Below are 57671 nucleotides of genomic sequence, written 5' to 3' on the forward strand. Positions count from 1 at the left end.
ACCGTCGACGCGCACGGCGTCGGCGGGCATTCCTACCCTGTGCAGTACCTCGGCGAAAACGCGGGCGGCATGCACCGATTCCTGGCCCACGGTCAGGAAGTGGTCTACCTCGGCATCGACGCGCAAGGCCGCGAATGGTTCCTGACCGCGGACGGTCAGGTGAAGTCGATGGCCGAACTGGCCGGTGCCTCCCGCCAGGAGACCAGGGAGATTTGGGCGGCTGTCTGGCACGACGGACAATCCGTGCATATCGAGGGCGGCGATCCGCACGCGCCGCTGCCGGACGCGAATCTGCGCATCGGCCAGGACACCGGCGCGGGCCGCGTCGGCGATCCGCTACGCGAGGTGATCAAGCACTTCGAGGAGATCGCCGCGCATTCCGACAGCAGTCCACCGGCTCGGCAGCGGGAGGGCGATCGTCGCTACGTGCGGGAACTCGTCCAGCGGCTCGACCTGGGTGATGCGCTGCGAGTCGTGCGCGAACCGCTGCGCGAGCTGTCCGACGTGGCGCGGATGGCCTTGGCCCGCGGCTTCCTCGAACCGCATCCGGCGGGTGAGCCGAACCCGATGCGGTTCCCCGCGGACTACCGGCCGTTGGAAGCGGGCGAACGGTATCCGAGCGATCGACTGGCGAACGCCGACGGCACCCGGCTCGGTACGCATCCCGAGGCCCGGACTTCCGGTGCCCCGCATCCGGAACCGCGGCCCGAGTCGATGGTGTCGGTGCGCGACGAGTTGGCCCGCCGCCTGGATGTCCCCCGCGCGGAGCTCGTGCCCGACCGGCTTGCCGAGACCATCGCCGAACAGCGCCACCGGACCGTGCTGCGGGCGGGTGCGGTAGAGGCGCTGGCAACCGCGGTGCGCCGGCTCCCGCACGCCTCGGACATCGACCTGTCGAATCGCATTGCCGCGGTGCGGGATACCTGGGCGCGGCTGCTCGAGGTACCGCGGGACCAGCTGCAGCCGAGTCGGATCGAGGACACCATCGACCGGCTGCGCGCCGAAGTCCTGGAGCGTGCGGCGACAGTCGCGAAACTCGCCGATGCGGCACGGGTGGCCGAGACGCAGCCGGGGCCCGCGTCGGCCCGGGTCGACGAGAACCTCCGGATGGACCTCCGGGTAGGCGACGAACTGGTGCCGGTCGTCCTCGTGCCCGAAGGCGCGGGCGGTTGGCGCATCGAGCCCGCACAGCGATTGGACGCGCCGCGGGTGCCGGAGCAGGCGCCGGCGCAACCCGCCCGATCTCGGTTGGGCCACATGTGGGACCGGCTGCGCGACCGTGGGCACGAGCAGATTCCGCAGCACCCACTCGGTTCGGGTCAGAACGCCGAGTTGTACGGGCAGGTAGGCAGCGGCGTCGAGGCCGGTCTGCAGCTGCCGCAGGTGGATGTGACGTGGGATCCGGCGTTCTTCGCGTTGCAGGTGTTGAAGTTCAACAGCGCCAACCGTGAGAAGTTCTTCCGCTTCGTGATGGGCACCGCCGGAGAGAAGTCGTACAACCTCCCGCCGGTGCTGGATCAGGCCGGGAACGAGTACAAGTACTGGCGCGATATCGACAAAGAACAGCTGAAGCAATTCGACGCCGAGATGAAGCGACTCGGCCTGGCGGGGCGCTTCGATCCGCCGAGCGAGCAGCAGCGACCCCAGGTCGCCGCACCGGCTGCCGGGGAACGTACCGGTACCGAGCGCGACGTGGTGGCGCCGGTCGAGGGCGCGCGCACGCATGAGCCCGACGCCGCGGTCCGCGCGGAGTTGGCCCGGGAAGGACAACAGCTTTGGGATGCCGGCGTGCGACGGCAGCAGGCGGGGGAGGCGTTGCACGAGGCGAGTCGCAAGGTCGGCGAGAAGCTGACCGACCTCAGCCCCGAGACGGTGCAGCGGGCGTTGGACCGGGCGCACTATAGAGCGCTGCGCCATGTCGGCGCCATCGAGGCATTGCGCGACTCGGCGCTGCTGTATCACCGGGAAGACGCCCACCTCGGCTACCTCGGGCAGCACAGCGAAACCAACCCGAACCCGTTGGAGCGCTTCGCCAAGGAAGTCGCGCGCGAGCAAGGCAAGGATTTTGAGCGCCTCGATACCGAGAAACGGGTTGCCAACAACTCCGCGGGCACCCGCCGCTGGTGGGACCTGAAGTTCAACCAGGACCCCGAACTGGTCCGGGTATTCGAGTACCAGCTGCGCCGGGACCAGGTCCGGCAGCAATTCGCCGACTGGGCCGGGATGTTCGGCCTCGATCGAGGGGAGTTGCGTCCCGAAAATCTGAACTCGACGCTGGCGGCGCTGCATGCCGAGGAGCGCGCGTTCTCCGAGGCGGTGGCCGCCTTCGAACGGCAGGCCACCGAATACCGCCCGATCGACGAGCGATTCAACACACTCGCCGACAGCATGGCGCGTCGCGCGGGCGCGGAATGGATCGAGTCGCAGGGCGGGGTGCCGCTCGACTCGAACAAGCCCGCGAAGGTCGGCCGGGTGGCGGGCCCGCCGGAGCGGCTGCTGATCGTCGACAATGGATCGAAACATGATCGGCTGCTTGCCGATACGCTGGCCGACCCGGCCAATACCCGCCTCGCCGAGGCGGTCACCCGCGGGGACGTACGGGTCGAATACCACATGGTCTGGGCCGACCGGACCGGCCAGGTACACGTGGTCACCCTGCCGACGCCCGAGGTGCGCCATTTCTCCGGCGAGGTCGGTGGCCGCACCCTGAACGCGACGACTGTTCGCGAGGGCGACGGTCCCTGGCGCGTGGTCCCGGATCCAGTGGAGCCGCCCGCCGCGAGCATGGCACCGACGCCGCGCAGCACCTCGCGTTTGGTCGAGGCGGTTACCCGGCTGGGTCTCGAGCGCACGGACCTGGCGCCACATCGGTTGAACGACACCCTTTCCCGTTTGCGGGCCGAGAACGGTTTGCGGGCGCTGCAGATCGAGGCGCTGGCCGATCAGGCCCGGACCGGCATCGAGGTCGGGCGGTTCCACGAGCTACAGGACCTGCTGCACCAGCTGAAGATCGATCCGGAGGCGTTGCGGACCAATCCGGATGGCACGCTGGACGGCCTGTACAAGCAGATCGAGGCGTTGAAGACGGCGAGCCCGAAGGCCGCGGCCAAGATCGACTCGATGGTTGCCGACCTGCGCGCCCGGCCCGAGTTGGCGCACTGGGATCCGCGCATCGCCGAGGGCGATCTGCCCGTGCATCATGCCGATGCGCCCGCGCATATCTCGCGGGTCCTCGGTGATGTCGACCGGTTCCGCGCCGACCTGCTCAACCGGACGCCGAACCTGCCGGATATCCCGGCGCCCCTGCGGGATTGGCTGCGGCTCGCCGGTGTCGACCTGGCCGGGATGAAGCCGGAAGACATCGCCAAGGTCTACAGCGACTTCGCCGGGGGCAAGCTCCCCGAGATGGGGCTGCGCACCCCTGCCGAGCTGGCCGCGATACACGCTGAACTGCGTGCCGAGGTGTTGCGGACCGCCGAGGACATCGCTCAGCTGGAAGCCCATCTCGTTCCGAACAACTGTGTGCCGGAATCGATCGGACGGCTCATCGACCAGCAGGGCCCGGTGGCGACGCTGCCGCAGGTCCGGCCGGGCACCATGGCCGGAACGACCTGGGGCGAGACCCGCCCGCACCTGAATGGGGCGCAGCTGGAGGGATTCCACGCCGACGCGACGGCCTCCGCGCAAGGAAACCTGATCGACGGAATGAGGCAGGTGGGCCTGGGCAAGCACGGACGCGGTCCGACGGCCTGGGTGCTCGAGCGTAGAACCACCCGCAACGGGCACGATATCGGCGCACACAGCTTCACGGTGCAGTATCTGGGCGAAAACGTCGAAGGTGCATCGCGATTCCTGGTCGATGCCAAGGAAGTGATCTACCTCGGCACCGACCAGCAGGGCCGGGAATGGTTCCGCACCAATGACGGCCGTGTGCTGTCGTTGGCCGAACTGACCGGGGGCTCCCGCGACGAGACCGCGCAGACCTGGGCCATCGTCTGGAAGGACGGTCAGGTCGTCGAGGGCGTCGGCGACCGCAACATCCGGCCGCCGGACGATCAGCTGCGTATCGGCGCCTCGTCTGACGAGACACCGCGCCAACAGGATTCCGATCCGGCCAATCCCGCCCGGGCGCCGGATGCGGCCGAACGTCCCGAGCCCGAACCTGATCCAGCCGCGTTCCTGTCCGAGGACCTGTTGGAAATGCTGTCGCCGCAGGAGCGAGCGGCAATGCTCGAGGCGCAACGCGAGGCGGCTCCCGAGAACAAGCCAGAGGTGGTCCGCGAGCCCGAACCCGATCCGGCGGCGTTCTTGACCGACGACGTGCTGGAGATGCTGTCGCCGGAGGAGCGGACAGCCGTCCTCGAAGCTCAGCGTGCGGCGGCCCAGGAGGAGCAACCGGGGACGGACCGTCCGTCGGCTCGGTCCGATGACACAGCGCGCCCGACCGGCGAGGAGCGGACGGGACCCATAGCCGCACAAGAACTTTCCGTGCGGGCCGACGAACCCGGCACGACCCCGGTTCGGCGTTCGGAGTTGGTGGTCCGTGGCACCGAAACCGGGCCGCGCACCGAGGGTGAGCAGCTGGGTGCGGCCGGCCGCGCCTGGGATTGGGTGGGCGAGCGACTGTCCGACTGGCCGGCCGACAAGGTCGACACCGCTGGGCTCGAGGTCGCCGATCGCGTCGCGACGGCGCTGGAGCGACCGGTCGGTGAGGTCACCGTCACGCTGGAGGAAAGCGGCACCCGCGGCGATCGGACGCTGCGGGGCGCCGTCGGCGATCAGGTGTTCGAGCTGCACGAGTCGAATCGGGCGCCGGCCTGGCTCCGTTCCGCGATCGAACCGATTCGGCATGTGCCGGTGCATGTTCCGGATGAAGTGGCGATCGCCGTCGACTCGCGTCGAATTCCGCAACTGGCCAAGGCGCTCGCGCCCCTCGACCCGCTCGGCGCCAGCCACGACGTCGCGGCGAACAATATCGAGGCCGGACTGCGCCATGCGGCCCGCATCAACCATGGCCGACTACACGGGCTCCGGGTCGAACTCGAGGGCTCCGTCGTCCCGGTCCGATTCGGCGAGGAAACCGCCGAACTCACCGTCTACCCATTCTGGGACCAGGATTTCCGAGGCGGCACGCGCCCACTGGAGCTGACCGGCCGCAACGACCGGACCGTCCAGCTCGGCGAATTCGCCGAGGCCATCGTCGCCGACCTCCGGCAGCGTCGCGATGAGTTCAGCGCGGTGAATCCCGAAGGCGAGCGCGGTGCCGGGGAATCCCTGCGGGACGCCGAACTTGCTGGGCGACACTCGGATACCGTCGAGCGGAATCGAGACGGCTACGCGACGACGATGCCGGACGATCCCGGGACGTATGACCGGTGGCACGGCAGGCCGAGCAAGCACCACCAGCTTCAGGTGAATTCTGACGGGAAGGTTCTCGGTCCGGGCGGGGCGTTGTACAACAGCGCCGCTCGGGGTGACGCTTTCGTGACGACCGGCCCGTCGGACTTCCGGCACTCGTCGCACGACACCCATGGGGCCCTGCACGGCACGTACGACCGGAAGGTCGAGGTGACCGGGTTCGGGCTGGTGGAGATCGACAACGGCGTCGTGGTCGAGGTCAATTCCTACAGCCGCGACTTCCTCGGCTCGGCCGCGGAGCACAAGTTCCTCGCGCAGTCCCGTTCCACGCTGATCGGCCTCGGCGCCGATCTTTCGGCGGCCAGCCGGAACGGCGAATTCCAGGGCTTGCTGTGGCGCACCGATCGGGCAGCTCCCGCGCTTGCCGACGTGATCGCTGGACGGGTCGACAGCAGCAAGCTTTTCGCGGGCTACGGCGACCACTTCTGGGTGAGCGTCACCGGCGAGACACGCGAACCCGGCGCGGTGTCGATCACGTTGACACTCAACCCGGTCGGCGACGCCGCGCCCGGTCGGGTCACCGTCAAGGTGGGCGAAGAGGCCCATGGTCCGAAGGTGCGCCTGGAAAACGCCGAATTCGGTTTTGCCGGGGACCGGGCCCGTGAGGCGCTGCGCGAACTGCACGAGCGGCTGACCTCGCAGTTCGGCGAGGCCGCGGTGGTCAGAACCGAAAGTGTCGATGCGGTGTTGTCGGCAAGCGACTCAGCCACCAGGTCGCCGGGTGGCACACCCGAGCACTCGAATGCGGCCGCGCGACGCCCCGCCGATGCGCCGACCAGGGTGCAGGAGCGGGAGGTCACCCGCTCGGTCGATCCGGAACAGCTTCGGGTGCAGCGTGATCAGGCACGCGAGCTGATCGAGGGTTTGGCCGAGGTACACGAGCTGTCTCCGGCGGAGCTGGTTCCCGGCTCACCGACATTGGAGCAACTGCGTGGCGAGCGCGACACCCTGCGCGCCGAGCTCGGCGACATACTCGGACCGGACCTGGCCCAGCGCCGAAGCGTTCGCGAAGACCCGATGGCGTTCTTCGAGCGACGCGGACCCGAGGCGATACCCGCCCCGTCGAGATACGAGCGAGCGGTTGAGGTCGCCGAGCGGCTGACCGAACTGGAAGCACTGGTCGGCGGTGCCGATAGCTACCACCGACTGAACGCGGAGCTGGCCCAGGCCGAGCGCGCCAACGGGTCCGAGGGGGGCGTCGAACACCGAGCGAATGGGGCGGGCCTGCCGCCGGACCGGCCGGGTGCCGCGGTGGCGCGGATGCTGCCGGAGGCGCGTGTCGCGGAGAGCATCGGGCACGATCCGGCCGCGAGCTTGTTGCCCGCGGAGCGGGAACTGATCGCGGGCAAGGGGGAGCGCACCGAACGTCAGTTCAGCAACGGGCGTACGGTCGCGCGCCGGGCGCTGGAACAGCTCGGCATCGTCGAGTTCCCGATCCTCAAGGGCGCCAAGGGGGAACCGCTGTGGCCCGAGCATGTGGTCGGCAGCATCTCGCATACCCGCGATTACTACCTCGCCGTGGTCGCCGACAAGCACGACGTCCGATCCCTCGGCATTGACGTGGAATACAACGCACCCATGCATCCCGACGCGGTGACGCAGCGGGCGCTGCCGCAGGAGCAGCGCTGGTTGGCCGACCCCACCCTGCCCAGCGGAGTGCATTGGGATCGAGTGCTGTTCTCCGCCAAGGAAAGCGTGTACAAGGCGTGGTACCCGCTGACGGGCCGTTTCCTGGGTTTCCGGGAAGCGCTGATCACCTTCGACGTTTCCCGGGGAACGTTCCGTGCCGAGTTGCTCGTCGATGGCGCGACCCACGACGGCCCGCCGCTGACCGAACTACACGGCCGGTTCACCGTCGAGGACGGCCGGATCGTCACCGCGGTGGTGCTCCCGCACGAGCGCACCACCATCGAAATCACGGGCACCCCAAGCGAATCCACCTCGCGTTCGACACCTCTGCCCGAAGCGGCTGAGCCGGGTACCCGCGGCAGCGAAGACCGGCGGGTCGGCGCGGGCGATGCCCACCTGCCGCCGCGCGAGCCGGAGCACGCGGTACGCGAGTGGAAGTCCGAAGATTACTCGAGCACAAAAGAACTCGTCGACTCGTTCACCGAGACGCATGGCATCCCGCTCGCCGGATTCGACAGTCCCGGGCTGGTGGTCGATCGCGTCCGCGAGTACACCCAGGCGATGCACGACATGCTCGTGGCGTACCCGCACACCGAGGTGCGCCAGATCGCTGTCGAGTTCTTGCTGGGGCCGCAGTCCGAGGTAGTGCTCGGCATCGAGAGCACCGACGGCCGGACGTCCCCCGGTGCGCGGATGTTCACCGAATCGATTGCCTTGAACAAAGGTCTGCTCACCCAAGAGCAGGCGCCCGCGGGGATGGTGCGCGGCCACGCCGCCAAGGCCTACGCCGAGGCGATGGTGTACGCCGGACGTTGGCGCGGCGAGGCCGAGGCGTTGCCCGCGTTGCGCCGCTATTACGAGCAGAACATCGGGCCGTCGGGCGGATCTTTCGGCGACTGGCAGCGCGAGCAGTTCGACCCGGGTTCGTTCGATCGGTCCGGACGGTTCGATGTGCGCGACGCACTGGTGAAATCGTTCGCGCTTGTTGCCAGCGGAAAGCCGGATGTCCCCGTCGGCGCCCGGATTCTGCATGACGTGCTGGTCGAGCAGGCCGAGTTGTGGCGCGGTCAGGGTGCGGACAATCCGCGCGTCGGGCAGGTCGATTCGCCTACGGTGCGGGAAGCCAAGGCGCAGATCAGCGCTCGTCTGCGCGAGGATCTGCGGCTCGAGTCGGTCGAACTCGAGCTGCCCGGCGTCGATCTCGGTGCCGTCCGAGAAGTCGACGCGACGCTGCGCTCCCTGGTCGAGCGGTATCCCGACATCGAACCGGGCAGCATCCTCGTCCTGCCGATGCCGGAGAGCACCTACGCGAGCACCCGCTGGGCGATTCGGGACGGGCGCGTGATCACCGAATGGATCGCGATCAACGAGCGATACGCGGTCAACCCCGAACTGCACCGGAAGAGCATGATCGAGGACGCCGAGCGCGGCTTCATGGAAGGCCCGCCGGACAACCCGATCCGCACCGACCTGACGCACGAATCGTTCCACGTGCTGCAACATGCCGCCGGATTGCGGAACACCCCCGAGATCTTGAAGGCCGAACTGGAGGCAGTCACCAACGAGCTGCTCGTGCGGTACGACACCGTCCGAGATCGGGTCCAGGCAACGGACTTCCACCAGTGGTTGAAGGCCGAGCTCAGCGGTTACAGCTTCGACCGGCGCGGCCAGCTCAATCCGCTCGAGGCCTACGCCGAGGCGGGCGTCGCCATGGTGTTCCACCCGGAGCGGGCAACCGACGCACAACAGGTGCTGTACAACCGGATGATGCGGCTGCTCGGTGAGCAGACCGGACACGCACCCGAGGTGCGTCCGGAGCCGGGTGAACGCGGAATCCAGGGCCGGGAATCGGATCCGGCCCCGCCCGAGCACACGGAACCGCACCGCGAGCTCGCCGATTGGGCCGCTGACGACTACGCCACCACGCGGGAACTCCTCGACGCCTTTACCGATAACCACGGCATCGACCTTCAGGGCTTCGACGGCTCGCCGCTCGTGCTCGACAACGTGCGCGAGTACGTCCAGGCCATGCACGACATGCTCGTCGCCTATCCCGAGGTGACGGTGCGCGAGATCGCGGTCAAGCGAATGGAATCCGACATCTCCGTGCTGATGGGGATCGACGGAGAGGGGCCGAACGCGCGGCTGTTCACCGAAACGATCGGCCTGCGCAGGCAGCTCCTCGCGGCGCCGAATCTGCCGGCGGGGCGGGTGTACAGCACCGCCGTCGAGGCGTTCGCCGAGGCGATGGTGTACGCCGGACGGTGGCGCGCCGAGACAGCGGCACTGCCGGAGTTACGCCGGTACTTCGAGGAGAACCACGGGCCCGCCCGCGAGCCCGCGTTCACCGAGTGGCTGGAGCGTCAGTTCGATGCCAGCTGCTTTACCGACGCGCGGGCGCTCGATGTGCGCGAAGCGCTGGTGCAGTCGTTCGCCGCCGTCGAAGGGGACCGGCCTTACCCGACCAAGGGTGAGGAGGTGCTGCACGAGGTCCTGGTCGATCAGGCCGAATTGTGGCATGACCAAGGCGCGTACAACCCGCAGGTCACGCGTTCCGAGGATCCGGTGGATCGGCACGCGCGGGTGGAGATCGGCGAGCGGCTGCGCGAAGATCTCGGCATCGAGCCGGTCGGGCTGGACATCCCGGGCGTGCGCGCCGAGACGGTGCGTGAGTTCGACGAGACGCTGCGCCAGATGATGGAGCGGTTCCCCGAGATCGATCCCCGTCAGATCATGATCACCCCGATGTCGGAGGAGGTCTACGCGCAAACCGCGTGGCGGCACCACGGCGACGGCACGATCACCACCAAGTGGATCGCGTTGAACGAGCGATTCGCGATCAACCCGGAACTGCACGCCCGTGAGATGGCCGATGCCGTCGCCAGAAAGTTCCTGGTCGGCGATGCGGGCAACCCGATACAGACCGACGTCACGCACGAAGCGTTCCACGCGTTGCAGAATGCCGCCGGGTTGCGCAGCACACCCGACGAGCTGCGCGTCGACCGCGAAGGGGCGCTGCGCGAGCTCATCGCCAAGTACGACGAGGTACGGGATCGCGTGCCCGCGAGGAACTTCGAGGAATGGCTGCGCGACGAACTCACCGGCTACAGCTTCGACGAGCGCGGTGTGCTCGACATGGGCGAGGCCTACAGCGAGGCGGGCGTCGCGGTGGTCTTCCACGGCGATGCCGCGACCGACGCACAGCAGGTGCTCTACGACAGGTTGTTGCGGCAGCTCGCCGAAGGACCGGAAGGGCCCGGCGGCGAACGCGCGTATCCGGGCGAGAGCGGGGTTCGCGATCACGCGTCGGAGCCGGGCGAGCATCGGGAACGGGCCGAGCACCCGGCCGACTCGGTGGCGGATCGCTCGACGCCCGAAACCGAGTGGGACTCAGCGGACTACTCGAGCGCGCGGGAAGTAGGCGAGGCACTGGCCGCGAAGCACGGGATCATCGCGGTCGGGTTCGACAATCCGCGAGTGGATGTGCGCACCGCGCTCGAATACGCCAGGGCGATCGATCGGGGGTTCGCCGAGCATCCCTATGTCGATTTGCGTGCGGTGCGCATCGCGCCGCTGGAGTTGATGATGCCGGCGCTCACCGAGGTCCGGGTGGACAACGGCCGCATGCACACCCACTCGATCACGCTGAACTCCCGCTACGCGATTCGGCCCGAATTGCTCGAGCGGATGTGGGCCAAGCGGGTGGCGGATGGCTTCACCGTCGGTCCCGCCGACCGTCCGGTGTACGGGCTGATCGTGCACGAGTTCGGGCACGCGGTCGACAACGCCGGAGCCCACGGCGCTCGTAATGAACTGCTCTACGAGCTGTTCCATCACTACCGGATGGAATTCAAGTCCGACGACATGGGCGCGTTCATGGATTGGGTGCACACCCAGTTCAGCAAGTACAGCTTCGACTCCGACGGTGTCCTGAACCCGGTCGAACTCCTGCCGGAGGCGTACGCGGCGGTGACGCACAAGGGCCACGCCGCCACCGATGGCGAGCGGGTCGCCCACGCACTGCTGCTGAGCGAGGCCAAGGCCGAGCAGGAGCGGCAAGCACGCGGCGGGAACAGTGACATGGACAGCCTGACCGCACGGCTGGACGCACTGATGAAGGACGATCCGACCAGCGGCTTCTTCCCGACGTTCCCCGAGGAAGGCCAGGGCGGCAGTCCGGAGCAGCGGATGAGTTTCGACCCGCGATCCGGCGCGGGTGGCTTCCGCGGGGAATTGCCGTGGAACGCATGGGCATACGAGCACCCCCGCGAGTTGGCCGAGGCGCTCTACGACAACCACGACCTCGACGTGGTCACCTTCGGCAACGGACACATCGACCGTATTCGGGAGTTCAGCCAGGCGATCCACGACCTGATGACCGAGCACCCGTATGTGTTCTTGCGGGAGCTCGACGTCCACAACGGCGTGCGGGATGCCGAGGCCGTGCTCGGCTTCGGCGACCAGCAGGACCGCCCCGGCGGCGGCCCGGTGTGGGCGGAGTCGATCCTGGTGAACACCAGACTGACCACCGATCCGAACCTGCCGCCCGGCCGGATCTACAACGCAGTCGTGCGCGAGTTCGCCAGTGCGCTGGTGTATTCCGGTCGCTGGCGTGCCGAGGTGCACGCACTGCCCGTTTTGCGAGGGCACTACGCCGAAACCGGGGGACGGGCGCAAGATTTCCAGCCGTGGCTGCGCGAGCAGTTCGATCCGCACTGCTTCGACGCGGCAGGCCAACTCGATCCGCGCATGGCGCTGGAGGAGTCGTTCGTCGCGGTCAAGGGCGGCCCGTCGCCGATCACCCCCGGCAAGCAGATCCTGCACGACGTGCTGGTCGAGCAGGCCGAGAAATGGGGTGCCGCAGGCGACCCGTCCTACGTCGAGGCCGGGGAGCGTGCCTGGGAAGCTCAGGAAAAGCGGCTCATCGCGGTGGACCTGGAGGACCAGTTCGGCATCCGGTCGTCCGGGCTCGATATGCCCGCGGTGGACCTGCACACCGTGCGGCAACTGGACGCGGCGATCCGCGACGTGCTCGAGCGGCACCCGAACATCGACGTGCGCCGAATCCGGATCGCGCCACTGCGGGACGAGGCGGTATACGCCGAGACCCGGATGGTCTACCAGGGCGGCCGGGCGCAGCACGTGCGGGAGATCGTGCTGAACGAGCGGTACGCGATACATCCGGACCTGTTCGCGCAGCACATGACTCAGGACTTCGATTCCGGTCATCTGGTCGCCGACCCCGAGCGGCCCGCGTACAGCTCGATGGTGCACGAACTCATGCACGGGCTGCATATCAGCGCCGGGTACGACAAGTCCTTCGACAGCCAGATCGCGGCCCGCGACGCGGCGCTCGACGTGCTGGTCGAGAAGTTCTTCGAAAAGAATCCGGATCGGGTGGACCCGGCCGAATTCCAGGAGTGGCTGCGCGACCAGCTCACCGACTACAGCTTCCATGAGGGCGGCGAACACCTCCGACTGCCGGAGGCGTATGCCGAGGCGGGCGCGGCCGCGTTCATCTACGGCGACCAGCTGATGAGCGACGGCCAGCGGGTCCTCTACGACCACCTGCGCTCACTGACCCGGCTGGATGCCGACCCGAGAGGCGAGACCGGCGAACGGTTCTGGGACCCGCCGGCGGACGGTGATCCGCTCGCGCAGACCAGGGGACCGCAGGGCGAGCCGGATGCCCCGCGTCCGGGACCGGTCGAGCGGGTCGGCGGCCACCCGGCTCCCGACGAGGTGCGCCAACCCGGTCGGGCGGAGCTGGAATTCGCTTGGGAAAGCCCGAATTTCGAGTTCGAGGGCCAGCTCGATGCCGTCGCACGCGACTACATCGCCGACGCGGGCGGTCGCGCCTTGACCGCGCGGGTCGGACTGGTCGAGGGCGAACGGCCGCGCGCGATCATCATCGACTGGGAGGGCATCGGTCATGACAATGTGCTGACCAGTGCGCTGGATCGGCATCCCGAGCTGCGCGACGCACTCACTCGGCCGGGCGCGCAGATCCACTACCTCTCGGCCCGAGTCGATTCGACCGACGTGGTGCGACTGACGTACAACGAGTCATCGCCCGACACCTGGCGGGCGGTGGTCGAATCCGGACCGTGGCGCGGAGCCGAGGTCACCTTCTGGCAGGACATCGATGGCCTGTGGCGCTCGGTGCCGCGCGATCTCGCGCCCGAGCAGATCCCACCCGCGCGCACCGAACCGGCCCTGCCCGCGGATCACGCACTGCGCGAAGAGTATTACGGCGAGAACGACCCGAGCCGCTCGCTGATGGAGCGCGTCGAGTACCTGACCCCGGCCGAGCGGGAAGCGTATCGGCTGGTCGTCGGGCCCGACGGCAGGCTCTATCGGGCGATGGACGGGAAATTGTTCGACTCGTCCCAGGTCGCGGGCGCCGATCCGGACTCGCGCCGAGTGATGTACGTGATCGACGAATGCGTCAATCTCTACGCTGAAACCCAAGACGCGGTGCGCCGACGCCACCATTCGACGTTCCTCGCGGGTGAGCGGGTGGCCGGTGCCGGGTCGATCGAGGTACCGGGTGGTCGCCCGGTCGCCACGGACGATGGCAGTGGCCACTACCGGCCGTCCGCTCGATCCAACGATCGCGCGCTGCGCCGACTCGTCGAGCAGGACGGCCTGATCCTGGCCGAGGACTTCCAGCGCTACGACTTCCACCGCCAGCCCCGCGCGGAGACGGTGTTCGACACCGATCGCCCGTCCGGGACCGCTATCGACGAGGCGCGGCCAGGCGAAGCGCACGGACGCGACGGCGATGCGCGGCCCGAAGCCCGGGCCGACAAGCCAGCCGCGGCCGGATCGGATTCGCCTGGGGCACCGCGGCGTTCGGCGGCAGAGCACCCGCGCGGCTCGGCAGAGTCCGGGGACCGGCCCGCGGTCGACTCCGGAGCGCAGACCGCGCCGGACCCGACATCCGCCTGGGACGCGAAGCGGTATCGGACCGCACAAGAACTCGCCGCGGGCCTTGCCGAGCGGACCGGACTGACCGTCATCGGATTCGACCGTGCCGGTATGGATCTCGCGCGGCTGCGCGAATACGCGCAAGCGGTGCACGACGTTGTCGACGCGCACCAGCTGGACCTGCGCAGGATCGATGTCTGGGAGATCGAGAAGAACGTCGAGACGGTGCTGGGCGGATCCGGACGCGGTCCCGAATCGCCGCTGTTCACCGAGGGCATCATCCTGAGCGAACGGCTGGCCGCTGCCGAACATCTGCCCGACGGCCTGGTGTACGACACCGTCGTCGAGGCGTTGGGCGATGCGATGGTGTACGAGGGCCGGTGGCGCGCGGAAGTATCCGCGCTGCCGGAACTGCGCAGGTACTACGAGAGCAACGTCGGACCCGTCCGCGAGCCGGAATTCACGCGATGGTTGCTGGCGGAATTCGGCACCGACATTCTCGAGCGTTCCGGAACGCTCAATGTGCGTGAGGCGCTGGTGCGTTCGTTCGCCGCCGTCGCGGGCACCGGCAACACCGCCACCCCGGGCCAGCGCGTGCTCTACGACGTATTGGTCGAGCAGGCCGACATCTGGCACGGCCGAAGCGCGCACAGCCCCCTGGTGCCGCTGGTCCATGATCCGATCGAGCAGCGGGCCAGGTCCGAGCTCGCAACCCGGCTCGACAAGGACCACGGCATCGCGGCGACCGGACTCGATATCCCTGGGGTACACCTGGATACCGCTCGTGAGTTCGTCGCAACCGTGCGCGACATGATCGCGCGGCATCCCGAGATCGATCTGGCGGAGATCCAGGTCGGGCCGCTGCCGGACGGGACGTTCGCCAGCTCCGTCCATGCGGTCAAGGACGACGGCTCCGTCTACACGAAATCGATCACGCTGAACGAGCGCTACGCGATCAACCCGGAACTGCACCGGCAACGGCTCGAGCGCCTCGCGGCCGAAGGCTTCATGAGCGGTCCGCCCGACAATCCGGTGCGGGTCGACATCACGCACGAAGCGTTCCACGCTGTGCAGTACGCGGCCGGATTGCGGGACTCCGCCGAGGCACATGTGGTGGATTACCAGGGCGCGTTCGGCGAACTGGTCGACAAGTTCTACGAAGTTCGTGGTCAGGGCAACTGGCGCAATGTGTACGAGTGGCTGGGCGGCGAGCTCAGCGGGTACAGCTTCGACAAGGGCGGCATGCTCAACCTGCCCGAGGCGTATTCCGAAGCGGGCGTCTCCGTGGTGTTCCACCCGGACCGGGCAACCGACGCGGAGCGGGTGTTGTACGACCGGCTGTTGCGGCTGGTAGAGAATCGGGCCGAGCGCGGGGGCGGCGCGGAAGCCCCGCCAGTCGATCCGCAAGCGGAGCACCGAGCCGATTCCGCCGCCACGCCACCGGCCCGCCGGATGTCGCCGAACGAGCAGCTGATCAGGGCCGCGTTGGTCGAGAACCGGGAGCAGGCGCTGCGGGCGATCGGGGAGCTGCCCAACCGCAGGCGACAGCTCGCCGAGCAGCTGTTGTTCGAGAACAAGACCATCAAGGACATCGCCGATGCCACCGGCCGCAAACCCGCTCACCTGCGCGGGGAGCGGATCTCGGCGTTCGCGCACGTCGCCGACCTGCTCACCGGGGCACGGGAATTCAGTGGCCGCCCGGCACCGAACACCTTGATCGTCGCGCTCGAACAAGCTCATCGGAACAACTCCGCCGCGCTGCGCGAAGCCCTCGACCACCTCAGTGCCGAGCAGCGTGAGTTCTTCGGCTGGCACTTCGAGGAGGGCCTGACGACCGCCCAGATCGTGGAGCGGACCGGTAAGAGCGAAGCCGCCGTGTGGCTGCTGCGCGGTCGCACGGTGCGCAAGCTGACCGATCTGCTCGCGGCACCCGCCGAGATGGCCGCCCGCCCGGCCGGTGTTTCGCCGATCCGCGTGGTCGAGGATGCCTTGCAGCACAATCGGACAGCGCTGGCGGCCGCGATCGATCGGCTCCCCGGCGCATTCCACGACTTCGGCACGCGACACTTCCTGGCGGGGCAGACTGTCGAGCGGATCGCGGAGCAGACGAACCGGTCCATTCAGACGGTCGAGAGCCTGCGCTACCAGACGGCGCGCCGCCTGGCGGATCGGCTCCCCGGGCTCGGCGAACCCGTCGGCCACCTTGCCACCGACACAACGTCGTTCACCACGCCGCAACGGCGGACGTTGATCGACATCGCGCGGGCACAGGACCCGACCCGGGTCGAACGGGCGATCTCCCAGCTCGCCGATGGGCAGCGTCGGGCCGTGGAACTCGTTGTGCTGGAGGGCCGTTCGATCCCGGAGGCGGCGGGGGAGATAGGCCGCGGCAGCGGGTCGAGGCCCACCAACGGGGCCGTCCGGGAGGCGTATCGCAACGGGCTGAAGAACCTCACCGACATGGCGTTCCCCGCTACGGCGCGGGCGGCGCAAGCGGGCGACTCGCGAGCGTTCGCCTTGCTTCGCGACCTGCACCAGAACAAGATCGGCGAGCAAGTGGCCGCGGCGGTGCCGGATCGACGCCTCGCAGAGGCACTGACCGCGCAGACCTTCACTCGCGCGGCGGAAAATATTCGGTCGATCGGGGAGCGCAGGGTCGACCACTGGTTGCAGGCCATCGCCAAGAGTGTGGTGGCCGAGCACGTTCGATTCGAGCAGTTCCGGGACACCATTCGGGAAGCTGTACGCGTCGTCGAGCGGGCTGACGCCTCGAGCCCGCTCGCTCAGTCACTGGCCAAGTCCACCAGGGCGGATATCAAGAACGCGGTCGACCTACTGCACGGGAATCAGCGGAAGGTCGTGCTGCTCCGGTACTGGGGCGACGGTAAGTCCGTCGCCGACGTTGCCGCGGCACTGCGGACGACCGAGCACGCGGTGCGCGATTTCGAGCGCACGGCATTGCATCGGATCGCCGAATACCTTGCGGCAGAACACCCCCCAACCAAACCCCGACTCCGGCGTGGGGTGAGCGACTGGTCGCCGCGCGGCGGACGTGGCGTGGGCGACTGGTCGCCTCGTCCGTCGGGTCGGGTCGAATCCGGCTCGGGCGCACCGAAGCCGGTTGCCTTCGGCGACCCGCCACCGCGCCCGGCAGGGCCGCTGCCGCGACACGGCGGAACGCCGATCCATGAAGGCGCGACGCCGATCCATACGGGCGCCGAACCCGTTCCCGCGCCGGAGTCCCGGTCGCTGCCGAAGCTTCGGTGGACCGAATTCGCGGTGCTGACCCGCGACAGAGCGGGCGTGGGTGCGACGGCCTTCAACCGACCGGATGGACTCGTCTCGCGGACGCACGTGACCGCGGACGGGCCGAAAAACTGTGCGCCGGAATCCTTGTCGTTCGGTAGGAAAGTCACCGGAAACAGCGGTATCCGTCCGATGGCGGAGACCGCGGAAGTGCGGGCGCGCGGAGTGAGCGCCGAAGAATACGCGGTCGCGGCGAGCGCCGACTGGCATCGCGGCGGGTTCCCGTCGCTGGACGCGCTGGCCACGCACGTGCGCGACACCGGTGACACCGTGCTCGGCGTAGTCGAATTCCGTGGTGTGTCAACGGAAGTCGGAGCACATGCGATGGTGGTGTACCGCGCGCCCGACGGCGAGGTCATGGTGCACGAGAAGATCGACGACGTCGTCTACGAATACGCGTACCCGTGGGGTGCGCGCCCAGCGGACGTCGCCGGTGTCTACGGCATCGTCTTCCACCCCGATGGCCGGGCCGAACATCCGCTCGTCGACGGCAGCGAACCGTCCGGTGCGGCGGGTGCCGACCGGCCCGATACGCGGATCGGAGCGCGCCCGGGCGAAGGCGAACCACCGGCCCACGGCCCGCCCGCCGAGGAACGCCGTTGGGACGCAAAAAATGCCGCGGACTGGCGAGATCTGGCCAAGGTGCTCGATGACACGCACGGCATCGAAGTGAAGCGCTTCGGCCGTGCCGACCTGAATCGTGCCCGCGAGTTCGCGCAAGCGGTGCACGACCTGATGGAAGCGCATCCGCAGGTAGCGCTGCGCGAGCTCGACATCAGGCTGACGGAAGCGGATGCCGAAGCGGTACTCGGCTTCCGGGAAGAGGTGCTTTCCGGCGCGCCGGTGTTCACGAAGTCGATCGCGCTGAGCGAAGCGCTCGCCCGCGACCCGTCGCTGCCGTCGGGGCGCGTCTACGACGCGGTGCTGCGCGAATTCGGTACGGCGCTGGTGTACACCGGGCGCTGGCGTGCCGAGGTGCACGCGCTGACCGAACTGCGCCAGCACTACGCGCAAACCCATGGGCGACTGGACGAGCCGGGCTTCCAGCGGTGGCTGCGCGCCGAATTCGAGGCGGGCAGCTTCGACCGGACCGGCGCCCTCGATCCGCGCATCGCGCTGGTGGAATCGTTCGTCACCGCCAAGCGCGACCCGTCGGCGCTGACCGCGGGACAGCAGATCTTGCACGACGTGCTGATCGAACAGGCGGAGAAGTGGGCCGGGGAAGATCCGTACGTCATCGCGCCCGAAGAGGGCGTCGAGCACATCATGGATCGGCTCGACATCGCCGACACGCTCGACCGGGAGTTCGGCATCGAGGGCGTCGGGCTCGAACTGCCCGGGGTCTCGCTCGATACCGTGCGACAGATCGACACGGCGATCCGTGCGGTCCTTGCCCGGCACCCGGACATCGATGTGCGCAGGATCCGCATCGCGCCGTTGGCGAACGAGAACGTCTTCGCCGAGACGCGAGTGGCCTACGGTAACGGCCGGTCCCAGTACGCGCCCGAGATCGTGCTGAACGAGCGGTTCGCGGTCAACCCGGAGCTGTTCCGGCAATACCTGGCCGAGGACGTGCACATCGGCTTCCAGACCGCGTTGCCCGATCGCCCGGTGTACAGCGCGATCGTGCACGAGATGATTCACGTGGTCCACATCGGCACCGGTTTCGAGAACTCCGCGGCCGGTGTGCGGGCGGCACAGGAAGCCGCCATGAACGCGCTGCTCGACAAGTACAGCGAGACCCACCCGGGCCCGGTCGACAAGACGAAGTTCACGCAATGGTTGCGTACCGAGCTCAACGACTACAGCTTCCATCGCAGCGACGTCCTCAATGTGCCCGAGGCCTACGCCGACGCGGGTGCCGCCGTGATCGTGCTCGGCGACCGGTCGAGCACCGGCCAGCGCGCGCTGTACGACCATCTGGTCGCGCTGCGGCCGCCGAGTGTCGAACCGGGAGCGGTGCCGCCGGCGCGGGCGGAGCCGGGCGCCGTGCCGGACGGACTGCCGACGCGCTCGAACAAGGGTGCCGGCGATGCGCACTCGACACCCGGCGCACCGGCGGCCGGGGCGCAGGATGCCAGGCTCACCCGGTTCCAGCAGTCCACGCAGGCGGCACTGCGACAGGCCGAGAAACTGATCGAGTCCAATCCGCACAGTCAGGCGCTGGCCACCGCCACCCGTTCCGAGATCCAGCTCGCGCTGCAGAAGATGGGCGGCAGCCAGCGCAAGGTGATCGTGCTGCGGTTCTGGGAGGGCCGCTCCACCACGGAGATCGCCGCGGCGGTGCGGCTGTCGCCGGAGATGGTCGAGCAATTGCAACGCGCCGCGGTCCGGGAACTGGCGGGACACATTGTCACCGAGCGGGGTACGAACCTGCCCCCGAACGAGCGGGTCGTGGTCGAGGCGCAGCGCACCGATCGGGCGGCCCTGCGCCGCGCTATCGCCGAATTGCCGGGAGTGCAACGGCAATTCGCCGAGCTGCACTACGAACAGGGCAGGTCGCTACGCGAGGTCGGCGCCGAGATGAACCGCAGCGCACCCCAGCTCGCCTTGGTGAAATCTCGTGCCGTGCACCGGCTCGCCGAATTGCTGACCGGTGTCGAGCGGTTCTCGAGTACCGAGGCGCTACAGCGGGTCGAGGCGGCCTTCCGCGACAACCGGACGGCCGCGCAGCAAGCGGCCGCGCGCCTGACACCCGACCAGCAACGCCTGGTCGAGCTCCGATTCGATCGCGGACTCACGGTCGAGCAGGCCGCCCGGGAAATGGGCAAGGGCACCGCCGCGGTGGCGGCGCAGGAACGCCGCGCGGTACGCAAACTGGCCGAATTGCTCGGCGCGCGCACCGAAACCGCGGCGACGCCCACGGACACAGCGTCTTCCGGCGGTAGGCGTGGCGTCGCCGCGACCGATCTGCTGACGGTTCGCGAAGCGGCCGAGCAGAACCCGGAACGACTGCGCCGCGCCATCGAGGAGCTACCACGCAAGCAGCGGGAGGTCGCGGAGCCGCGGTTCCTGCGCGGGCAGACGGTGGCCGAGATCGCGGAAGCGCTCGGCCGCACCGAGAATTCGGTGGTCGGATCGCAGCGCAGGGCGGTACAGGCGCTGGCGGCATTGCTCTCCGGCGAGACGCTGCCCGCCCGGCCGGGTGGTGCGGATCTGACGCTGGTGCGCGCCACCCACCGAGACCAGCCCGCGGAATTCCGGCGCGCGCTGGAGCAACTCGACCACGAGCATCGGCGGGTGATCCGGCTGCGCATCGTGAAGGAGTACACCGCCGCCGAGGTCGCGACCGCCATGAAGAAGACCGAAGACGCGGTGAACAACCTGCAGAAGGAAGCGGTTCGGCGGCTGGCCGAGGTGCTGCGCGGTGAAGAGCGGATGAGCCTCGCCGAGGCGACCGCGTTGGTGGAGCGCACGACTCGGGAGTCGCCGGAGGTCTTGCGGCGCGCTATCGATCAACTCCCCGAGACGGAGCGGCAGTACGCTCGCCTGTCGATGCTGCAGGGTAAGCAGATCGTCGCCATCTCGGCCGCGATGGATCGCACGCACACCGCCGTCAGATCACTGCGGCAGCGGACCATCCTGCGACTCGGCGAGATCATCACCCAGGAAACGGTTCCCGACCCGCCGACCCGCCGAATCAACAGGGCGACAAGCGGATCCGGTGATGCGGAGGCCGTCGCACGACTGATGGAAACCGTCGATCTCGGCGTGGAGGGGTTCGACACTCCCGGCATCGTCGGAAAGAACCTGGTGGAGCTCGGCCACGCGATTCTCGAGATGCGCGCCGAGTATCCCCAGCTGGATCTGCATGGTGTCGCTGTCGAGCAGCTGGCCGGGGATTCGTTGGCCGTCCCGGGCTACTCCGATGACCTGACCCCGGGTGCCGTGTACGCGGAATTGATCGTGCTGAGCGAGCGGCTGGCCACCGACCCGAACTTGCCGGAATGGACCGTCTACGACGCGGTCGTGCTCGCGTACGGCGACGCGATGGTCATCTCCGGTCGCTGGCGCGCCGAGGTCGAGGCGCTGCCCGCGCTCCGGCAGCACTACGCGGAAACCCATGGGCCAGCGCGGGAGCCCGCGTTCACCCGCTGGCTCGAGCAAGAGTTCGCCGGCTGCTTCGACGCCCAAGGCGCCTTCGACCCGCGCAAGGCGCTGGTCGCGTCGTTCCAGGCGGTGGCCAACGAGCGCTACTCCGCGACTCCGGCAGACCAGGTGCTCCATCGTCTGTTGATCGAACAGGCCGAGCTCTGGCACGGCAAGGACCCGCAGGATCCGAGCCTGCCGGTCACCGAGGACCCGGCGCGGGTAGCCGAGCGAACCGCGATCGGCGACGCACTGCGCGAGGAACTCGGTATCGAGCACTTCGGCCTCGACTCCCCGGGTGTCCAGCTCGACGTAGTGCGCGACTTCGTGGCGGCGGTGCGCGATGTGCGGGCCGCGTATCCGGAAATAGATCTCCGTGCCATCAGAATCGGGCCGCTGATCGAAGACACGTTCGCGCAAACCGAAATGGGATTCGGCCGGGGCGGCAAGACCTACACCCTCTCGGTCACGCTGAACGAGCGCTACGCGATCAATCCGGAGCTTTTCCACAACGAGCTCACCGATGCGGTGACACACGGCCATTTGGTCGGTCCGGCCGATCGTCCGGCGTACGCCATCGTGGTGCACGAGATGTTCCACGGATTGCACAACGTCTCGTTGTCCGTGTCCGACCTCACCCCGGACGGGCAGCGGCGCGAGTACACCGCCGCGCTCGGTGAGTTGATCGAGGCGTACGGCAGGGACCGCGGCACAGTCAGCACGGACGAGTTCCACCAGTGGCTGCGCGACGGGTTGACCTCCTATAGCTTCGAGGGGCACCAGAAGCTCGATCTGTCCGAGGCATACGCCGAGGCGGCGGCCGCGGTGTTCCTGCGCGGTGATCAGGCGAGCGAACCGCAGCGGGTGCTGCACGATCGACTGCAACGGCTGGCGCGCGCGGCGCACGGCAACGGCACCGCGCACCGGATGGCCGGGCCCGAGCCGGAGCCGGGCGCACGGCGAGCGGCCCTGCCGGGACGAGCCGCCCTGCCGGAAGAAGGACCACCGCCCGCGCAACGTCGTTGGGGTGCGAAGAGCGAACCGCCGAGCGCGCGGGATATCGGCAACCAGCTCGAGCGCACGCACGGGATCGCGGCGCACGTCTTCGGGTCCGCGCACGCTGCTCGGGAACGCGAATTCGCCCAAGCGGTGCACGACCTGATGGCGGCACACCCGCATATTCCGGTGCGCGGGCTCGACATCAAATGGCAATCGCGCGACGCCGCCGCGCTGCTCGGTGTCGACCGCAATGGGATAGTCACAGCTCGGATCGCGCTGAGCTACGAATTGATGCACGAGGCGTCCGCGCCGACCGGCCGAGTGTACGAGGCCGTGGTTCGGGAATTCGGCGATGCGATGGTCTTCACCGGCCGGTGGCGCGCGGAAGTGCACGCTATGCCGGAATTGCTGCGGTACTACCGCGAAAAGCTCGGCGTAACTGATGCTTCCGGCTTCGGGGACTGGTTGCGTACGCAGTTCGACGCGAAGATCTTCGACGAGTCCGGTGCACTCGACCCCCGCAAGGCGCTGCAGGATTCCTTTGTCGCGGTCGAGCTCGACCCGACCGCGGCCACCCCGGGGATGAAAGTCCTCTACGACGTGCTCGTCGAGCAGGCCGAGAAATGGGCGGGCAAGGAACCACACGCCGTCGCCGCCGGGGAGAGCGCCGAACTGGTGCGGGCCAGGACCGAAATCGCCGAGGCGTTGCGTGCCGAGCTCGGTATCTCGGTCTCCGGGTTCGATCTCCCGTTGGTCGATCTCGGTGTGGCCCGCGAGTTCGCCGACGGAATCCGCGATGTCCTCGCGCTACACCCCGATATCGTGGTGAGCGGCATCCGCATCGAACCGTTGGACGTCGGCGAACACGGCATCGCCTTTACCCGTCCCATGCCGAGAATGGGTGCGCCGGGATACGAGTCGGCCATCGTCCTGAGCGAACGGTTCGCGATCAACCCGGAGCTGTTGCGCCAGTACGTGTCCGAGGGGGTGCGGACCGGCTTCGCGGTCGCCTTGCCCGAACGGCCGACGTACTCCGTGATCGTGCACGAAATGATGCATGCCCTGCACAACGCGCGGGGGATCTCCTCCTGGGAGGTCGGGCAGGTCCGCAACAGTGCTCTCGAAGCGCTGATGAACAAGTACGGCGAAACGCATCCGGGCCCGGTGGACAAGGAAGCGTTCGAGGCGTGGTTGGTCGCTGAGCTCACCGACTACAGCTTCTTCCGCCGTCCCGCGGATCTCGAACTGCTCGAGGCCTACGCGGAGGCGGGCGCGGCCGTCATCTTGTACGGCGACCGTGCTACCGACGGCCAGCGCGCACTCTACGAGCACCTGATGGGGTTGGGCGGGCACGACAACGAGGCGAAGTCCGGCTCGCCCGATCGTCCGGCAGAAGTCGGACTCGACGCGCAAGAGCGCCGAATAAACAACGCGACAGGCGAATTCGGTGAGGCCGCGATCGTCGCGACGCTGATGGAGCACGTCGGCCTCGGTGTCACCGGATTCGATACGCCGGGCCTGATCGGGAAGAACCTGATGGAGTTCGGCCACGCGGTCCTCGACATGCGCGCCGCACATCCACAGCTGGATCTGCGTGGCGTCGCCATCAAGGAGCTGACTCGGGACACGCTCGCATTGCCAGGATTCAGCGAGGAACTGCCGCCCGGCGCGGTGCACACCGCGTGGCTCGTGCTCAATGAGCGGTTGGCCACCGATGCCACCCTCCCGGAAGGGGCCATCTACAACGCTGCCGTGCGCGGTTTCGGCGACGCGATGGTCATTGCCGGTCGCTGGCGTGCCGAGGTCGAGGCACTGCCTGCGTTGCGCGAGCACTTCACCGAAACCCATGGGCCGCAGGAAGATTCGGCGTTCAACCGGTGGCTGGAGCGAGAATTCCACGGATCCTTCGACGCCCGAGGAGCTTTCGATCCGCGGAAGGCGTTGGTGGGGGCGTTCGAAGCGGTGGTCAGCGACCGCGCCGTCGCCAGCCCGGCGGAACATGTGCTGCACCGGGTATTGGTCGAACAGGCCGAGATCTGGCACGGCAAGAATCCGTACGACCCGAGCCTGCCGATCGGCATCGATCCGGCGCGGGCAGCGGACCGGACAGCGATCGGTGACGCGTTGTTCGAGGAGTTCGGCATCATGCATTTCGGCCTCGACCTCCCCGGCGTCCACCTCGAGATGGTGCGGCAATTCGCGGCGGCCGTCCGCGACGTGCAGGGCGCGTATCCGGGAATTGATATCGGCGCTATCAGAATCGCTCCGCTGATCGACAGTGCGTTCGCGCAAACCCGACTGCACTTCGAACCCGGTGGCAAGCCCTACAGCTACTCGATCACACTGAACGAGCGGTACGCGATCAATCCGGAGTACTTCCGCAACGAGGTCGCCGAAGCGGTGGCATCCGGCCACCTGGTCGGTCCGGTCGACCCGCCGGCCTACACCATGCTCGTACACGAGATGTTCCATGGATTGCACAATGTCTACCTGTCCGAGTTCGACGTCTCCGTCGTCGGGGCGCGGCTGGACAACGCGGCGGCAATGCGGGATCTGATCGAGGCGTACGGCAGGGACCGCTTCGAAGTCGACACCGTCGAGTTCCATCGGTGGCTGCGCGACGGACTCAGCAGCTACAGCTTCGATGATCGGGGCCTGCTCGATCTGCCCGAGGCGTACGCCGAGGCGGCGGCCGCGGTCTTCCTGCACGGTGACCAGGCCACCGAGCCGCAGCGGGTGCTGCACGACCGGCTGGCGCTACTGGCGCGCGAGGCCGATGCGAGCCACGATGTCGCTGCCGCGCCGCACGAACTCGAACAGCGGCAGGTCGGCGAGCACGGCCCCGATGCGGAGGCGCCGCGCGAGGACACCGGGCCGCTGCCCGAATCAGCTTGGGACGTGGGCCGATACGCGACGATCGCGGAACTGGCCGCCGCGCTGCGCGAGCATCACGGACTGGAAGTTGTCGGATTCGATACTCCCGGACTGGAACTCGGCCGCGTCCGGGAGTACACGCAGGCGATACACGACACCCTGACGGCGCATCCGGAGATCGAGCTGCGCGGCGCCTCCATTCTCGAAACGGACCGGGCCGTCCAGGCGGTGATCGGACTGGAGCACGTCGATCTCGGTGGGGCGCTGTACACCGAGATGATCGTTCTGAACGCGGCGGTGGCCGCCGAGGCGGGCCAACCGGCCGGGCCGCTATACCACGCCGTGCTGCGCGAGTTCGGCGACGCGATGGTCTACGCCGGGCGCTGGCGCGCCGAGGTCTACGCGATGCCCGCGTTGCGCGAGTACTACACCGCACACGTCGGGCCGATGACGGAGGCCGCGTTCACGCGATGGTTGACGACCGAATTCCGGCCGGGCAGTTTCGACGACGCCGGGGCGTTCCATGTCCGTCGGGCGCTACGCGAATCGTTCGCGGCCGTCATGGGTAAACGTGCCGATGTCACCGCGGGCGAGCAGGTTCTGCACGATGTCTTGGTCGAGCAGGCGGGCCGATGGCACCGCAGGAGCGTGGATATCGCGCCGGACCCGATCGGGGACGAGGGTGCGCACCTGGACGCCAGGCGGGCGCTGCAAGCGGGACTCGCGGACGCGCGCATCGTCGGTTTCGGATTCGACACCCCGGGTGTGCCGTTGCCGGTAGTCCGCGAATTCGAGGCGACGCTGCGGGAAATGCTCGAGCGACATCCCGAGATGGCGGTACGGCTGGTCGGATTCGCGCCGTTGGATGACGGCACGCTCGGCACGACTCGCGCGATAGTCGCGCCCGACGACCAGGTGGTCGGAACGTTGTCGATCACCTTGAACGAGCGGTACGCCATCAATCCCGAGCTGTACCGGCAGACGGTGGCCGAGGCGATCGCGCGGGGCTTCCTCGCCGGTCTGCCCGATCAACCGGTGCGCAGCACGATCGTGCACGAATCCCTGCACGCAGTGCACAACACCACCGCATACTTCGTCGACACCGCCTCGATGCGGGCCGACCGGCTGGCCGCGCTGAGCGCGCTGATCGAGCTGTACGAGCAGCAGCATCCCGCGGGTGTCCCGGACTTCTCGGATTGGCTCGAAGCCCAGCTCACCGGGTACAGCTTCACCAAGGACGGCTCGCTGAACTTGAAAGAGGCGTACCCCGAATCAGGCGCTGCGGTGATCTTGCACGGCGACCGCGCCACCCCGGCCCAGCACCTACTGTATGAACGGTTCATGCGCGACGTGCGCGAGGCTGCCGAACGCAGGCGCCGGGAAACCGGCACCGGCCAGGCCGATGATCAATAACCAACGAATGGAGGACTCACGGTGCGCAGCCGATACCCCACCGATGATGAACTACGCCGCAACTTCGAAGCCGAACTCACCTCGGTGACGACCGGGGGCGGCCTGCGTTCGGAAACCGGACTCGATATGGAAACCGACGCCGCCCTCATCGCCATCGCGCGGGCATATCCCGCGGTCACCGACGATCTCGTCGCCGCGGCCCGCGCCGCCTTCGCAGGTCAACTGGACGGCTCCAACGCCGCTGCCCGGCAAGCGGACCTGGAGCGGCTGATCGCCGAGCACAACGCCCGCAAGCGGAATCAATAGCCCTCGCCGGATGCCCCTGGTTCCAGGGGGTCTCGCCGATGGCATTGTTTGAATATCATCTGTGGCAGGGAGGGTTGGTCGATCGCGGAGACGCGGCACGCGACTGCCGAACCGGGCGTCGAACGCGCCGGTGGTTCACGTCGCGGCACTGAAAGTTCAAGCCGTCCATGGGATGATCGGGTCTGATGAGAGCAGTACGGCACCTTAAGCGAACGTCAAGTCCGCTGCGGATGCCTGCGGGTTCTTCGGGCGTCATGCCAGGATGGACCGGAGTGGGTCGAACGCCGCGCTGTGGCGGCAGGCTAGGCAGGAGTTGACCGATGGCGAAGCCGGGACAGCCAGATTTCGGGGCACAGGCCAAACAGCTGCGAAGCGCCGCAGCGGGCCGTACTTTCCGACTCGACGACGATGTGGCAGCCGAAGCGGCCGGGTACGCCGCGGACATGGTGTCGGTCATCAACACTGTGCTCGCCAGGGTCGGCGAGGTCACCCAGATCACCGGTTTCGGCGATTACATGCCGGCCAGCATCCGGCTGAATCAGGAATTCAGCAAGCTCGGCGGCAAGCTGCAAACCGATATCTTGAAGGAGCACAAGCAGATCCTCACCGATTTCGGTGAGGCCTTCTTGCTCGCGGGCCGAAAGGCCACCGGTGCCGACAAGGCCAATGCGGGCGATATCAATCAGCACAACGTTGGCAAGGCATTCTCCGGCATGGTGGACCGGAGTAAGGCAGGCGACAGCGTCGCGCACGTCAAACAGGAACCGAGCCCGGTCAATCCGAAGACCATGATCGACCAATGGCCCGGTGTCCCGGTCAGCGGATCCAGCAGCGACCCGAACAACAAATACAAGGGACTACCGCCCGACTTGGCGGGGATGAAGCCGGCCACCGGGGACAAGGCGCCCCAGGGAGTGGTGAGCGCGGGCGTCACGGTGACTACCTCCGACGGTTCAGCGCTCGGTTACGAAGCCTTCTACAAGCTCGGGCAATCGTTGTTGCAGAAGCCCGCCGATCTGGTCACCACCGCGGTCAACTGGGAACGCATGAGCCTGCAACTGCAAGGCGGCTTCTCGAACTACCGCGAACGAATCAACGCCCTCGTGGGTTCGCCGCGCTGGCAAGGCCACGGCGCGGAGAGCGCTGGGCGGGCTGTCGGCACGTACACCAACAGTGGTGAGGTGCTGACCCAGGCGATGAGCAAGGTCAAGGCCAATCTGATGGACTCGGCCCTCTGGACCGCGTACACGCTCTACGAAATGCCGGACAAGCCGCCGGCGCAAAACCCGGACTCGGCGCAGATCCAAAAGGAATTCGCCGCCGAGCAGAAGGCGAGGACGGCGTACAACAACTGGTTCTACCCCGGCGTTCCCGCGGCGGCCAGCGCGATTCCCCTACTGCCCGACGGGGTTTCCACCCTGCAGCCGACGAACGGCCAGGATCCCAATAACCGGGTGAACGGCGGTCCGGGTGGTCCCGGCCCCGGTACCCCCGGCCCGGGAGTTCCTGGACCTGGCATTCCCGGCCCCGGCACCGGATTGACGGACCAGCAGCGCAGGTTGCAGGAAGACATGCAGCGGCGGGCCGACGAAGACGCGAAGCAGCGGGCAAGGGAACTCGAGGCGCAGCGGCAACAGGCGGCGAAGGATGCCGCCCAGCGCGCCGCCGACCAGGCCAGGCAGCAGGCGCAGGATGCGGCCAAGCAGGCCGCGGATCAGGCGCAGCAGGCATTGCAGCAGGGCCAGCAGGCGATGCAGGACGCGCTGAAGAATTCGACGGAGGGTCTGGCCGGCCTGCCCGGTGCGCTGACCGGGCTGACGCCCGCGATGGCCGACCTCAAGGACGCGGCGAGCAAGGGTGCGGGCCCCGGGCCCGGCCCGGGTAGCGCCGGCGGCCCGGGGCCGGGACCGAAACTCGATCCGAATGCGGTTGCCGCGAAGCTGTTCCCGAGGGCAACGCTGGCCACCGACGCGCTCGGCCGAGCCGGCCTCGCGGGTGCGGTGGCCGGACAGCCCGGCATGCCCGGCGGCATGGGGCCCGCCGGCGCCGGTGCGGGTGGTCAGCAGAACCGGGAACACAAGCGCGCCGACTACCTCGATTCCACCGAACATCTGGAAGAGGCCCTCGGCGATCCGCCAGTGGTGGCCAAGCCCGTCGTCGAGAAATGAACCGGACCTGGAAGCTCACCGACCTCGAGTTCTATGTCCTGTGGCAGGGATTGAAGCTCGGCGGGTTGCCGTACCCGTTCTACTTCCAGAGCGACACGACCGACCCCGAGGCCTTCGAGACCGAGGTGATCGCGGTCAAGGACCGGTTGCGGCTGCAACTCGACCCGGCCATCAGTGACATGCTCGAGGCCCTTGTCGAACCGGACGTGCGGATCGAGGTGCACGGGTGGGACGGCCGAGCGCCGCGCACACCCGAGGCCCTGGTGCGGATGAACGCGGTCCGGCGCGGCGACAAAGGATTTGTGGTCACCTGCCTGCCCGGCCGAACGTTTTGGCACAGCGGCGGTTACACGGTCACCGAGTGCGATCCGCTGCGGTTGGCCGACGCAGTGGTCGAGCGGCTGCCGGACACACCGGCGGGCAAGCTGACCGAGTTCGTGCTGACACCGCCGGGCGACGCGGCGGAGCTCGACTACTCCTTCGGCACGTCGGCGGTGCACGATTCGTTCGAGGACTCGGTCTCGGAGCGCTCGTCGAGCTTCATGAACGCACCCGCCACCAAGATCGGGACGATCCATATCGTGCAGGGCCGTTCGCTTTTCGGTCCTCGTGGCATCACCCGGCACGAGCTGGATTGGCGCGATCTGGTCGATGACGGCCGGTACGTCATCGATGACCAGCACCCGCCGGTCGCGTCACCGGTCGACCGTAAGCGGCTGATCGGGTTGATCAATACCAGGATCGCCGCGGTGGTTCGGGCAATCAAGGACGAACGACTATGAACCGGACCGGGATCGACTTCGTGTGTATTAGGGGTGACCACTATGGATCCTGAACGAGAAGACACCGAACAAGCGCAAACCGAGCAGCCGCCGCCGACGATGGTCGAGTGGTCCGCGGCCTCGCGCACCGGCGCGATCACCGTACGGACCACCGAACAGGGTCTGCCGCTCGGCATTTCGATCGATGATGCCGAGCTGAAGCGGGATCCGCAGGAGCTGGCCGCCGAGGTGCTGCGGCTGTGCAAACATGCGGCCAACCGTGCCGGACTCGCCCGCAGGGCCGAGTTCGAGGCGGCGGGCCTTTCCTCCGACGCGCTCGCCCTGATGGGGCTGCCGACCCCAGAACAGGTGGCTCGCCAAGAGATCGTGGAGGAGGAAGAATACGAGACGGAGCCACGAAGTTGGCTGCGCTCGGTCTAGGGAGGAACTGAAGCGCATGTACGAGACCATGGACGAACTGATGGCGAGCGTGCAACGGCGGTTGTATCGCGTGCGCGATCTCGCCGACAACATGGCCGGTGTCCGCGCCCGGGAGACCGCACCGGACGGCTCCATCACAGCGGAGGTCGACGGCAACGGCGCGTTGCTGAATCTCGAGTTCACTTCTGGGATTTCCCGGCTCAGCGCGGCCGACTTCGAGAACACGCTGGTGACGACGGCGGCCGCGGCGGCACGCCGGGCGTTCACCGAGCGCGCCGAGCTGATCACCGCCTTCAACGAGGAGGTCGCGGATTAGCCACCTCATGTTTACGAAAACTCATCATCTTTACATCAGCGGAACCTTAAGTTTCTGCAAACCGCCTTCCGAACACCGCAAATCGGTTGGTATCTTCAGCACAGTTGGTCAATTGCATTACAGGATCGGGGATTTCGATGAGCGAACTCGTAGCAACTCTTAGTGCGATTCGCGCCTACGGGGACGCCTCGGCCGCCATGGCGACGAGCGTCGCCACCGCGGGCGCATTCGATCAGACCGCGACCATCGCGGCGGCTGTGCCCGTCTTCGGCCTGATCGGCCAGGACTTCCTGGCGGCGTTCGCATATGCCCAGGGCAACCATGTGGCATCCGTCTTCGAACTGGCCGGCGTGCACGCCGCCACCGCGCTGACCGCACACCAGGGCGCAGCGGCCTACCAGGCGTCCGAGCTGGCGCAGGGTGCCGAGTTCAACAGCGCCGTGACACAGACTCTGACATGAGCTCGCCGCTGGACCAGTCGATCGTCGAGCTGCTGCGCGGCAGCTCGCTCGCGCCGATGATCGATCGGCCGGTCAACGACATCCTTAAGGACATGGGGCTGCCGCAGCTGCCCGACCTGTCCGCGGTGCCGCCGATGCCGGGCATGCCGCCGATGCCGGTCATCGATCTGAGCGCGCTCATGCGGCCGTTCACCGATCTGGCGAGCAGCTTCGGTACCGGTGTGCTCGGCTCGACGTCCGGTCCCGGCATTGATCCGACCCAGGCGCTGAGCGGTGTCACCCAGGCACTGCAGACCGCGATGCAGATGGGTACCAGCGCATTACAGATGGCGATGCAGCTGTGGCAGGGCATGGCCGCGGCGCAGGCCGCCGAGAAGGCGGGACAGGCCGCCGCCGACGGCGCCGACCTGGCCACGCAGGGCATGCAGGAGAAGGCAATACTCGGCAACGCCGCGGGCTCGGTCGCCGTGGGTGGCGCGCTGCTCGGTGCGGTCATCGCCAAGTACATGGCCACCATGCTCGCGGCGTCCCCGCTGCTCGCTTCGCCCGGCGGCCAGTGGTTCCTGGTCGCGCAGACCGCGGAGAGCCTGGCCGAGGCGACCGCGGTGGTCGCCAAGACCCGGGTCGAGATGACCGGGCACTCGGCGAGCATGACCGCGGTCGGTCAGAAGAAGAAGATCACCGCCGCGCCCACCGGAGTGAACTCCATGGAGGGTCTCCAGCAGCTGATGCAGCTGGTCCAGCCGCTGATGGGCATGGTGCAGACCGGAACACAGAGTGTGAGCCAGCTGGCTCCACTGCTCGCGCCGAAGGTGGATCCCATCGCCGACGCCAAGGCGAAAGAGGACCGGGCGCGCGAAGCACTCGCGGGTGGCGATCCGGGCAAGGCCGTCGGTGCCGGGGGGCCCGGCGGCAGCATCGGCACCATCGGCGGTGGTCCCGGCGTGGCACCCGCGCCGACTCCGTTGGCCCCGTGGGCCGGCACCAAGGCCGCGGGCGTCGGCCCGATGCCGGGTCTCGGCGGCGCCGGAACCGGCGGGCCCGCAACGGAAGCCACGGCCATGCGGTCGACGGTGAGCCCGGGCGCGGCCACGCCGGGCATGATGCCGCTCGCGGGGGCGGCGGGCGCCGCGGCCGGTGCGCGTGGTGATGATGTGAGCAGCGTGTCCAGCCATCTGGTCACCGCGCAACACGGCGACGAGGTCGTCGGCAACATCGAGGGGGTCTCGCTGCCGGTGGTCGGCGCGACCGAGCAGGTCTCCGAACCACCGCCCGACAAGGAACTGACCCTCTGAGGAGGTCACCATGGCAAGCACTGGTGCGGAATTCAACGGTGTGCGGTTCGATCCGGCGGCCACCAGGGACGCCGCCATGCGGCTCGACGGACTGGCCGAGCGGCTGGAGAACGAGCTGCGGGCGGGTGAGGTCTCGCTGAAGATCGCGCCCGCGGGCATCGACGAGGTGTCGCAGCGGGCCGCGCAGACGATGAACGAGGTTGCGGCGTCCTACGCCGAAAGTGCCGCGGCAGGTGCGCTGGAACTGCGCAAGCTGGCCGCGACGTTCCGGTCGCAGGCCCGTCAGTTCGACCGCGCGGAAGGCGACAACGCCGAATCGTTCGGCGGCGGCGCCGGTGTGGCCTGACGCGGGTGACGCACACGGAGCAGCCATGATCGAACCACCGGTCCCCGGTTTCACCGGGGTGGTCTGGGAGGCGCGGGAGCCGGACCGGCTCACCCGCGAGCTGTCCACCGGACCCGGCGCAATACCGATGGCGGAGGCCGGGGCCACCTGGGCCAAGCTGGCCGCCGCCTTCGGTGCCGCGGTGATCGAATACGACCAGATCGTCGCCTCGCTGCACGGTGCGTGGGAATCTGGTACGAGTCGCCCTGTGCTGGACCGTATTTCGGTACTTCGCGACTGGCTGACCGACGCGGCGCGGGCGGCGGGGGAGAATGCCGTGCATGCCGAAAAGCAGGCCGCGGCATATCAACTAGCCCAGCTGACGATGCCGAACGCGCTCGACGTCGCCGCCATCCAGCAGGCGCAGCGCGCGCTGGAGGCGGTCAGTGGGTCGCTCGGCGCGCCGATCAAAGCCGTTGCCGCGCAAACCGATACCGAGACCGACCTGGCCAAGGCGGCAGCCTCCCGGGTGATGCGCACCTATGAGGCGGCCACCGAACCGCTCGCCGCACCGTGGCAGCACGAGTTGCCGCCGACGGTGGCGTCGGGCGCGGCGCTGGAAGCCGAGCAGGCGAGCGCGCCGCGGGGTCCGGCGAATTCGGCGACCATGCCCGCGAGCGTGTCCGGGATGGGCATGCCGGGACCGATCGGACCGATCTCGGTGCCGCGCACCCTGTCCGCCTATCGGGCACCGGTCGTGGCGCAGTCTGCGCAGGTTGCCGAAACCGTTGCACCGCAGCAGGTTCCGACTACCACGCCGGTCACATCACCGTCCATGGTGCCGCCGGGTGCGATGGCGCCCGCCGCTGCCGCCGCGCAGGAGGAGGAATACCAGTCCCGTGCCGGGGTGGCGTCGACGGCCGAGTTCAATCCCGATCTCGGCATCGTTTCCGCGCCCGCCGTGCTCGGTGCGCCCGACCAGCCGGAATCGACCGGCCAGGCCGCGGCGGGGGGTGGCGCGTGACAACCATGACCAACGACGGATTGCTCGCCGTCGCCGACCAACTCGGCGTGCAGACCCTGCCCCTGGTACTCGCGGTCGGCCCGCAACAGGACTCGTTCGACGCCTGGGCCGAGGCGCAGCGGGCGGCGAAGTCGAGCCTGATCGCCGACGGCATCATCGATGCCTACGGCGAGGTCGACGCCGACCTGAGTCTCGCGCTGTACACGCTCGCCCAACCCGAGCAGGAGCTGGTTGCCCGAATTTTCACCGGCGACAAGCCGATTCGGGTCTGCCTGGCGCGCAGAGGCGGCCAGCACGCGCTCGCCGTGCGTACCGGGGACGACTTCGATATCCGCACCGTCTGGTCCGACGGCTCCGGCGCCTCGCTGGCGCGGCCGGTGCTGGACGTGCTGGGCCGGGCGCAGCCCGCGGATGTCGCCAATTTCAGCGCACCCGCGGAGGCGCTGAGCGAACGGCTCGCGGGGGCGACCACCTCCTCGGACTTCGCGGACGCGGTGTACGCCCTCGGCGTCGCCGACCGGGATGCCGCCGGGTACGGGCTCGCCTTCGCGTCCTGCCATGCCTACGCCGAGATCGTGGTCTGCACCCACGTGGACGGCGTGACAACCCGACCGCCAGGCGCGGTCGCCATATACGACACCGGACGGGGACGCATCGTCGCCTCGCCCGGTATCGCCCAGGACCAGCAACTTTGGTCCACGGTCACACCGGGCACCGATCACCGTATCGCGCAAGCAATTTCGGGCTTGGTCGAAACGCTGCCCGGGGGGAGGTGGCTGCCGCAGTAATCCGGACGGTGAACACAGCAGTTATCTCGAACTCGGGTGATGCCTCAATGGGCATCACCTTCTGGCACAGTAATTTTCCAGAAGGAAGGTGCAAATAGCATGTCGGGTAGTGGTGTAAGTAATAGTGCTGCCGCTGATCAAGCAGCGAGTGACATGGGCGAGGTCGTGATGGCCATCCGCACGACCATCGACAAGATCCAGGACGAGGTCCAGGCGGCCGCCAAGGGCTGGAAGGGCGAGGCGTCGCAGGCGTTCAACGACGCCGCCATCGCGTGGGACGGCGAGGCGCGTCGCCTCAAGGCGCTGCTCGACGACATGGGCCAGAAGGTCGGTGTCGGTGCCGAGAAGCTGCGGGCGATGGACTCCAACAACGACTTCGGCGGCCTCAAGATCTAACAGCGGCAACCGCTGACCACACACTTCGAACAAAGGTAGAAATATGACAGACATGCTCTATGACAAGGCCACGATGCTCGGTCTGTACGAGAGCCTGAAGACCTACCACGGCACGCTGATGCAGCAGGTAGACGTGGACTTCCCGGCTGCGACGAACAAGCTGCAGACGGCGTGGGAGAACAACGCCTCCTTCGCGGCGTTCCTGGACGTCAAGAAGAAGTGGGACACCGAGTTCTCCGACACCAACGAGCTCCTGCAGCGGATCGCCACCGAGGTGGACAACTCGCTGCAGCGCGCGTTCCAGACCGACCAGACCATCGGCGACGGCTTCGGCGCCTGAGTCGAGTCGAATCGACTGAACACCACGGCCGGCCGGAACGTACTGTTCCGGCCGGCCGTGGTCGTTGGTGGGGCTATTCCGTGAATCCGCGTGGCGGGCCCGCGCCTTTTACGGCGGGCCCTGCGCGGTTACCGGCCTTGCGGCAGCGTGTCGTAGCTGACCAGCGCGTCCTTCTTGGACAGTGTCGGACCCGGAACCAGTTGTCCCACAATGGCCCAGGGGGCCAGCCGGGGCGCATTGCCGAGCCCGAGCAGCTGCGCGGTCTCCGCGTCCGGAATGCCATAGCGAATGCCGTTGTCCGCCACGTAGAACAAGCTGCCGCGGCGGGGACTGCCCGGCTCGGTCCCGGTGATCCGCACGAATTCACCGGTGGTCGGCGGGATGTAGGCGTTGTCCACCCGGTCGCCGCTGCCGTCGGAGCTGGACAGCGTGACCGGCTTGGCCGAGTCGGCCAGCGGCAGTCTGGTGCCCGCGAGCAGGCTCACGGTGGCGCGATCGGTCGGTCCGTCGGCGACGCCGCCACTCTGCTGGGTCTTCGCCCAGGAGATGCAGCCGACCGGGGCATCCTCGGCGGACAGGATCTTCGGCGTGCCCGCGGGGAAGTGGTCGAGCGGAAGCTGGTGCAGCACCGGCATATTGGTGAGTACGTCCGGCGCGACCGCCTTGATCTCGCGCATGCCCTGCGAATTCGCGGTACGCAGCACCTGTGCCGCGAAATCACTGATCCGCTGCACCCCGTCGGCCAGCACCACATACAGCTCGGACCGATCCTCCCGGCCGACACCACCCACCGCGATGACGCCGCCGATCGGCACGTCGGACAACCGCCCGGGGCCGGGCTGGCCCGCCTGCGGGATGTCCGGCGGAGCCAGCGGCGGCACCGCGGTCGCGGCGTTCAGCAACGACGGCCCGATCGGACGAGGCCGGGTCGCACCGAGACCCATCGACCGCGACATCACCGAATTCGCCGGATCGAGCTCCGCGCGCTTGCCGTCATAGATCAGATAGGTCTTGCCCTGCCGGTGCACCAGCATGGCCTCGTCCGCGCCGGTGCGCCGAATGCGTTCGTTCAGCTCGGGTCGGCCGGTGAACACGGTGGTGGTCACCCCGCTGGCCGAGGCCGCGCTGCCGGTGCTGGACAGCTGCACCGTCTCACACAGCGACCAGTCCGACCGATTGCCCTGATTGGAACCTGGCAGCGCGGCCGGAGCACCCGGGATGCCGAGCATCGGGCCGCGCGGCAGCGAGGCAAGTTTGCTGTCCTTCACCGAATTCGGCTTCTCGGCGCTGCCGCTGATCAGCCGCGCCGAGGCCAGGTTGAGCGTCGGGTGCAGCGTGGTCTTGCCCGAGTCGTCCTGCACGACGACATACAGCGCGCCGCTCTCCTTGCCCATGACGATCTTCGAGTCGCCGACCGAGCCCTGCGGGCGCAGGAACGCCAGGATCGCGCAGCCCGCCACCACCAGAACGCCGAGCACCAGGCCGACGAACATCGAGCGCGATTGGGAACGCATGGGGTCGTGCAGCATTCGCACGTCGCGGCGGACCAGCGCGTGGTCGAGCCGGCGCAGCAGGAAACGGTATCCGTTGACCTGGGCCTTGGTGGTCAGCTGAGCAGGCACGTGCTCTCCATCGTCACGATCTTCGTCCGTCGCATCCGCGGACGCCTTCCCCGTCATTCTGTCGCAAGTCGCACCCGGGCCGCAGCGGTCCGGGCATGCGCCGAGCCGATGGACCGTCAGGCAGGCGACATGACGGGTACCGCCAGGAAGTGCGGTTCGGAATCAACCGTATCGGCCCAGCCCCCGGTGTCAATCGGGCGCCGCTCACCGAACCGCGCACCCGCCGCGAATAGTGTTGCCGCACGGTACTGTGAGCCGTGACGGACCCAAGGCGCCGGGCTACTCCGGCCGCCGGATTTCGAGGCGAACAAGCGTGAACGAGGCTGTGAACGAACCGGAACCACCCGAGAACACGGCGTTGCACGACCCCGAGTTCTGGCTCTTCCGCCAGATGCCGCTGCGGTTGATGGTTCCGCTCGCCCTGCTCGCGGCCCTGGCCGCCTGGATCGCCACCGCGTTGGACGCGCCGCTGTGGGGGATCATCACCGCGGGCGCGGTGGTGTTGATCCTCGGAGCGGCGCCGGTGCGCAAACGGGATCCGCGCAATCTGGCCGGGCTGGTCGCCCGCGGCATCGCCTTCCGTTGGCGGCGGACCAAGCCGGGGCCGCTGGTCACCGGCCCGGACGCGATCGACGTGCCGCTGCCGGAGGGCGGTAGCTATGGCGTGCGCTGGGACGGCGAGCTGCTGACCACGATGATCCGCATCGACCCGCCGCCGGACGCGCTGACCCTGCTGCGCCGCGGCTCGCTGAGCACCGACCAGGTGCTGCCGCTCATCGAGGTCGCCAAGTGCCTCGAGCAATTCGACATCAGCCTGGCCTCGGTCGATGTGATCAGCACCGGCGCGCGGACCGCGGGTGGCGGCCCGGTCGCCCAGCTCTACGACCGGATCATCGGGCCGTTGCCCGCCATCGCGCACCGCACGGTGTGGCTGGTGCTTCGCCTCGACCCGCTGGCCAACGCCGAGGCGGTGGACAACCGCGGCGGCGGTGGCACCGGCGCGCTGCGCACCGCGACCATCGCGACCCGCCGGGTAGCCAATCGGCTTGCCGCGCGCGATATCTCGGCCTCGGTGCTGACCGCGGCGGAAATGAACACCGCGGCGCGCAGACTGACCCGGGGTATCCCGCTGGAGGAGTTCGTCGAGACGCCGATCTCGCTGGTGCACGACGACATGCTGTACCTCACCAGCTACGAGATCGGCCCCGAGCTGATCGGCGAGCGCGGCTTCGCCGACATCTGGGCGACGCCGAGTCTCGGCACCACGGTGACCGTCCGGCTGCGACCGGGCGAGCGGAAACCCGGCCGGGCCCATGAAACCGCGGAGCCACCGGTCACCTTGGCCGCCCTGGTCCGATTCGACACCGCCTACGAGCCGGACGAGCCGCCCGTGCCGGGGCTGCGGCCACTGCCGGGCAGGCAATACCGGGCCCTGCTGGACTGTCTGCCGCTGCGCGCGGGCCGCGGCGAGGCCGGGAGCGCGAGCGACTACCGCGGCCCGCTCTCGGCGCTACGCGGGATCGCCGTGCCCACCGCGGGCTGCGGTCAGCTGATCGGTGCCGACGACATCGGGCAGGGGATCGCGGTGCCGCTGATCGGTGACGGCACTCGGCATCTCGAGGTGATCGGCAAGCTGGACCTGGCCCAGCAGGTGATCCTGCGGGCCATCGCGCTCGGCGCGCACACCGTTGTGCACACCGACCGGCCCGAAGCCTGGCACTCGATGGTCGCCAATGTCGCTTCGCCGCATTCGCTTTCGCTCGCGCCCCGGTTCGCGGGCGCCAGCCTGCACCCGGCGCCGGCCAGCCCGCAGCCGGGCATCATCGGCTCCCTCGCGACCGTGGTGGTGTTCGACGGCATCCCGCCGACCACGCTCACCGGTGGCGCGACCATCGTGCACGTTCGCGACCCGCACGACCCGCCGAGTCAATTCGCCGCCGACGTCGTGCTCGTCCAGGACCCGGCGTCGCCGAACCTGATCACGGTCCGCACGTCGACGGCCAGCGCCACGGTCAACATGGTGACCACGCCCGACGAGATGTGGTACATCGGCGAATCGCTGGCCGCCGCCCGCTGAGGGCCGGAATTCCTCCCGGCCCTTCGGCTTTTCTGTGCGCTAGTTGCCCAGGGTCGCGAGGATGCCGCTGAGTGCGGCCTGCATATCCGGCGCCTCGATTCGCATCAGGACCGATTCGTCGATGGCGGTGAGGTCCAGCGAATCGTCGTTGGCCAACCGGAATTCGCGCTCCTCCTCGGCGGATTCGATCACGTTGCGGACGAACCGGCCGTTACCGGCCAAATCGATGCCGCGCCGCTTCTGCCCGCTCTGATCGACGCGCTCGGACTGGTACAGCCCTTCGCACGCCTGGATCAGCAATTGCATTGCCTCATCCGAGAGTTCGGAGTCGCGCGATTTCGCGATGAGCTGGCCGATCTGGCCGAGCTCGACCGGGGTGTAGGAGGGGAATTGCAGGCGCTTGGCGAACCGGGAGGCCAGGCCGTCGTTGGAGGCGAGCAGCCGGTCGATCTCGCCGTCGTAGCCCGCGATGATCACCACCAGGCGGTCACGGTCGTTCTCCATCCTGGCCAGCAGTGTGTCCACCGCTTCGCGGCCGAACGCGTCGCCGCCTTGCAGACCGGTTTGGATCAGCGTGTAGGCCTCGTCGATGAACAGCACGCCGTCCATCGCGGTGTCGATCAGCTTGTCGGTCTTGATCGCGGTGCTGCCGAGGTGCTGGCCGACGAAGTCCATTCGCTTGGCCTCGACGACCTTGTCGGTCTTGAGCAGGCCGACGCCGCAATAGATCTTGGCGACCACCCGCGCGATGGTGGTCTTACCGGTGCCGGGCGGCCCGGTGAAGGCTAGGTGGTTGCCGCGCGACACATTCGCCATGCCCTTCTCGGCCCGGATCTTCGCCAGCTGCGCGGTGGCCTGCAGCTTGGCCACCTGCGTCTTGACGTTGGCGAGGCCGACCTGCTTCTCCAACTCGGCGCGCGCCTCGGTGAGGATCCGCTTGGCCCGGTCCTCGCTCTCGGCCTGCTCGATCGCGTCGGTCGACGGCGCGGTCGCCGGGTCCCACCGGTCGGTGCGGGAGTCGATGGATTCCTTGGTGGTCACCGTGATTCGGTAGGTGCGATCGCGCATCGCGGTGGTGTTCGCGGTGAAATCCGGCGCCTGCGAATACACCTTCTCGAACAGCGCTTGCGCGTCCTCCTCGTTGCCGGTTTCGCGCAAGCACAGACCGCGGCAGAACATGGCCGTCGTCCGGGCCGCCGGGATGGGGCCCTGCTCGGCCTGCTCCATCCGGCGAATCGCCTCGCCGAACAAGCCGAGCTGCGCGCAGGCCGAGCCGACCATCACATGCGCACCCGCCGCCAGATACGGGTCGTCCCACTCGGCCGAACCGGCCAGCACGGACATCACGTCCGGCCAGCGCTGCGTCGTGAAGTGCAGCACGCCACGGATATACGCGCTGATCCGATCGTCGGCCTCGCGGTCGGGGTCCGACAGCATGGACCGCCGATGCGCGGCCAGCTCGTCGAGCACCTTCTCGGCCTCGTCGTACTCCTTGTCCTGGATCAGCTGCGCCGCCTGGGCCAGCCAGATCTCGGTGTGGCTGGCCAGTGGGTAGTCGATGTACAACCCGGCGAGAAAGCGTCCGGCCAGGGCGCGCGACGGCAATCCGAGCCTGCGTTGCTCACGGAACAAGGAAGTCCCGCTGGTCTTGTAGAGGTTGTAGAGGACGTCGCGGGTCACCTCGCCTGCCGCGGCGCGGCCGAGCCACGCATCGCACATGGTGGGGTCCCATTCGGTGGCCCGTTGGAATGCCAGCTTCGCGTACTCCAGATCGCGCGCGGATTCCTGACCATCGATGGTCAGCCCCAGCGATAGGACTCCGGCGTCGAAGGCGCGCTGGGCTTGGCGGTTGCCGGTCGTCATTGCAGTCAGTCCCTGAGATCTACGTGTGAGCAATTGCCTGCGTTCATCTTCCGACCAGCTTAACGGGCATAGCCGGACGAAGTCCGGCTTCAGCCTGCGCACAGCGGAGCGAAGGCAGAGGTCCACGGAATAGCGATCGCGCATGCACGGTCTGTCCGATAGATTAGGTTTTGTTGTCGGTAAGTCGCAACGTGCGTCAACTGACCGCCACGTGCGACGATGTCGTGCATCGGTTCGACAGGTAGGTTGCTGAGGCTAGTGGCTAGATTGGGGTCGTTCACCAGGTGACCGAGTCGTTGAGTAGCGGCTTGGCGGCCGCCGAGCCCGAGCTGTGCCGAGTGTCCGTCATTGGGGGGAATACCCAGCTCGATGTCGGTCTGCCCGCCACGGTGCCCATTGCCACGTTCATCGGCGATCTGGTCGCCCTGATCGCCTCCCGTAACCCGGATGTGGTCGAAAGCGACGACGGCGGAACGCCGTTGCAGACCGAGCACTGGACCCTGGCCCGGCTCGGCCGCGACGCCATCCCGCCGAGCCGCACCCTCGGCGAGGCCGACGTCTACGACGGCGAACTGCTCGTGCTGCGGTCGGTGACCGCGAAAGAGACGCCCGCGCTGTTCGATGACGTCATCGACGCGGTATCCCGGCTGACCACGGTCGACTTCCGCGGTTGGTCACCGGCCGCCGCGCGATGGACCGGTTTGGTCGCCGCGGTGTCGGCGGTGCTGCTCACCCTGATGCTGCTGTTCCGCGAACGTTCGGAGTCCGGCAATCTGGCCGCGCCGTTCCTGACCCTCGGGGTCGCGATCGCGGCGGCGGTGGCGGCGGCGATCGCGTCGCGCAAATACTTCGACCAGCTGACGGCCACCTGGCTGTCGCTGTGCGCGCAGCTGTTGTTCTTCGGCAGCGCGGTGCTGTTCGTGCCGCGTGATCTCGGCAGTCCGCATCTGCTGCTCGGCTTTTCGGTCCTGCTGGTGGCGGCGGTACTGCTCTACCGGGCCACCGCGACCGGGTCGACGCTGTGCGCCGCGACGGTCACCATCGCGCTGTTCGGCGGCATTTCCGCGGCGGTGCGGATGATCTGGGACTCCGATCTGCCGAAGATCTCCGCCGCGGTGCTGGTCGCGGCGATCATTCTGATCTCGATGGTGCCGCGGCTGGCCGCGGTGCTCGCCCGCCTGCCGGTGCCGCCGGTGCCGACCGCGGGTGCGGCGATCGACCCGGCCGACCACGAACCACGGCCGACGATCGAGGGCATCGGCGCCATCGGCGCCACCGCGCTGCCCTCGGCCGCCGGGCTCGGTGAGCGGGCGCGCGCGGCCAATCGCTACCAAACCGGCCTGCTCATCGGATGTTCCGTCGCGGGGGTGATCGGCGCGCTCGGCGCGGCCGACCCGTTCGGCGAGGCCAAGTGGCAGGGCATCACGCTGGCGGTGATCGCCGCGGTGATCCTGTGCACGCGCGGCCGTTCGTTCGCAGACCTGGGGCAGGCGGCGACGCTGATCGCGGGCGGCTGCGCGATCCTCATCGGGTTGATCACCGGACTGGCGCTCGGGGACGAACAGTCCGCGCTGTTGTCGGCGGCGCTGCTGCTCGGCTTGGCGACCGCGGCGGTCGGCTTCGGTGTGATCGGACCGCATCTCGAAGTGACGCCGGTGACCAGGCGGCTGATGGAGATCGCGGAATATCTGCTGATCTGCGCGGTGATCCCACTGGTGCTCTGGTTGATGGGCGTGTATTCGATGGCCAGGAACATATGACCGGTCGGGCCAGCCGACCCGGCTTGCGGCGCGGCGCGGGAATCGCCTGCGCCGCCTGGATTCTCGGTGTGTCCCTGTTCGGCTCGCCGGCCACCGCGGCCGCGATCGGCCCGCCGGTGATCGATCCCGGTGCGCTCGGTATCGCGCTGGAGCTCAGCGGACGGCCCGCGCCGCTGGAGCCGACCGAACAGAAGCTGGTATGCGCCGAACCGATTCTCACCCGCGGCAATCCGGCCGAACCGCCGCTGCCGCAGCGGGTGCTCGACCTGCCCGCGGCCTGGCAGTTCAGCCGTGGCGCCGGGCAGAAGGTCGCGGTGATCGATACCGGGGTGAACCGGCACCCGCGGCTGCCCGCGTTGCAAACCGGCGGTGACTACGTCTCCGATACCGACGGCACCGTCGACTGCGACGGGCACGGCACGATCGTCGCGGGCATCATCGCGGCCCGGCCGAGTCCGGACGACGCGTTCGTCGGTGTCGCGCCGGACGCGGAGATCCTCACCATCCGCCAGCTGAGCCTGGCCTACGAGGCGAAGAGCAAGTCCTATGCGGCGCAGCCGCCGCCCGGCACGATCGCCAGCTCCGGCTATGGCAATGTGCTCACCCTCGCGGGCGCGGTGGTCCGTGCCGTCGACATGGGCGCCACCGTCATCAATATCTCCGAAGTCGCGTGCAGCGCAGCGGGAACCGACACGGCCGACGGCGCGCTCGGTGCCGCGGTGAAATATGCCTACGACCACAACGTCGTCGTGGTGGCCGCCGCGGGCAACCTGCAGCAGGACGGCGCCTGCAAGACCCAGAACGAAGGCACCGGCTGGGGTTCGGTAGCGACCGTGGCCAGCCCGGCGTGGTTCACGCCGTACGTGCTCGCCGTGGGCTCCATCGATCCCGATGGCGCACCCTCGCAGCTTTCACTGCACGGGCCGTGGGTCGGCGTTGCCGCCATCGGCAGGCAGATCACCTCGCTCGACACCAAGCCCGGTGGCACCGGGCTGGTCGACGGCGTGCAGACCGACGAGGGCGTCCGGCCCATCGAGGGAACGAGTTTCGCCGCGCCGTATGTGGCGGGACTGGCCGCGCTCATCCGCGCGCGCTTCCCGGAACTCACCGCCGCTCAGGTGATGGACCGGATCACCAGGACCGCGCACGCGCCCGGCCCCGGCCACGACGACCAGATCGGCGCCGGGCTGATCGACCCGGTCGCCGCGCTCACCGCGCAGCTGCCCGAGCGCCCGCCGAGCGCGGGCGCCGACAGCCCGCACAGCATCGCGGCGCCGGTGGTGCCGCCAGGACCGGACCCACTGCCGCGCAAGATCGCGGTCATCGGTTCCATCACTTGCCTTGCGGCGCTGGCCATCGGCGGAGCAATCGCGGTCCCGTTCCGGCGGGACCGGGGCGAGCCCGTCGACGACCTCGACTTTGACGAAACAGATCGATAGAGGACCCATGGTTACCGAAGGTTTCGTGCGCCGCCCCCGGATCGCCCCGCCACGCGCGCCGGGCGGTGAGGTGGCGCTGAACGCACCGCCGGAGATCCAGCGTCCGCTGCCCGCTCCGCTGATGATCAAGCTGATGCCGGTGATCATGGTCGTCGCCATCGTCGGCATGATCGGCTTCATGGTGATGATGGGTCGCAACCTGCTCGCCAACCCGTTCGCCATGATGTTCCCGATGATGATGCTCATGTCGATGGCCGGCATGATGATGGGCATGCGCGGCGCGGGCCCCAAGGGCGCCGCCGAGCTCAACGAGGAACGCAAGGACTACTTCCGCTACCTCGACCAGATGCGAAAAGAGGTGCGCCGCACCGGCATCAAGCAGCTGGAGGCGCTGGCCTGGAGCCACCCGGAGCCGGTCGACCTGCCCTCGGTGGTCGGCACCCGGCGGATGTGGGAGCGCCGCCCCAACGATCCGGACTTCGGCCACGTGCGGGTCGGCGTCGGCAGCCATCGGCTCGCCACCAAGCTGGCCAGGCCGGAGACCGGCCCGCTGGAAGACCTGGAACCGGTATCCACGGTCGCCCTGCGCCGCTTCGTGCGTACCCACTCGGTGGTGCACCAGCTGCCGACCGCGGTGTCGCTGCGCGCCTTCCCGGCCATCAACATCGACGGCGACCCCACCGAGTCGCGCAAGCTGGTGCGCTCGATGCTGATGGAGCTCACCGCCTTTCACGGCCCCGACCACGTCGCGGTCGCCATCGTCTGCGCCGACCCCGACGGGCCCGCCTGGAGCTGGGCGAAATGGCTTCCGCACCTGCAACATCCGAACGTCCGCGACGGCATGGGTTCGGCCAGAATGATGTACGGCTCGCTCGGCGAGCTGGAGACCGCGCTGGCCTCGGAATTGCTCGAACGCGGCCGGTTCATGCGTAACCCGCAGCCGACCCAGGGCAGGCTGCACCTGGTCGTCGTCATCGATGACGGATACGTCAACGGCACCGAGCGGCTGATCAGCGAGTCCGGCCTGGATTCGGTGACCGTGCTCGACCTCACCTCGCCGGAGAACGGGCTGGCCGCCCGGCGCGGCCTGCAATTGGTGGTCAACGGCGGCGAAGTCAGCGCGCGCAGCGCCACCGGCGTCGAAAAGTTCGCCACCGCCGACGACATCAGCATCGCCGAGGCCGAGTCGTTCGCCCGCGGGCTGGCCCGCTTCCGGATTGCCACCGCGGCACAGATCGTCAGCCTCGGCGACGACACCCGGTCCGACCCCGGCCTGATGGCGCTGCTGAAGATTCCCGACGCCGCGCAGATCGATCCGACCAAGGTCTGGCGCCCGCGCACCGCGCGCGAACGGCTCCGGGTGCCCATCGGTGTCACCCCGGACGGCACCCCGGTCGAGATCGACATCAAGGAATCCGCCGAGTTCGGTATGGGTCCGCACGGATTGTGCATCGGCGCAACGGGTTCGGGTAAGTCGGAGTTCCTGCGCACGCTGGTGCTGTCCATGGTGACCACGCACTCGCCGGACGCGCTGAACCTGGTGCTCGTCGACTTCAAGGGCGGCGCCACCTTCCTCGGTCTCGATCCGCTGCCGCACGTCGCGGCGGTCATCACCAACCTCGAGGAAGAGCTCTCGATGGTGGACCGCATGCGTGACGCGCTTGCCGGTGAGATGAACCGCCGCCAGGAGCTGCTGCGCTCGGCCGGAAACTTCGCCAACGTCACCGATTACGAGAAGGCCCGCGCCGCGGGTGCGGCGCTCGACCCGCTGCCCGCGCTGTTCGTGATCGTCGACGAGTTCTCCGAACTGCTCTCCCAGAAACCGGATTTCGCGGACCTGTTCGTGATGATCGGCCGCCTCGGCCGGTCGCTGCACGTGCACCTGCTGCTCGCCTCGCAGCGCCTCGAAGAGAACAAGCTGCGCGGCCTCGACTCGCACCTGTCCTACCGGATCGGCCTGCGTACCTTCTCCGCCAACGAATCTCGCGCCGTGCTCGGTATCACCGACGCCTACCACCTGCCCGCCATCCCGGGCTCCGGCTACCTCAAGAGCGACGCCGACGATCCGTTGCGCTTCAACGCGACCTACGTCTCCGGCCCCTACGTTTCGCCGAGCGGTGGCAGGCAGGTGGACGGCCGGTTCGTCGGCGGCCAGGCACCGACGGTGTTCACCGCGGCCCCGGTCGAAATGCCCGAGCGGCCCGTGCTGCCGGAACCGGCACGTCCGGCGCTGCCCGACCTGCCGCCGCCACCGAGCGCGGACGAGGGCATCCCGGAGACGCTGCTCGAGGTCGTCGTGAAACGCCTTACCGGACATGGTCGTCCGGCGCACGAGGTGTGGCTGCCGCCGCTGGACGAGTCGCCGACCGTGGATATGCTGCTGCCCGACCCGGATTGGCGTTCGCCGGTCAATCGGCACGGACAGCTCTGGATGCCGATCGGTGTCATCGACAAGCCGTACGAGCAGCGCCGCGACGTGCTCACCATCCAATTGGCCGGTGCCCAAGGCAATATTGCGGTTGTCGGCGGCCCGCAGTCCGGCAAGTCGATGACGCTGCGCACCATCGTGATGGCGGCCGCGGCCACGCACACGCCCGAACAAGTGCAGTTCTACTGTCTCGACTTCGGTGGCGGCAGCCTGTCGAGCCTGAACGGCATACCGCATGTCGGCTCGGTCGCCGGCCGACTGGACAGCGACCGGGTGCGGCGCACCCTCGCCGAGCTCACCACGCTGCTGCGCCAGCGCGAGGAACGATTCACCGAGCTGGGCATCGAATCCATGACGGACTTCCGGCGGCGTAAGTACGCCCAGCTGGAGGCCAGGCTCATCAACGGGACCGAAGCCGCGGCAAACGATCCGCTGGCCGCCGACCAATTCGGCGACGTGTTCCTGGTGATCGACGGCTACGCGGCGCTGCGTGAGGAATTCGACACGCTGGAGCCGCAGATCAACGCGATTGCCGCGCAGGGTCTTTCGTACGGCATCCACTTGATCATCGCGGCCGCCCGGTGGATGGAGATCCGGCCCGCGGTCAAGGATCAGATCGGCACCCGGTTGGAGCTGCGCCTCGGCGATCCGACGGACTCCGAAATGGGCAGGCGCACCGCGGCTCTCGTGCCGGTCGGCCGCCCTGGGCGCGGTCTGACCCCGGACGAGCTGCACATGCTCATCGCGCTGCCGCGACTGGATTCCGACTCCGACCCGCATACCGTGATCGACGGGGTGGCGTCGGCGAAGACTCAGCTCGCCGAGCTGTACCCCGGCAGGCAGGCACCCGAGGTGCGCATGCTGCCGCAGAAGATCGAGCGCGACGATGTACTGGAGATCGCGCGCGCGTACGGCGTCCAACTCGGCCCCGGCAAGGTTGTTGTCGGCCTCGGCGAGGACGAATTGGAGCCGTTCGTCCTGGATTTCGATGCCGAACCGCATTTCATGTTCTTCGCCGACGTCGAGTGCGGCAAGACGACGTTCCTGCGGAATATCGCCATGGGCATCGCCGAGAACTCGACGCCGGAGCAGGCCAAGATCATCCTGATCGACTACCGGCGCACCATGCTCGGCGTGGTGGACCCCGATCGGCTCGCCGGCTACTCGACCTCGTCGCAGACCTCGGGCCCGATGATGGCCGAGCTGGCCAGGTTCATGTCCAAGCGCATCCCCGGCTCCGACATCACCCCACAGGAACTGCGGGAGCGCAGCTGGTGGACCGGGCCGGAGATCTTCGTTCTGGTCGACGACTACGACATGGTGGTCACCGGCACCAACCCGCTGGTCGCGTTGCTCGAATACCTGCCGCAGGCAAGGGATATCGGGCTGCACCTGATCGTCACCCGGCGCACCGGCGGCGTCTCGCGCGCCCTTTACGATCACGTGCTCGGCGGCATGAAGAACATGTCGGTGGACACGCTGATCGGCAGCGGGCCGAGGGACGAAGGCAAGATCATCGGTGACGTCCGCCCGTCGAAACTGCCGCCGGGGCGCGGCACGCTGGTCTCCCGTTCCCGCGGGCAGGAGATGGTGCAGATCGCCTATCTGCCGCCGCTGTAGGCGAGCGCGTCGTCAGGCGTCACGGTGCGGCGTGGGCGTTCGGGGGATGTCAGCCGGTACCGGTGAGTTACCCACGCGCCCAGGAGATCTCGTGTTGCGTGGTCTCGAAATCCCAGCTGTCGGTGCGGCGTTCGAAGAGGGCACGAGAAGGGCCGGTTGCTACCGGCCCGGCGATGCGGGCGAGGTGGAAACCGGCCCTGCGGTAATAGTCGTGTAATTCTGCGTTCGTGGTCCAAGCGTCTAGTCGGACCCAGTCGCGTTCCTGTTGGCGGGCAAGCATTGCCGCGTGCTCGAGTAGTCGGCGGCCGAGGCGCTGGCCCGCGAAGCGTAGGTCGACGATCATGTAGTGCACGATTACCGCGTCGGTCAGCTCCCACGGCGACCAGAGCCCGGGATCGGCTCGATGATTGACGGTGATCGTGCCCGCGGGCTCGCCCGCGACCTCGGCGATCCAGGTCTCACCCGCGTCGAGGGAACGACCGACCCCCCTGGCGAAGATCTCGATGGGCAGCCCGCGACCGGCCACCGTCCACTGGTCGGAGCCGCGTGCGGCCAGCCACGCCGTGCGCTGCACGCGGAGCCGACAGATCACGCCGAGATCGCCAATTGTCGCTTGGCGGAGCACGGTACTCATGGCAACGAGATACCTGGCCCATACGACACGCCGAGGGTGCGGCCGATGACGGCCATCCCTTCGGCGTCGCCGAGGTGGTAGGCGAGTCGGTTGCTCGCGGCGATGGAGCGGTGCCGGGTGGCCCGGGTGACCCGCTCGTGGTTGGCGCCGATCCGCAAGTGGTCCAACAGGATCGTGCCGGTGGCCACGCCGAGCACGGTGGCCTCTTCGGCGGTGGCGGGCCGTGCCGTCAGGGTGTCACGGTGCGCGGTCTCGGCCTGGCCGCGATCGGCGAGCCGACGGGTCGTGCCCTCCGGAATGTCGTGCGGCGAGTCGATTCCGGTGGCCTCGGCCAGGTCTCGCGGGTAGAAGCTGACCTCCCACGACCACGGCTCGTTGTCGAGATACTGGACGACCGTTCGAGCAAGCACCCAGGCATCCTCCGGCACGCCGAGCCAGAATGCGACTTCCGGGCCTGCGGGCTCCATTCGCGCGCTGAACTCTTTGGACGGCACCCGGTGCGCGGCGCGCGCGATCTCCTCGAAAATATCGTGCGCGGACTTGGGCCGGTCGAGTCGAATATGGTCGGTAACCACCGATTCCAGAACTTCCTGGTTTCGCACGATGGTGCCGCGGGAAGTAGCTGTATAGACGAGATTTTCGGTGACCAGGACCTGAATCGCGTTGCGAGCCGTAGTAAGCGATACCTGCATGTGCTCTGCCAGCTCCGTGTGGCTGGGCAACCGATCACCCGGTTTCCACTTGCCTGCGCGGATCTCCTCGCGGAGGAGGTCTGCGATCCGGTGATATGTCGGACCGTCCGCCATCTTGCTCCTCGGTTGGTCGTGCAGGTAACGAAGTGTACTCTTCGTGACTTCCTACGGCCCGGTAACGCTTGACAGGTGCCTTCAGAGGTTTATTGTAATGAACGTCCTGATCCGGTGTTGTGCGGCGATGACGGCGAGGCAACGTGGCAGGTTCGGATACAACGGTCGTAATGGCTCTCCCCGGCACACTGCGGTGTGCCGATTCGGTGGTGCAGTCCCAAGGTCCTGGGCTGCTTCCCACTTCGGATCTACTTGTTCGGGCGTGTCGTGGGCACCGCGTAGTCGGTGGTCCGCTGCTCTGGTTCGCCCGCGATCTCGCGGTGCTGCACGAGCGGCGACTGGTCGGCCGCGGCGGCTCGGTGGACACCGATCCACTGGTGGTCCTCGAAATCGAGCGCCGCAGAGTCGAATTGGTGATGGCCATCGATGACTGGGTCGCGCGCAGTGTGCCCCAGCATCGGCTCGGTGCGACCCTGCACACCGAAACCGTCGGCGCGGTCATCGACCGCCTCGCCGAGTCCTCGGTGCGCGCGCACCACGCCCTGATGACCCTGGACGCGCACGACGAAAGATTGCACGGCGCTTGGCATCACCTGGCCGAGCTCGCCGACGCCTACGACGATCTCGTCCGCGACATCCTCGCAGGCAGACGTCGTCTCCCGGAGTGGTAGCTACCCGCCGCGGCTCGAACCTATAGCCCGCGAACCACTTTCGCCCCCGCCGAAGCAGCCGGGGTGCGAGGTCGATTGAGTGCGAGGTCTCACAGACCGTCCATACGCTTCACAGCGGGTGTAGTCCCTGTGAAGCGTATGGACGCTTTGTGAGTAGGGCTCGGAATCGTTCGGCCCGTGTGTCACGTGACGGTGTGACGCAGGGCTGTTTTCAGGGGTGGTAGCGGCGGTGGTCGGTGGCGAAATCGTCGGCAATGGTAGCGGCGAGTTCGACGTAGGCGCGCTTGGTCTGCTTGTGCAGGCGGTGCAGGTCGATCTCGGCGCCCTCGGACATGTGCGCGTCGAAGGGGATGATGTGCACGGCGCGGCAGCGGGACAGGAAGTACTCCCGCAGCTGCATGATGCCGACGTTGGGGGAGCCCGCGCGTGGTGAGTTGATCACCACTACCGCGTTGCGGACCAGGTGGTCGTGTCCGTGCAGCGAGAGCCAGTCCAAAGTCGCTGCGGCACTGCGGGCCCCGTCGATCGCGGGGGAGGAGATCAGCACCAGCGAGTGGGCCAGATCGAGCACGCCCGACATCGCCGAGTGCATGAGTCCGGTGCCACAGTCGGTGAGGATGATGTTGTAGAACCGCTGCAAGATGCGCGCCACCGCGCGGTACTCGTCCTCGCTGAACGCCTCCGATGCCGCCGGATCGCGCTCGCTGGCAAGCACTTCCAGGCGGCTGGTGGCCTGCGAGGTGTGCCTGCGCACGTCCGAGTAGCGCTGGATCGACGGATCGAGCAGCAGGTCGCGCACGGTGGACCTGGTCTGCAACGGCACCCGCTGGGACAGCGTGCCGAAGTCGGGGTTGGCGTCGACCGCGATCACCCGGTCACCGCGAATCGACGCGAAGATCGACCCGATACCCATTGTCGTGGTGGTCTTTCCGACGCCACCCTTCAGCGAGAGCACCGCGATCCGGTAGTCGCCGCGCACCGGTTGCCTGATCCGGGCGACCAGTTCCTGCAGCCGTCGCTCCTCGGCGGACAACCCCGGATTGATCGCGCCACCGGACACATGATGCACGGCCTTGCGCCAACCACTACCCGGCGACTTCTTGGCTCGCCGCATCGGCACATCGTCCAGTGACGGCGGCGGTCCCTGCTGGTACTGCACACCCGGCGGGTACTGCGGTGGCACACCGGGTGTTCCCGGATGCTGCGGACGGCCCGACGGCTGGCCCCACTGCCCGGCCTGCGGTCCCGGTGCCTGCCCCCCGACGAAACCACCGGGTGCCTGTGGTCCGAGCTGTTCACTACCTGGCGCCTGCCCACCGGCGAACGGCGGTGTGTGGCCAGCGGATGTCGGTCCAACCGGGTTGCCCCACTGCTCGCCCGGTCGCGGCGGCCCGATCTGCTCGCTACTCGGCGCTTGGCCACCGGCGAATGGTGCTGCCGGGCCCGCGGTTTCGTTTACCGGCGCGGCATTGCGCCACTGCTGGGGCGCCTGCGGTCCGGGCTCGCTGCCCGGCGCTTGGCCACCGGCGAATGGTGCTGCCGGGCCCGCGGTTTCGCTTGTCGGTGCGACATTGCGCCATTGCTCGCCGGGTGCCTGCTGTCCCGGTGGAGCACTTACCGGTGCCTGTCGGCTGACCGGCGGCGTGTGGCCGGTGAATTCGCCGGTAGGCGCTTGGGTGGCCGGAGCGCGCCATTGCTCGCCGGGTGCCTCCGGTCGGGCTTGCTCGGTGCCCGGCGCCTGTCCAGTGGGTCCGTCCTGTCGGACCGGTCCTACCGGGATGCGTTGTTGCTCGGTCGGCGCGTGCGGACCGGTCGACGGCTGCGGTTGCCCCTCAGGTCCCGGCTGCGCCGCGGTCTCGGCGGGTAGCCGGTGCCGTCCGGTGCCCGGCCTGGCCGGACCGGTGCTCGCACCCGACGAAGTCACCCAGCCGGGTGCCTGTCGAACGGGGTCGGGCTGTTCGGATTCCGCCTGCCAGCCGGGAAGTCGCGGCCCGCCCGTCCCGTTCGGACCTTGGTACTCGGCCGCGGGCGCCTGTGGTGTGGCGGCCGGATCATGCGGTCGATCCGGCTGTGGCGCACCGAGTGGCCCGGAGACCGGCGAGCCCGCCGTGCTCGGCGTTCGAGCGCCGCCGGGCAGTCGCTGTCCGTGCTCTGGCGCCGTCGGACCCGAAGGTGCCGAACCATCGGCGGGTCCCGGGCTCGGTTGCCGCTGCGGCGGCAGACCGGGTGTCGTTGTGCCGGAACCGGGTTCCGCACCGGACTGCTCGGCACCCGGCACGCGATCTCGGTTCGGTGGCGCGACCCCGTGCTCCGGGGTCGCCGTGCCGGAGTGGTCGGCAGTCGCGGAGATATCGCCGCTCGGTGTGCGGGTCTGGCCCCGCACATCTTCGGGAGCTGGTGTGTCGCCAGGTGCGGGCTTGCGGCTCGGGCCGGACGATCCGGCTCCACTTGTCTGCGGGTCCGGCGTGTTAGGTGCCTCGCCGGTAGATCCGGCGTCGGTCGGTCCGGTGACTGCCGGTTCGTCGGAACCGGTCTCGGTCGCCGCCTGACCACTACGGGCGGCGAATTCGCCAGGGGGAGGCGGAAGTTCCGGTCCGCGCCGGCTGGGCCGTTCGGCCTGCTCCGGTGCGCTACGAGACGCCCCGAGATCGGCGGGCGCCAGCCAGGGTGGCGGACCGTCCGCGCCGCGCGGCGGTGCCGTCGGCTGATCGAGTCGGGCCGACGGGACTGCCTCGGCGGGCGGCATTGCCGATCGCCCGCCCGGCGGGTTCCCCTGTGGCGCCGGAGGTTCCGGCAACGGGGGCCGACGGGGCGACTCTGCCGGAGCGGTCGTCCCCTGTTCGGGCCTCGGTCCGGCCAGCCACGGCGGCGGGCCGTCGGACTCGGGCGCGGGCGGCGCCGAACGCTCGGCCGGAGCGGCAGGCGCGCCGGTGGACGCGGACGGCGGTGCCTCCGGAATCGCGGGCGGTGGTGGCAGATCCGGCCTGGCGGCCGGGTGGCGCACGGTCGCATCGCTCGATACGGGTGCTTCGGCATCGGCTCGCCTGCCCAGCGGTTGGAATGCCGGGGGCGGCGGGCCAGGGTTGCGGGTGGGCAGACCGAGGGCGGGTCCCTCGGCCCGCGGCGGGGGTCCGGCCTGCCACGCCTCGTCCTGGCGCGGTTGGGCGGGTGCTTCGGGGTGGGCGGGGGCTTCGGGGTTCGGCTGCCGCCACGCGCCGTTGTCCGGGGAATCGGGTTGCGGGGCTTGGGGTGCGCGCGGATCCGGCTGCGGCGCGCGGAGTTCCGGTTCCCGCGGCGGCACTTGCGGCCCGCGGGTGGCGGATTCGGGTGCGCGACCGACCTGGTTCGGCTGCTGCTCCGCGGCGGGCTGCTCGTCGTTCTTGTCGCGGCGCCAGCCCTTGCGGCGCTTCTCCTGGCGTGAGCTCGGCGCTGCTTCGGAGCCTTCGGCTGCCCGGCCCTTGAATCGACCGCGCCTGCGACTCGGCCCTTCTTCGATCAGTTCGTCAGGGGGAAGGTTCTGCACCGGCGCTTCGTAGCCGACCTGGGTGACTTCGCTCTCCGATAGCCACGGCGGCAGCATGGGGAGGCCGTCGTTATTACGACTCACGGCTGCACCTCGCTGGCGCTCGGCTCCGCCGTGCCCGAAGGCGCTGTGTATGGGGTTCGCTCGCTACGCTCGCTCACGGATCCCCCTAGATCTGCTCGACCTTTATACCTGGACAGCGGTCAGTTTACGCGACGTCCGGACACCACTGTGGGGCAGGAGGCCAGGGGGTCGCGGGTGCGAATTTCCTGCTCTGATCGGCGCGAAAAGAGTACTGGCGGCCGCTGCTGGCAGGGGGCATTTTTGCCGGAACCGGGGGCTACCGGTAAGCTGGAGCGGCGGTGCACCTATGCGCCGACTGTTTGCGTGTCATCGGTCAGGTTCGACCGACCGGTCCATGTAAGCAGAAACAAGCCAAACAAACCAGGTTGAGCGTAACCGGGATCGCGGAGGACATGGCGAAGAAAGACGGGGCCATCGAGGTCGAGGGTCGAGTTGTCGAGCCGCTGCCCAATGCGATGTTCCGGATCGAGCTCGAGAACGGTCACAAGGTTCTCGCGCACATCAGCGGGAAGATGCGGCAGCACTACATTCGTATCCTCCCCGAGGACCGTGTGGTCGTCGAGCTGTCTCCCTACGACCTGTCGCGCGGCCGGATCGTTTACCGCTACAAGTGAATCGAGTGGGCGAGCCCTGCTCGCGGAGCGCTCGCCGAAGTCGATTCACTTGGTGTTTTGTGGGGGTGCAACCCCCACGCCCCGCCCGGCGGGCTTCGCCCCCGGACCCCCGGACGGGGCTCGGTAGGGCGGATCGCTCGCTTTTGAGCCGGACCCTTCGGGGTTCGGTAGGGCGGAACGCTCGCCTTTAGGTGACACGCTCGCCCGGCAGGGCGGGACCGTCGCTCGACAGAGCGGCACAACAGACTTCCCCAGCGAATCGGCTGGGGAAAAACTGTGTTCACACCCGTGTGAACCACAACAAGATTGGACGGACGTGAAGGTTCAGCCGAGCGTCAAGAAGATCTGCGAGAAGTGCAAGGTGATCCGCCGTCACGGTCGGGTCATGGTGATCTGCGACAACCTGCGCCACAAGCAGCGCCAGGGCTGATCAAAGCGGGGGCGACCCCACGATCACCAGCCGGGCACCGATCACTGATCGGCTTGGCCACAAATAAAGAAGAACTCCCAGCTCCAGCCGCACGCTGCGGAAATTCCGGGTTCGCCCGGGGGCGTGTGCGCCTACCACCGGTACGGAGGCCGGTGCCCCACCAAGACGAGGGGACGGACAGGGAGCAGACCTCCGCCAAAGTTAAGGAACCTGCCACATGGCACGTCTCATGGGCGTTGATCTCCCGCGCGAAAAGCGCATGGAGATCGCGCTGACCTACATCTACGGCGTCGGCCGTACCCGCTCCAAGGAGATCCTCGCGGCCACCGGCATCAGCCCGGACCTGCGCAGCAAGGACCTCAGCGACGATCAGGTGACGCAGCTGCGTGACTACATCGAGAGCTCGCCCGAGCTCAAGGTCGAAGGTGACCTGCGCCGCGAGGTGCAGGCCGACATCCGTCGCAAGATCGAGATCGGCTGCTACCAGGGTCTGCGCCACCGTCGTGGTCTGCCCGTGCGTGGTCAGCGCACCAAGACCAACGCGCGCACCCGCAAGGGCCCGAAGCGCACCGTCGCCGGCAAGAAGAAGTAGGGGATAACCGATGCCTCCGAAGTCCAGGGCCTCCGGCCCCAAGAAGACCCAGAAGTCGCGTCGCCGGGAAAAGAAGAACGTCCCGCACGGCCACGCACACATCAAGAGCACGTTCAACAACACCATCGTGTCGATCACCGACCCGGCCGGCAACGTCATCTCCTGGGCGTCGTCGGGCCACGTCGGCTTCAAGGGTTCGCGCAAGTCGACCCCGTTCGCCGCGCAGCTCGCCGCCGAGAACGCTGCCCGCAAGGCGCAGGAGAACGGCGTCAAGAAGGTCGACGTGTTCGTCAAGGGCCCGGGTTCGGGCCGCGAGACCGCGATCCGTTCGCTGCAGGCCGCGGGCCTGGAAGTGGGCACGATCTCCGATGTCACCCCGCAGCCGCACAACGGCTGCCGTCCGCCCAAGCGGCGTCGAGTCTAGCGGGAAAGGAATAGCGAAAAATGGCTCGTTATACAGGCCCCATCACCCGCAAGTCGCGTCGTCTGCGCGTCGACCTCGTCGGCGGTGACCAGGCGTTCGAACGTCGCCCCTACCCGCCCGGCCAGCACGGCCGCGCGCGGATCAAGGAGAGCGAGTACCTGCTCCAGCTGCAGGAGAAGCAGAAGGCTCGCTTCTCCTACGGCGTCATGGAGAAGCAGTTCCGCCGGTACTACGAAGAGGCCAACCGCCTCAAGGGCAAGACCGGTGACAACCTGCTTCGTCTGCTGGAGTGCCGTCTGGACAACGTCGTGTACCGCGCGGGTCTCGCGCGTACCCGTCGCCAGGCTCGCCAGCTGGTCAGCCACGGCCACTTCCTGGTGAACAACCGGAGCGTCAACGTTCCGAGCTTCCAGGTGACCCAGTACGACATCATCGATGTCAAGGAGAAGTCGCTGAGCACGCTGCCGTTCCAGGTGGCGCGCGAGACCGTCGGCGACCGTCCGGTCCCCGGCTGGCTGCAGGTCATCCCGGGCCGTCTCCGGATCCTGGTGCACCAGCAGCCGGAACGCGCTCAGATCGATGTGCCACTGCAGGAACAGCTGATCGTCGAGTACTACTCGAAGTAACGCGCGGCGAGCCGTCCTGGTCACCCGGGACGGAATCGCGCACAGCTCAACGCTGCTACTGGTGCGTGATCGCCCCGAACCGGGCGATCATGCACAACCCCTTAAACGAGGCGTCAAATAGCGGGCGCCCAAACAGGAGGATGATCCTAAATGCTGATTTCACAGCGTCCGACGCTGACCGAAGAGGTCGTCGCCGAGAACCGGTCGAAGTTCACCATCGAACCGCTCGAGCCGGGCTTCGGTTACACCCTGGGCAACTCGCTCCGGCGTACCCTGCTGTCCTCGATCCCGGGGGCCGCGGTCACGAGCATTCGTATCGACGGCGTGCTGCACGAGTTCACCACCGTCCCCGGCGTGAAGGAAGATGTCACCGACATCATCCTGAACCTCAAGGGTCTGGTCGTGTCCTCGGAGGAGGACGAGCCGGTCACGATGTACGTGCGCAAGCAGGGCCCCGGCACCGTCACCGCGGGTGACATCGTGCCGCCGACCGGCGTCGTGGTGCACAACCCGGACATGCACATCGCCACCCTGAACGACAAGGGCAAGCTGGAGATCGAGCTCGTTGTCGAGCGCGGTCGCGGTTACGTCCCGGCCGTGCAGAACAAGGCGTCCGGCGCGGAAATCGGCCGGATCCCGGTGGATTCGATCTACTCGCCGGTGCTCAAGGTGACCTACAAGGTCGAGGCCACCCGTGTCGAGCAGCGCACCGACTTCGACCGTCTCATCCTGGACGTGGAGACCAAGAACTCCATCAGCGCGCGGGACGCGCTCGCCTCGGCGGGCAAGACCCTGGTCGAGCTCTTCGGCCTGGCCCGTGAGCTGAACGTCGAAGCCGAAGGCATCGAGATCGGCCCTTCGCCGGCCGAGGCGGACCACATCGCCTCGTTCGGTCTGCCGATCGAGGACCTGGACCTCACCGTCCGGTCCTACAACTGCCTCAAGCGCGAGGGTGTGCACACCGTGGGCGAGCTCGTCGCCCGCACCGAGTCGGACCTGCTGGACATCCGCAACTTCGGCCAGAAGTCCATCGACGAGGTGAAGGTCAAGCTGCACGCGCTCGGCCTCTCGCTGAAGGACAGCCCGGCGTCGTTCGATCCTTCTTCTGTGGTGGGTTACGACGCGAGCACTGGTACGTGGAGCGACAGCGGCACGTTCAGTGACACCGACGGTGGCGAG

At 68.2% G+C, this 57671-nt stretch carries 29 protein-coding genes (2 of these 29 only partly in view); 24 read left to right on the plus strand and 5 right to left on the minus strand.

Features of this window, described 5'->3' with window-relative positions; translation table 11 throughout:
* The 13 genes from ACFK0J_RS05710 to ACFK0J_RS05770 all read left to right on the plus strand — a co-directional run.
* A protein-coding gene (locus tag ACFK0J_RS05710) for a sigma factor-like helix-turn-helix DNA-binding protein (RefSeq protein WP_378737213.1) crosses the window boundary here: on the plus strand, positions 1-26658 show its 3' portion. 10113 nt of this gene lie to the left of the window's left edge; only the last 26658 of its 36771 coding nucleotides appear in the window; its start codon lies off the left edge, out of view; it ends in the stop codon at positions 26656-26658.
* A 21-nt stretch (positions 26659-26679) separates the two neighbouring features.
* Positions 26680-26964 (plus strand): hypothetical protein, encoded by a 285-nt coding sequence (locus tag ACFK0J_RS05715; RefSeq protein ID WP_378737215.1) that lies wholly within the window; start codon positions 26680-26682, stop codon positions 26962-26964.
* A gap of 320 nt (positions 26965-27284) precedes the next feature.
* On the plus strand, positions 27285-29132 hold the full coding sequence (locus ACFK0J_RS05720; RefSeq protein WP_378737217.1) for a hypothetical protein: 1848 nt from the start codon (positions 27285-27287) through the stop codon (positions 29130-29132).
* Positions 29129-29914 carry an ESX secretion-associated protein EspG gene (locus ACFK0J_RS05725; protein WP_378737219.1) on the plus strand — a complete coding sequence of 262 codons (786 nt, stop codon included), beginning with the start codon at positions 29129-29131 and terminating at the stop codon, positions 29912-29914. Before ACFK0J_RS05720 ends, ACFK0J_RS05725 begins: the two co-directional genes overlap by 4 nt.
* Positions 29915-29956: 42 nt before the next feature.
* Positions 29957-30334 carry a hypothetical protein gene (locus ACFK0J_RS05730; protein ID WP_378737221.1) on the plus strand — a complete coding sequence of 126 codons (378 nt, stop codon included), beginning with the start codon at positions 29957-29959 and terminating at the stop codon, positions 30332-30334.
* 16 nt (positions 30335-30350) lie between these two features.
* A complete protein-coding gene (locus ACFK0J_RS05735) occupies positions 30351-30650 on the plus strand; it encodes a YbaB/EbfC family DNA-binding protein (protein WP_378737223.1) in 300 nt (99 codons plus the stop codon).
* 137 nt (positions 30651-30787) lie between these two features.
* Positions 30788-31111 carry a hypothetical protein gene (locus ACFK0J_RS05740; RefSeq protein WP_378737225.1) on the plus strand — a complete coding sequence of 108 codons (324 nt, stop codon included), beginning with the start codon at positions 30788-30790 and terminating at the stop codon, positions 31109-31111.
* Entirely contained in the window at positions 31108-32406 is a 1299-nt protein-coding gene (locus ACFK0J_RS05745) for a hypothetical protein (RefSeq protein ID WP_378737227.1), read from the plus strand. Before ACFK0J_RS05740 ends, ACFK0J_RS05745 begins: the two co-directional genes overlap by 4 nt.
* A gap of 10 nt (positions 32407-32416) precedes the next feature.
* Positions 32417-32752, plus strand: a complete 336-nt coding sequence (locus tag ACFK0J_RS05750; protein ID WP_378737229.1) for a PE family protein — start codon at positions 32417-32419, stop codon at positions 32750-32752.
* A gap of 25 nt (positions 32753-32777) precedes the next feature.
* Positions 32778-33755: a PPE domain-containing protein gene (locus ACFK0J_RS05755; protein WP_378737231.1), complete on the plus strand. Its 978-nt coding sequence runs from the start codon at positions 32778-32780 to the stop codon at positions 33753-33755.
* A gap of 5 nt (positions 33756-33760) precedes the next feature.
* The gene (locus tag ACFK0J_RS05760) at positions 33761-34543 is read left to right on the plus strand and encodes an ESX secretion-associated protein EspG (RefSeq protein WP_378742650.1); all 783 of its coding nucleotides are present in this window, start codon (positions 33761-33763) and stop codon (positions 34541-34543) included.
* A 99-nt stretch (positions 34544-34642) separates the two neighbouring features.
* Positions 34643-34939 carry a WXG100 family type VII secretion target gene (locus ACFK0J_RS05765; protein WP_281427742.1) on the plus strand — a complete coding sequence of 99 codons (297 nt, stop codon included), beginning with the start codon at positions 34643-34645 and terminating at the stop codon, positions 34937-34939.
* A gap of 43 nt (positions 34940-34982) precedes the next feature.
* A complete protein-coding gene (locus tag ACFK0J_RS05770; protein ID WP_378737233.1) occupies positions 34983-35279 on the plus strand; it encodes a WXG100 family type VII secretion target in 297 nt (98 codons plus the stop codon).
* A 128-nt stretch (positions 35280-35407) separates the two neighbouring features.
* On the opposite strand, the gene eccB is transcribed toward ACFK0J_RS05770, so the two are convergent.
* Positions 35408-36901: a type VII secretion protein EccB gene (gene eccB / locus ACFK0J_RS05775; RefSeq protein WP_378737235.1), complete on the minus strand. Its 1494-nt coding sequence runs from the start codon at positions 36899-36901 to the stop codon at positions 35408-35410.
* A 313-nt stretch (positions 36902-37214) separates the two neighbouring features.
* Between eccB and eccE the strand changes: the two genes are divergently transcribed.
* Positions 37215-38978 (plus strand): type VII secretion protein EccE, encoded by a 1764-nt coding sequence (eccE, locus tag ACFK0J_RS05780; RefSeq protein WP_378737237.1) that lies wholly within the window; start codon positions 37215-37217, stop codon positions 38976-38978.
* Positions 38979-39017: 39 nt separating this feature from the next.
* Here eccE and eccA read toward each other — a convergent pair whose 3' ends face one another.
* The gene (eccA, locus tag ACFK0J_RS05785; RefSeq protein ID WP_378737239.1) at positions 39018-40841 is read right to left on the minus strand and encodes a type VII secretion AAA-ATPase EccA; all 1824 of its coding nucleotides are present in this window, start codon (positions 40839-40841) and stop codon (positions 39018-39020) included.
* Between the two features lie 284 nt (positions 40842-41125).
* Here eccA and eccD point away from each other — a divergent pair, with 284 nt between their 5' ends.
* From eccD to eccCa, 3 genes are read left to right on the plus strand one after another with little or no spacing between them, the layout of a single operon-like run.
* The gene (eccD, locus tag ACFK0J_RS05790; protein WP_378737241.1) at positions 41126-42601 is read left to right on the plus strand and encodes a type VII secretion integral membrane protein EccD; all 1476 of its coding nucleotides are present in this window, start codon (positions 41126-41128) and stop codon (positions 42599-42601) included.
* Entirely contained in the window at positions 42598-44040 is a 1443-nt protein-coding gene (gene mycP / locus ACFK0J_RS05795; protein WP_378737243.1) for a type VII secretion-associated serine protease mycosin, read from the plus strand. Before eccD ends, mycP begins: the two co-directional genes overlap by 4 nt.
* A gap of 7 nt (positions 44041-44047) precedes the next feature.
* Positions 44048-48088 carry a type VII secretion protein EccCa gene (eccCa, locus tag ACFK0J_RS05800; RefSeq protein WP_378737245.1) on the plus strand — a complete coding sequence of 1347 codons (4041 nt, stop codon included), beginning with the start codon at positions 44048-44050 and terminating at the stop codon, positions 48086-48088.
* A gap of 67 nt (positions 48089-48155) precedes the next feature.
* Here the strand turns inward: eccCa and ACFK0J_RS05805 are convergent, their stop codons facing one another.
* Entirely contained in the window at positions 48156-48722 is a 567-nt protein-coding gene (locus ACFK0J_RS05805; RefSeq protein ID WP_378737247.1) for a GNAT family N-acetyltransferase, read from the minus strand.
* Entirely contained in the window at positions 48719-49528 is an 810-nt protein-coding gene (locus ACFK0J_RS05810) for a GntR family transcriptional regulator (protein WP_378737249.1), read from the minus strand. The genes ACFK0J_RS05805 and ACFK0J_RS05810 overlap by 4 nt, the downstream gene beginning before the upstream one ends.
* Positions 49529-49698: 170 nt before the next feature.
* Here ACFK0J_RS05810 and ACFK0J_RS05815 point away from each other — a divergent pair, with 170 nt between their 5' ends.
* Positions 49699-50199 (plus strand): DUF4254 domain-containing protein, encoded by a 501-nt coding sequence (locus ACFK0J_RS05815; RefSeq protein ID WP_378737251.1) that lies wholly within the window; start codon positions 49699-49701, stop codon positions 50197-50199.
* A gap of 211 nt (positions 50200-50410) precedes the next feature.
* Here the strand turns inward: ACFK0J_RS05815 and ACFK0J_RS05820 are convergent, their stop codons facing one another.
* Positions 50411-53806 carry an AAA family ATPase gene (locus tag ACFK0J_RS05820; protein WP_378737253.1) on the minus strand — a complete coding sequence of 1132 codons (3396 nt, stop codon included), beginning with the start codon at positions 53804-53806 and terminating at the stop codon, positions 50411-50413.
* 392 nt (positions 53807-54198) lie between these two features.
* Here ACFK0J_RS05820 and infA point away from each other — a divergent pair, with 392 nt between their 5' ends.
* From infA to ACFK0J_RS05850, 6 genes are all read left to right on the plus strand, one after another.
* Positions 54199-54420 carry a translation initiation factor IF-1 gene (gene infA / locus ACFK0J_RS05825; RefSeq protein WP_003418601.1) on the plus strand — a complete coding sequence of 74 codons (222 nt, stop codon included), beginning with the start codon at positions 54199-54201 and terminating at the stop codon, positions 54418-54420.
* Positions 54421-54736: 316 nt separating this feature from the next.
* Positions 54737-54850 carry a 50S ribosomal protein L36 gene (rpmJ, locus tag ACFK0J_RS05830; protein WP_011207363.1) on the plus strand — a complete coding sequence of 38 codons (114 nt, stop codon included), beginning with the start codon at positions 54737-54739 and terminating at the stop codon, positions 54848-54850.
* 217 nt (positions 54851-55067) lie between these two features.
* Positions 55068-55442, plus strand: coding sequence for a 30S ribosomal protein S13 (rpsM, locus tag ACFK0J_RS05835; RefSeq protein WP_218473860.1), 375 nt, complete (start codon positions 55068-55070; stop codon positions 55440-55442).
* A gap of 10 nt (positions 55443-55452) precedes the next feature.
* The gene (rpsK, locus tag ACFK0J_RS05840; RefSeq protein ID WP_040731638.1) at positions 55453-55866 is read left to right on the plus strand and encodes a 30S ribosomal protein S11; all 414 of its coding nucleotides are present in this window, start codon (positions 55453-55455) and stop codon (positions 55864-55866) included.
* Between the two features lie 20 nt (positions 55867-55886).
* Positions 55887-56492, plus strand: coding sequence for a 30S ribosomal protein S4 (gene rpsD / locus ACFK0J_RS05845; RefSeq protein WP_218473862.1), 606 nt, complete (start codon positions 55887-55889; stop codon positions 56490-56492).
* Between the two features lie 150 nt (positions 56493-56642).
* Positions 56643-57671, plus strand: the 5' portion of a protein-coding gene (locus tag ACFK0J_RS05850; protein WP_014981770.1) for a DNA-directed RNA polymerase subunit alpha. The gene runs 30 nt beyond the window's last position; the window shows 1029 of its 1059 coding nt (coding positions 1-1029); its start codon is at positions 56643-56645; the stop codon falls past the right edge of the window.

The organism is Nocardia brasiliensis, assembly GCF_042691675.1.
GTDB classification, from domain to species: domain Bacteria; phylum Actinomycetota; class Actinomycetes; order Mycobacteriales; family Mycobacteriaceae; genus Nocardia; species Nocardia brasiliensis_D.

Excerpts from the sequence above, each read along its gene's own strand:
- ACFK0J_RS05720 (WP_378737217.1), top strand. The coding sequence starts at position 27,285 with ATGGCGAAGCCGGGACAGCCAGATTTCGGGGCACAGGCCAAACAGCTG.
- ACFK0J_RS05725 (WP_378737219.1), top strand. The coding sequence starts at position 29,129 with ATGAACCGGACCTGGAAGCTCACCGACCTCGAGTTCTATGTCCTGTGG.
- ACFK0J_RS05730 (WP_378737221.1), top strand. The coding sequence starts at position 29,957 with ATGGATCCTGAACGAGAAGACACCGAACAAGCGCAAACCGAGCAGCCG.
- ACFK0J_RS05735 (WP_378737223.1), top strand. The coding sequence starts at position 30,351 with ATGTACGAGACCATGGACGAACTGATGGCGAGCGTGCAACGGCGGTTG.
- ACFK0J_RS05740 (WP_378737225.1), top strand. The coding sequence starts at position 30,788 with ATGAGCGAACTCGTAGCAACTCTTAGTGCGATTCGCGCCTACGGGGAC.
- ACFK0J_RS05745 (WP_378737227.1), top strand. The coding sequence starts at position 31,108 with ATGAGCTCGCCGCTGGACCAGTCGATCGTCGAGCTGCTGCGCGGCAGC.
- ACFK0J_RS05750 (WP_378737229.1), top strand. The coding sequence starts at position 32,417 with ATGGCAAGCACTGGTGCGGAATTCAACGGTGTGCGGTTCGATCCGGCG.
- ACFK0J_RS05755 (WP_378737231.1), top strand. The coding sequence starts at position 32,778 with ATGATCGAACCACCGGTCCCCGGTTTCACCGGGGTGGTCTGGGAGGCG.
- ACFK0J_RS05760 (WP_378742650.1), top strand. The coding sequence starts at position 33,761 with ATGACCAACGACGGATTGCTCGCCGTCGCCGACCAACTCGGCGTGCAG.
- ACFK0J_RS05765 (WP_281427742.1), top strand. The coding sequence starts at position 34,643 with ATGTCGGGTAGTGGTGTAAGTAATAGTGCTGCCGCTGATCAAGCAGCG.
- ACFK0J_RS05770 (WP_378737233.1), top strand. The coding sequence starts at position 34,983 with ATGACAGACATGCTCTATGACAAGGCCACGATGCTCGGTCTGTACGAG.
- eccA (WP_378737239.1), bottom strand. The coding sequence starts at position 40,841 with ATGACGACCGGCAACCGCCAAGCCCAGCGCGCCTTCGACGCCGGAGTC.
- mycP (WP_378737243.1), top strand. The coding sequence starts at position 42,598 with ATGACCGGTCGGGCCAGCCGACCCGGCTTGCGGCGCGGCGCGGGAATC.
- eccCa (WP_378737245.1), top strand. The coding sequence starts at position 44,048 with ATGGTTACCGAAGGTTTCGTGCGCCGCCCCCGGATCGCCCCGCCACGC.
- ACFK0J_RS05805 (WP_378737247.1), bottom strand. The coding sequence starts at position 48,722 with ATGAGTACCGTGCTCCGCCAAGCGACAATTGGCGATCTCGGCGTGATC.
- ACFK0J_RS05810 (WP_378737249.1), bottom strand. The coding sequence starts at position 49,528 with ATGGCGGACGGTCCGACATATCACCGGATCGCAGACCTCCTCCGCGAG.
- ACFK0J_RS05815 (WP_378737251.1), top strand. The coding sequence starts at position 49,699 with ATGGCTCTCCCCGGCACACTGCGGTGTGCCGATTCGGTGGTGCAGTCC.
- infA (WP_003418601.1), top strand. The coding sequence starts at position 54,199 with ATGGCGAAGAAAGACGGGGCCATCGAGGTCGAGGGTCGAGTTGTCGAG.
- rpsM (WP_218473860.1), top strand. The coding sequence starts at position 55,068 with ATGGCACGTCTCATGGGCGTTGATCTCCCGCGCGAAAAGCGCATGGAG.
- rpsK (WP_040731638.1), top strand. The coding sequence starts at position 55,453 with ATGCCTCCGAAGTCCAGGGCCTCCGGCCCCAAGAAGACCCAGAAGTCG.
- rpsD (WP_218473862.1), top strand. The coding sequence starts at position 55,887 with ATGGCTCGTTATACAGGCCCCATCACCCGCAAGTCGCGTCGTCTGCGC.